Annotated in this window: 42 protein-coding genes; 18 read left to right on the top strand and 24 right to left on the bottom strand. The window is 69.6% G+C overall.

What is annotated here, in order from left to right; translation table 11 throughout:
* Nucleotides 1-172 precede the first annotated feature (172 nt).
* The 8 genes from ACO0LU_RS19195 (at nucleotide 173) to ACO0LU_RS19160 (ending at nucleotide 12,663) form a co-directional block, all read left to right on the top strand.
* Complete coding sequence (locus ACO0LU_RS19195; protein ID WP_424790166.1) at nucleotides 173-355, top strand: hypothetical protein; 183 nt, start codon at nucleotides 173-175, stop codon at nucleotides 353-355.
* A gap of 6 nt (nucleotides 356-361) precedes the next feature.
* Nucleotides 362-1,435, top strand: coding sequence for an IS110 family transposase (locus ACO0LU_RS19190; RefSeq protein ID WP_424790193.1), 1,074 nt, complete (start codon nucleotides 362-364; stop codon nucleotides 1,433-1,435).
* 96 nt (nucleotides 1,436-1,531) lie between these two features.
* On the top strand, nucleotides 1,532-4,387 hold the full coding sequence (locus ACO0LU_RS19185; protein WP_424792956.1) for a polysaccharide lyase 8 family protein: 2,856 nt from the start codon (nucleotides 1,532-1,534) through the stop codon (nucleotides 4,385-4,387).
* Nucleotides 4,388-4,463: 76 nt separating this feature from the next.
* Nucleotides 4,464-5,957, top strand: coding sequence for a sulfatase-like hydrolase/transferase (locus ACO0LU_RS19180; RefSeq protein WP_424792955.1), 1,494 nt, complete (start codon nucleotides 4,464-4,466; stop codon nucleotides 5,955-5,957).
* A 40-nt stretch (nucleotides 5,958-5,997) separates the two neighbouring features.
* Nucleotides 5,998-6,930, top strand: coding sequence for a formylglycine-generating enzyme family protein (locus ACO0LU_RS19175; protein ID WP_424792954.1), 933 nt, complete (start codon nucleotides 5,998-6,000; stop codon nucleotides 6,928-6,930).
* Between the two features lie 147 nt (nucleotides 6,931-7,077).
* Nucleotides 7,078-10,563 carry a hypothetical protein gene (locus tag ACO0LU_RS19170; RefSeq protein ID WP_424792953.1) on the top strand — a complete coding sequence of 1,162 codons (3,486 nt, stop codon included), beginning with the start codon at nucleotides 7,078-7,080 and terminating at the stop codon, nucleotides 10,561-10,563.
* Nucleotides 10,564-10,616: 53 nt separating this feature from the next.
* Entirely contained in the window at nucleotides 10,617-11,699 is a 1,083-nt protein-coding gene (locus ACO0LU_RS19165; RefSeq protein ID WP_424792952.1) for a LacI family DNA-binding transcriptional regulator, read from the top strand.
* Nucleotides 11,700-11,934: 235 nt separating this feature from the next.
* Complete coding sequence (locus ACO0LU_RS19160; protein WP_424792957.1) at nucleotides 11,935-12,663, top strand: hypothetical protein; 729 nt, start codon at nucleotides 11,935-11,937, stop codon at nucleotides 12,661-12,663.
* Between the two features lie 103 nt (nucleotides 12,664-12,766).
* Here the strand turns inward: ACO0LU_RS19160 and ACO0LU_RS19155 are convergent, their stop codons facing one another.
* Nucleotides 12,767-13,546 carry an AfsR/SARP family transcriptional regulator gene (locus ACO0LU_RS19155; protein ID WP_424792951.1) on the bottom strand — a complete coding sequence of 260 codons (780 nt, stop codon included), beginning with the start codon at nucleotides 13,544-13,546 and terminating at the stop codon, nucleotides 12,767-12,769.
* A gap of 142 nt (nucleotides 13,547-13,688) precedes the next feature.
* Nucleotides 13,689-14,090 carry a hypothetical protein gene (locus ACO0LU_RS19150; RefSeq protein WP_424792950.1) on the bottom strand — a complete coding sequence of 134 codons (402 nt, stop codon included), beginning with the start codon at nucleotides 14,088-14,090 and terminating at the stop codon, nucleotides 13,689-13,691.
* A gap of 174 nt (nucleotides 14,091-14,264) precedes the next feature.
* Here ACO0LU_RS19150 and ACO0LU_RS19145 point away from each other — a divergent pair, with 174 nt between their 5' ends.
* From ACO0LU_RS19145 to ACO0LU_RS19120, 6 genes are read left to right on the top strand one after another with little or no spacing between them, the layout of a single operon-like run.
* Nucleotides 14,265-15,863, top strand: a complete 1,599-nt coding sequence (locus ACO0LU_RS19145) for a phage tail sheath family protein (RefSeq protein WP_424792949.1) — start codon at nucleotides 14,265-14,267, stop codon at nucleotides 15,861-15,863.
* Nucleotides 15,864-15,876: 13 nt separating this feature from the next.
* Complete coding sequence (locus ACO0LU_RS19140) at nucleotides 15,877-16,398, top strand: phage tail protein (RefSeq protein WP_424792948.1); 522 nt, start codon at nucleotides 15,877-15,879, stop codon at nucleotides 16,396-16,398.
* Between the two features lie 29 nt (nucleotides 16,399-16,427).
* Nucleotides 16,428-17,198, top strand: a complete 771-nt coding sequence (locus ACO0LU_RS19135) for a hypothetical protein (RefSeq protein ID WP_424792947.1) — start codon at nucleotides 16,428-16,430, stop codon at nucleotides 17,196-17,198.
* Nucleotides 17,183-18,250: a hypothetical protein gene (locus tag ACO0LU_RS19130; protein ID WP_424792946.1), complete on the top strand. Its 1,068-nt coding sequence runs from the start codon at nucleotides 17,183-17,185 to the stop codon at nucleotides 18,248-18,250. The genes ACO0LU_RS19135 and ACO0LU_RS19130 overlap by 16 nt, the downstream gene beginning before the upstream one ends.
* Nucleotides 18,247-19,515 carry a DUF4255 domain-containing protein gene (locus ACO0LU_RS19125; RefSeq protein WP_424792945.1) on the top strand — a complete coding sequence of 423 codons (1,269 nt, stop codon included), beginning with the start codon at nucleotides 18,247-18,249 and terminating at the stop codon, nucleotides 19,513-19,515. Before ACO0LU_RS19130 ends, ACO0LU_RS19125 begins: the two co-directional genes overlap by 4 nt.
* On the top strand, nucleotides 19,512-21,440 hold the full coding sequence (locus ACO0LU_RS19120; RefSeq protein WP_424792944.1) for an ATP-binding protein: 1,929 nt from the start codon (nucleotides 19,512-19,514) through the stop codon (nucleotides 21,438-21,440). Before ACO0LU_RS19125 ends, ACO0LU_RS19120 begins: the two co-directional genes overlap by 4 nt.
* Before the next feature lie 24 nt (nucleotides 21,441-21,464).
* Here the strand turns inward: ACO0LU_RS19120 and ACO0LU_RS19115 are convergent, their stop codons facing one another.
* From ACO0LU_RS19115 to ACO0LU_RS19025, 19 genes are all read right to left on the bottom strand, one after another.
* Nucleotides 21,465-24,995, bottom strand: coding sequence for an eCIS core domain-containing protein (locus ACO0LU_RS19115; protein WP_424792943.1), 3,531 nt, complete (start codon nucleotides 24,993-24,995; stop codon nucleotides 21,465-21,467).
* 114 nt (nucleotides 24,996-25,109) lie between these two features.
* A complete protein-coding gene (locus ACO0LU_RS19110) occupies nucleotides 25,110-27,848 on the bottom strand; it encodes a DUF6519 domain-containing protein (RefSeq protein WP_424792942.1) in 2,739 nt (912 codons plus the stop codon).
* A 2-nt stretch (nucleotides 27,849-27,850) separates the two neighbouring features.
* Nucleotides 27,851-30,061 (bottom strand): phage tail protein, encoded by a 2,211-nt coding sequence (locus tag ACO0LU_RS19105; protein WP_424792941.1) that lies wholly within the window; start codon nucleotides 30,059-30,061, stop codon nucleotides 27,851-27,853.
* Nucleotides 30,058-32,673, bottom strand: coding sequence for a putative baseplate assembly protein (locus ACO0LU_RS19100; RefSeq protein WP_424792940.1), 2,616 nt, complete (start codon nucleotides 32,671-32,673; stop codon nucleotides 30,058-30,060). The genes ACO0LU_RS19105 and ACO0LU_RS19100 overlap by 4 nt, the downstream gene beginning before the upstream one ends.
* On the bottom strand, nucleotides 32,670-35,225 hold the full coding sequence (locus ACO0LU_RS19095; RefSeq protein WP_424792939.1) for a baseplate J/gp47 family protein: 2,556 nt from the start codon (nucleotides 35,223-35,225) through the stop codon (nucleotides 32,670-32,672). Before ACO0LU_RS19095 ends, ACO0LU_RS19100 begins: the two co-directional genes overlap by 4 nt.
* A complete protein-coding gene (locus ACO0LU_RS19090) occupies nucleotides 35,222-35,620 on the bottom strand; it encodes a GPW/gp25 family protein (RefSeq protein ID WP_424792938.1) in 399 nt (132 codons plus the stop codon). Before ACO0LU_RS19090 ends, ACO0LU_RS19095 begins: the two co-directional genes overlap by 4 nt.
* Before the next feature lie 64 nt (nucleotides 35,621-35,684).
* A complete protein-coding gene (locus tag ACO0LU_RS19085) occupies nucleotides 35,685-36,002 on the bottom strand; it encodes a hypothetical protein (protein ID WP_424792937.1) in 318 nt (105 codons plus the stop codon).
* The gene (locus ACO0LU_RS19080) at nucleotides 36,003-36,500 is read right to left on the bottom strand and encodes a phage baseplate assembly protein V (RefSeq protein ID WP_424792936.1); all 498 of its coding nucleotides are present in this window, start codon (nucleotides 36,498-36,500) and stop codon (nucleotides 36,003-36,005) included.
* Nucleotides 36,497-37,636: a hypothetical protein gene (locus tag ACO0LU_RS19075; protein ID WP_424792935.1), complete on the bottom strand. Its 1,140-nt coding sequence runs from the start codon at nucleotides 37,634-37,636 to the stop codon at nucleotides 36,497-36,499. The genes ACO0LU_RS19080 and ACO0LU_RS19075 overlap by 4 nt, the downstream gene beginning before the upstream one ends.
* Nucleotides 37,637-37,691: 55 nt before the next feature.
* On the bottom strand, nucleotides 37,692-38,000 hold the full coding sequence (locus tag ACO0LU_RS19070) for a LysM domain-containing protein (protein WP_424792934.1): 309 nt from the start codon (nucleotides 37,998-38,000) through the stop codon (nucleotides 37,692-37,694).
* A 3-nt stretch (nucleotides 38,001-38,003) separates the two neighbouring features.
* The gene (locus ACO0LU_RS19065; RefSeq protein WP_424792933.1) at nucleotides 38,004-38,648 is read right to left on the bottom strand and encodes a hypothetical protein; all 645 of its coding nucleotides are present in this window, start codon (nucleotides 38,646-38,648) and stop codon (nucleotides 38,004-38,006) included.
* Nucleotides 38,649-38,723: 75 nt separating this feature from the next.
* Nucleotides 38,724-38,996 (bottom strand): hypothetical protein, encoded by a 273-nt coding sequence (locus tag ACO0LU_RS19060; RefSeq protein WP_424792932.1) that lies wholly within the window; start codon nucleotides 38,994-38,996, stop codon nucleotides 38,724-38,726.
* Nucleotides 38,983-41,754: a hypothetical protein gene (locus ACO0LU_RS19055; RefSeq protein ID WP_424792931.1), complete on the bottom strand. Its 2,772-nt coding sequence runs from the start codon at nucleotides 41,752-41,754 to the stop codon at nucleotides 38,983-38,985. Before ACO0LU_RS19055 ends, ACO0LU_RS19060 begins: the two co-directional genes overlap by 14 nt.
* A 101-nt stretch (nucleotides 41,755-41,855) precedes the next feature.
* Nucleotides 41,856-42,770, bottom strand: a complete 915-nt coding sequence (locus tag ACO0LU_RS19050) for a carbohydrate ABC transporter permease (protein WP_424792930.1) — start codon at nucleotides 42,768-42,770, stop codon at nucleotides 41,856-41,858.
* On the bottom strand, nucleotides 42,767-43,690 hold the full coding sequence (locus ACO0LU_RS19045) for a carbohydrate ABC transporter permease (protein ID WP_424792929.1): 924 nt from the start codon (nucleotides 43,688-43,690) through the stop codon (nucleotides 42,767-42,769). Before ACO0LU_RS19045 ends, ACO0LU_RS19050 begins: the two co-directional genes overlap by 4 nt.
* Before the next feature lie 11 nt (nucleotides 43,691-43,701).
* Nucleotides 43,702-45,024: an ABC transporter substrate-binding protein gene (locus ACO0LU_RS19040; protein ID WP_424792928.1), complete on the bottom strand. Its 1,323-nt coding sequence runs from the start codon at nucleotides 45,022-45,024 to the stop codon at nucleotides 43,702-43,704.
* 174 nt (nucleotides 45,025-45,198) lie between these two features.
* Nucleotides 45,199-45,921 carry an HAD-IA family hydrolase gene (locus tag ACO0LU_RS19035; protein WP_424792927.1) on the bottom strand — a complete coding sequence of 241 codons (723 nt, stop codon included), beginning with the start codon at nucleotides 45,919-45,921 and terminating at the stop codon, nucleotides 45,199-45,201.
* The gene (locus ACO0LU_RS19030; protein ID WP_424792926.1) at nucleotides 45,918-47,366 is read right to left on the bottom strand and encodes a sodium:solute symporter family protein; all 1,449 of its coding nucleotides are present in this window, start codon (nucleotides 47,364-47,366) and stop codon (nucleotides 45,918-45,920) included. Before ACO0LU_RS19030 ends, ACO0LU_RS19035 begins: the two co-directional genes overlap by 4 nt.
* A 127-nt stretch (nucleotides 47,367-47,493) precedes the next feature.
* Complete coding sequence (locus ACO0LU_RS19025; protein ID WP_424792925.1) at nucleotides 47,494-48,360, bottom strand: MurR/RpiR family transcriptional regulator; 867 nt, start codon at nucleotides 48,358-48,360, stop codon at nucleotides 47,494-47,496.
* A gap of 133 nt (nucleotides 48,361-48,493) precedes the next feature.
* Here ACO0LU_RS19025 and ACO0LU_RS19020 point away from each other — a divergent pair, with 133 nt between their 5' ends.
* Complete coding sequence (locus ACO0LU_RS19020) at nucleotides 48,494-49,738, top strand: amidohydrolase family protein (protein ID WP_424792924.1); 1,245 nt, start codon at nucleotides 48,494-48,496, stop codon at nucleotides 49,736-49,738.
* 2 nt (nucleotides 49,739-49,740) lie between these two features.
* Nucleotides 49,741-50,967 carry an amidohydrolase family protein gene (locus tag ACO0LU_RS19015; RefSeq protein ID WP_424792923.1) on the top strand — a complete coding sequence of 409 codons (1,227 nt, stop codon included), beginning with the start codon at nucleotides 49,741-49,743 and terminating at the stop codon, nucleotides 50,965-50,967.
* Between the two features lie 30 nt (nucleotides 50,968-50,997).
* Here ACO0LU_RS19015 and ACO0LU_RS19010 read toward each other — a convergent pair whose 3' ends face one another.
* Nucleotides 50,998-52,248, bottom strand: coding sequence for an MFS transporter (locus ACO0LU_RS19010; RefSeq protein ID WP_424792922.1), 1,251 nt, complete (start codon nucleotides 52,246-52,248; stop codon nucleotides 50,998-51,000).
* Between the two features lie 112 nt (nucleotides 52,249-52,360).
* Nucleotides 52,361-52,972 (bottom strand): class I SAM-dependent DNA methyltransferase, encoded by a 612-nt coding sequence (locus ACO0LU_RS19005; protein ID WP_424792921.1) that lies wholly within the window; start codon nucleotides 52,970-52,972, stop codon nucleotides 52,361-52,363.
* Between the two features lie 429 nt (nucleotides 52,973-53,401).
* Between ACO0LU_RS19005 and ACO0LU_RS19000 the strand changes: the two genes are divergently transcribed.
* Nucleotides 53,402-55,153: a sodium:solute symporter family protein gene (locus ACO0LU_RS19000; protein ID WP_424792920.1), complete on the top strand. Its 1,752-nt coding sequence runs from the start codon at nucleotides 53,402-53,404 to the stop codon at nucleotides 55,151-55,153.
* A 19-nt stretch (nucleotides 55,154-55,172) separates the two neighbouring features.
* Nucleotides 55,173-55,304 (top strand): putative transporter small subunit, encoded by a 132-nt coding sequence (locus ACO0LU_RS18995; RefSeq protein WP_424792919.1) that lies wholly within the window; start codon nucleotides 55,173-55,175, stop codon nucleotides 55,302-55,304.
* A gap of 136 nt (nucleotides 55,305-55,440) precedes the next feature.
* On the opposite strand, the gene ACO0LU_RS18990 is transcribed toward ACO0LU_RS18995, so the two are convergent.
* On the bottom strand, nucleotides 55,441-56,019 hold a 579-nt coding region (locus ACO0LU_RS18990), incomplete at its 5' end, for an aldehyde dehydrogenase family protein (RefSeq protein WP_424792918.1).

Below are 56,019 nucleotides of genomic sequence, written 5' to 3'. Positions count from 1 at the left end.
ACTGACGTTGATGATGGAAGGGCTTCGGCGAGGTCTGACCCAGGCACTGACTGACGCCCCCTCTGGGGTGGTCCTTGACATGATCCGTCGGCCTGCGCCGGGGCATGTAAAGCGCATGCCGGCCAGGTGGACATGACCTAATAGGAGCTCGACCAAAAGTCCCATCAACGTCTTGTCTGCCCACCTGGCCGGTGTGCCTGTCCCGCTAGAGGAAGGCACCACCATCATGACCAGTGAACTGATCGATGTCATCGCCGGCGTGGACACCCACGCCGAGACCCATCACGTGGCGGTGATCGCCACGACCGGTGCACGACTGGGCGATGCACAGTTCCCGACCACGAGCCAGGGGTAGCGCGACCTGCTCTCCTTCATCACCAGCCTGGGCCGCATCACCACCATCGGGGTGGAAGGGACCAACTCCTACGGCGCCGAACTGGCCCGGTTCCTGCGCCAGGGCGGAGTAGTCGTGGTGGAGGCGATCCGCCCGACCCGTCAGGTCCGTCGTCTGCGTGGCAAGAGCGACCCGATCGACGCCTACGCCGCCGCCCACACGGTGCTCGCCGGGCATGACCTGCCCACCCCGAAGAACGCCGATGGCGATGCCGAGGCCATCCGCGTGCTGACCATCGCGCGCCGCTCGGCCCTCAAGGCCCGCACCGCGGCGGCCGTGCAGATCAAGAGCCTGCTCGTCACCGCCCCCGAGGCCCTACGTGCTCGCTTCCGGGGCCTGAACGACGCCGACCTACACGCCCAGCTCGCCGCCGTGCGCCCCGGGCCGGCCACCGAGGGCATCCAACCGGCAACCCTGACGGCAATGCGCCACCTCGCCCGCCGCCACCGCGCCCTGACCACCGAGATCACCGAACTGGAGACCGACCTCGACACCCTGGTCACCCGCGTTGCCCCCGCTCTGCGCGCCGCCCACGGCATCGGGCCGGTGACCGCCGCCCCGCTGCTCATCGCCGCCGGCGACAACCCCGACCGACTCACCAGCGAGGCCTCCTTCGCCGCCCTGTGCGGCGCCGCCCCGATTCCTGCGTCCTCGGGTAAGACCACCCGCTACCGCCTCAACCCCGGCGGTGACCGCCAGGCCAACGCCGCCCTGCACCAGATCATCCTGGTCCGCATGACGTGCGACCCCCGCACCCGGTCCTACATCGCCAAACGCACCGCTCAGGGAAAGAGCGACAAGGAGGTAATGCGCTACCTCAAGCGCGCCGTCGCCCGCGAGGTCTACCACCACATCGTCCACCCCCAACCCGTGCCGCAGGTCGATGACCTACGCCCGCTGCGCCACGCCAAGGGAATGACCCTGCAGACCATCGCGGACCACTTCAACGTCTGGCCCGCTCACATCTCCACCATCGAACGCGGCAAACGCCGCGACGACGACCTCGCCAACCGCTACCGCGAATGGCTCCTCGCCGCTTGACAGCCCATAGGAGCATCATGCCGGCGAGGAGGCGCATCGAAAAAACCCAGTAGTCGACCCACCCCTAAGAGAATCATTCACGATCAAGGAGGATCCATGGAACTCACCCGCAGAACAGCGCTGAAGGGTGCCGGCGCCGTGGGATTAGCGGCACTGTTCTCGCATGCATTCCACGAAGCGGCTCTCGCCGCTCCGGATATGGGCGAGGCTGAATTCGAGCAACTGCGGCAACGATGGGTCGACCAGTTGACCGGTCGCCTTGAAGTGGACAGAAATGACTCCGCGTTCGGACCCGCCCTGACGGCACTGGACCAGCAGGTACGCAACGCGATCGAGTTGATCGCGCCGGAGGTAGACGACGGACCAGGGTCCGAGTACGACCTCCTGACCAACCCAACCTTCAGTGACGTCGGCGCCGATGGCTTCCCTGTGGGTTGGGACGCCTGGAACCCGGCAGGATCGGCTAGCGCCACCGTCGAGCCAGACGGCGGTCCTGATGACGGGACCGCACTGGCGATCACCTCGGACTCTGGTGCGGATGCTCGGCTGGCCTTCACCCAGCGCCTGCCAATCCCGCCCGGAACACCGCGTGAGTTCACCGTGACCGCCCAGGTCAAGGGAACCGATCTGTCCGGGGGCTTCAGCATGTTGAGGGTACAGGCGTTCGACTCCGATGGCTCCGTCGTGGTGCCGATCGGCTCCGGACCGTACCTGCGCGGAACCTTCGACTGGCAACGCTATGAACGGCGGATCGAACTACCACCCGAGGCCGTTGAACTCTCCGTCGGTGTCATGCTGGACCGGACCGAGGGCACGATCTGGTTCGCCGACATCCAGGTGCGCGATGGCGCTGACGCCCGGACCTTCGTCGACCTTCCATTTCTGCCCGAAGGCAACGAGGGCAACATCGTCACGACCTTCCGTCGCATCCAATCGATCGCCACCGCCTGGGCCACCCCGGGTTCGGAGTACTTCGAGGACGAGAGCGCACTTCAGACCGCGTTGGGCGCACTCCGGCGCACAAACGTGCTCACCTATAACCCGGACACTGCCGAGTACGGCAACTGGTGGGCGTGGGAGTCGGGATCCGCCCGTTCGCTCGCGGACAGTATGGCTCTCCTACGCGACCACATCGAGCCGGAGCACTTCGAGGATTATGAAGATGCCATCGACTTCTACGTCTCAGATCCCTGGTACCAGTTCCCGGAGCATTCGCCGCGCCGTGCTCTCTCGGAGGGTGCGAATCGCGTGGATCTGTGCCAGGCAGTGATCATCCGGTCGATCGCCGGAGCCGACGCCGACCGGCTCGCCCACGCGGTGGCCGGACTGAGCGACGTGTGGCAGATCGTCGAATCTGGGAACGGGTTCTATTACGACGGATCGTTCATCCAGCATTCGACGGTTCCGTACACCGGGACCTATGGGTTGGTCCTGCTCCGTGCGCTGTCCCGGCTCTTCGCCCTGCTTGCCGACACGAGCCACGACATCGACGACCCGAGCCACCAGATCCTGCTGGACTCGGTCGAGGGATCGTTCGCACCCGTGATCTACCGGGCCCAGATGATGGATCCGGTGCGCGGCCGGGCCATCTCTCGAGAGCATGAACGCAGCATTGACAACGGATTCATGGCAATCGAGGCCATCGCGACCCTCGCGCAGTCAGTGGAAGCGGCCACCGCCCGGCAGTGGCGTGGACGCTGTCTGCACTGGCTGCAGACCAACGACTACCGGTCGATCTACGACGGCGCCTCAGTACCCCAGGTGGCCATCATCAAGGAACTCGAGGCCTCCGGCGCCGAACCAGTTCCCGATCCGTTGGGTCCGACACTGTTCGCCCGGATGGACCGGCTCGTGTACCGCGGAGCGGACTGGGCCACCGCGATCGCGATGTGCTCCGATCGCATTGCGTGGTACGAGTGCGGGAACGGCGAGAACGAGTTTGGATTCAAGACCTCCAACGGTATGACATATCTGTACCTGCCTGATGACATCGCGCATTACGACGACGAGTACTGGCCGACCAGCGACCTGATGGCTCCGGCAGGCACCACGGTTGACACCACCGAGTTGCCCGCCCGCACCGAAGGCCAATGGGGGTTGAGTACGCCCGATAACGAGTGGACCGGTGGCGCGGCTCTCAATGACATCGCACTCGCCGGACAGCACCTCATCGGTCCCGGCGGGACGGGCCTGAGCGCGCGCAAGACCTGGCTCTGCCTGCCGGACATGATTATTGCCCTGGGCAGCGACGTCTTCACAGGTTCCGGGAATGAGGTCAAGACGGTCATCGAACACCGCAATCTGGGCGAGGATCCCCGCCGTCTGGTTGTCGATGGTGTGGAAGTCACGGCGGCGACCGAGGTCAGCGACCCGACCTGGGCGCACGTGGAGGGGGTGGCTGGTTACCTGCTGCTTGACGTACCCCAATTGCGTGCTTCGGTGCGCGAGCGATCCGGTAGTTGGTCGAGGAACCACACCGCCGGTTCGAGTACTGAACACACCCGGGTGTATGCCACCTTGGAGTCGGTCCACGCACCGGATCGCACCACCTACGCCTACGCGGTATTGCCGGGGGCGAGCGCGAATCGCGCCCAGGCGCGTTCGCGCAATCCCGGGATCGAACTCCTCGCCAACGACGCGGATGTCCAGGCCGTCCGGATCGGGCACCTTCAAGCCGCGAACTTCTGGGGATCGGGGCGAGGTGGAGAGATCTCCTGCGACCAGCCTGCCTCGGTCCTGGCTGATATCAATCCGGGCCGCGGCCGTGTTTCGATCAGCGATCCGACCCATCAGGCCGACACCGTCGAGGTGTTGCTGCACGGGAACCAGCCCCGCCGGCTCGCCGGGCCGTCGGAACGGGTACAACTCCATCCCGAGGACAACGGCCTGCGAATCGTCGTGGACACCGCCGGACTCGGTGGTGTGCCGGTGACCTTCGAACTGAGACGGTGAACGATGGCTGGGCCCTCCCTCACCGGGAGGGCCCAGCGATGGTCCACTGCCCACCACGAGAGCACGAGAGAGATCGATGCGCAGTCGTCGCAAGAAGCCAACCAGCGCGGCTCAACCCCGCAACATCCTTTTCCTGATGACCGACCAGCACCGGCTGGACACGCTCGGGTTCTACGACGGCACGCCGGCGCACACCCCGGTGCTGGACGGCCTCGCCCAGAACAGCACCGTGTTCACCTCCGCGTACACCCCTAGCGCGATCTGCACGCCGGCACGGGCAAGCCTGATCACCGGCCTGCACCCCTTCGAGCACGGGCTCCTGGCGAACTACGAGTGGAACTCCGGGCATCGCGAGGAACTACCCACCGATCACGCGGTCTTCTCCCACCGGCTGCGTGCCCAGGGTTACAACGTCGGGCATGTGGGCAAGTGGCACGTGGGCCACCGCCGGGGTCCGGCCGAGCACGGATTCGACGGGGAGCACATCGCCGGAGCGCTGAACGACTACACCAATCCCGGCTACCTGGCGTGGCTGGAACGCCACGGACACCCCCCGGTGGGACTCACCGACCAGATCCACACCACGCTGCCGGACGGCAGCCAAGGCCATCTCCTCGCCGCGCGGCTGCGCCAACCCACAGAGGCGACGTTCGAGCAGTACCTGGCGGACCTGACGATCGAAAGGATCGGCACCTACGCAGCCGAGGGGAAGCCCTTCTACCTCAACTGTCACTTCTTCGGTCCGCATCTTCCTTATCTGCTGCCCGATGAGTGGTTCGACCTGATCGATCCGGACCAGATCGAACTGCCGGCATCGATGGCGGAGACCTTCGCCGACAAGCCCGAGATCCAACGCACGTACTCCAGGTACTGGGGTGCCGACGGTTTCGACGCCGTGCGATGGCGCAAGCTCATCGCGATCTACCGCGGTTACGTCGCCCTGATCGACCACCAGGTGGGCCGGATCCTCGCTGCTCTCCGAGACCACGGGCTGCAGGAGGACACGGTGGTGTGCTTCACCGCCGACCATGGAGAGTTCACCGGTGCCCACCGGTTGAACGACAAGGGCCCGGCGATGTATGACGACATCTACCGGATCCCCGCCCTGGTGCATAACCCGGGGGTGCGGGGCGACCGGTGCGACGATTTCGTTTCGCTACTGGACTTTCACGCCACCATCCTGGACGTCGCCGGTATTCACCCCGCTGCCAGCCGAGGAACCAGTTTGCTGGACCCCTCAGCGCTGCGCGAACGCCGGGAGATCGTCGCGGAGTTCCACGGCCACCACTTCGGCTACTCCCAACGGATGCTGCGGGACCGGCGCTTCAAACTGATCATCAACCCCGAGGGCACCGACGAACTATACGACCTGCAATCCGACCCGCATGAGTTGCGCAATGTCGTGGCCGTGCCCGCCTACGGCGAAGTGGTGACTGATCTGCGACGCCGGTTGTACCGGATTCTGCGTGACCGTGGTGACCGGTTCGCCCAGTGGATGGCCATGATGTCCGGGATCCCCGAGGCCGACCGGATTCGCCCGGAGACCGCCGTGGAGTCCCACGTACAGTAGAGGGGCCGCGCCCACAAAGGCATCCGCACGGGAGGTTCAGTTGACAGGTCCCGGTGACCGCAGCACCGGTGCGACACCGGTGCGGCTCCACACCTCGAAGGAGCGTTCCCGACCGGAGCGCAACGCTGCCGAAGCGCGCAAGATCCGGCGCGACCTCATTGAGTTGCCCGGCGGTGCCTTCGCGATGGGAAGCGAGGATCCCGACGCCCACCCCGCCGACCGCGAGGGCCCGGTCCACACGGTCGAGGTCGAACCGTTCCTGATCGGATCCACCACCGTCACCAATGCCCAGTTCGAGCGCTTCGTGAAGTCGACCGGCTACCGCACCCAGGCCGAGGAGTTCGGCTGGAGTTTCGTCTTCCACCTCTTCGTGCGCGACATCGACCCCAGCGCGGTACGCGGCGTGGCCGCAGGTACCCCGTGGTGGGTCGGAATCGATGGCGCCGACTGGCGCCATCCGGAAGGTCCGGGTTCCTCACTGAAAGATCGCCGCGACCACCCCGTGGTGCATGTGTCCTGGCATGATGCGCAGGCCTACTGTGCGTGGTCCGGCACCCGCCTTCCGGACGAAGCCGAATGGGAGTATGCCGCCCGTGGTGGGCTGGTACGACGGCGGTACGCCTGGGGCGACGAACTCACGCCGGGTGGCAAACACATGTGCAATATCTGGCAGGGCGACTTTCCCCGCCACAACACCGCTGACGACGGGTACGTGGGCACCGCTCCGGCGAAGTCCTTCCCGGCCAACGGGTACGGGCTGTTCAATGTGGCAGGCAACGTCTGGGAATGGACAGCGAGCCCATGGGCCCGGTCCCCGGGCCGATCCGCGCCGGATGTGTGGACCATCCGCGGTGGTTCCTACCTGTGCCATGACTCCTACTGCAACAGGTACCGGGTGGCCGCCCGGACGTTGAACGCCGGTGACTCCTCCTCCGGCAACACCGGCTTCCGCATCGCCGCGAACGTTCGCTGACGGATGCAGCGCCGCCACCGTGCCGCGATACGACGCCGGATGTGCGACTGTGTGCGACTCCGTGCTTTCTCGTCCGCCTCTGCCTACTGTGTGACCCACGACACCGCGCTGCAGGCCGACGTACCGCATGGACCAGTAAGGACGCTGATGCGACCCGATCGCGACACAACCACCCACCCCCGGTTCCGCTACGCGGCCTTGGCCGCCGCCGTGGCAGTGGTCATCGGACTGGGGGCATCCACCCCGGCCGTGGCCGCCGTCCCGGAACTGACCAACCCCACGTTCGCCGATACCAACGGCGATGGCCACCCCGACGGGTGGGGTACCTGGAACCCGGCGGGTGCGGCCACCGTCGAGTCCGTACCTGACGCCGGACCCGAGGGCGGGCCCGCTGTCTCGATCACCTCAGACTCCGGGCCCGACGCCCGCCTGGCCCTGACCCAGCGGATCGCGGTCACCTCCCAGACTCCCCGTGAACTGACCGTCACCGCCCAGGTCAAGGGCGCCGAACTCTCCGGCGGCTTCAGCATGCTGCGGGTGCAGGCCTTCGACGCGGATGGCGTCGCCGTCGTGCCGGCACAGCCCGGCCCATACCTGACCGGCACCTTCGACTGGCGCCCCTACGAGTCCCGCATCGAACTGCCCGCAGAAGCGGTGCAACTGGCCGTGGAACCGATGCTGGACCGCGCCAGCGGCACAATCTGGTTCGCCGACGTACGGATCGCCGAAACCGTCGACCAGGCGACCTTGACCGCCTCGGCCACGTCAGCCGGCCCGGTTCACCTGTTCTGGGAACTGACCGAGGACGACGACGATGCTCACGCGTATCGTGTTCACCGCACCGAGGGGAGCGAGGCGCCGGAGCCGTCCGAGGAGACGTTCGTGCGCGAGGCCCACGCCCTGACGACCGCCGACACTGACGCCGAACCCGGCACCACCTACACCTACGTCGTCGTCGCCCACGCCGCCGATGGCTCCGTGATCACCACCACTCCCCCGGCCACCACCACGACGCCGGAGGCGTTCGAGCGCGAGCAGGTCATCTCCACCCTGACCGCACTGGAGACCGAGGACGGTGCCAGGGTGGCCTGGTCCCTGCCCGATGAGGCCTCAGCGGAGGGCCTCACCTTGGCCACCGAGAACGGACGGGAGTCGGTGTCTGGCCAGCAGGGGGCCGTCGTGGTCGACGCCGCACCCGGCGAGCGGGTACGACTGCTCGCCGGCGACAGTGAGATCGCCGCCGCCGCGGTGGGTGCTGCCGAGCACCCAAGGTCGATCAGCGAGGACGCGATCGACCGAGTCCGCGCGCACCTGGACGCCGAGCAACCCACCGTCACCGGTGCATGGGACAACCTCATGACCCGCCTGAACGCCGGCGATGACGGCCCCTACAACCGCCCCGACGGCAGCGCCGGTCTCTACCGCGGCAGGGACGCCGCGTTCGCATACCTGGTCACCGGCGATGAGCAGTGGGCGCAGGTCGCCTTCGACGCGGTGATGAGCGCAGCCGACTTCGTCGTCGCCCGCGATGTCAACATGGGTCTGGAACTGGGCCGGGCGAACTTGTTGTTAGCACCGGTCTACGACTGGGCCTACAACGGATGGGACACCGACCAGCGCGCGCAGGTACGCAACCTCATGACCCGGGCGGTCGACCTACTGTCCACCTATCACCACGACGCCCTGTTCGACACCGAGAAGACCAGCAACTGGGTCGGGGTGACCCGCGCGCCGGAACTGCAGGTTCTCCTCGCCGCGCGCGGAGATGGCAGCTTCGGGATGTATGACGACCGGATCGCCTATGTCACCGACCAGGTCGCACAGCACTTGGACCAGGGGTACACCGAGCACGGGTACACCCAGGAAGGCTGGGACTACCTGCACTACACCGGCCTGTACATGCTTCCCTCGATCTACTTTGCCCAGAGCGCCGGGCTCCAGGTGCTCGACGCGCACGTCCAGCGGCCGCAATGGTGGAATCTGGCGCTCCACGTTGCCTCCTCCCGCCCGGACGGCGATGTCGCCCAGTTCGGTGTCTCCGGTCCGAACGGGCAGGTGTCGGGGCTCTTCCCCCTGTTGTTCCCGCTCACACCGGAGGGCGCGCTCCCCGGGCTGCGCCACACCTATGACCACGTCCAGGGACCGGAGCATCCCCAGCCGCAGTTCGACCACCTGCACTCGATGTGGACGATGCTGTACTACCCCACCGAGGTCAGCAGCGACCCGGCACAGATCAGCGCGCCGGAGGCGTTCACAGCGATCCTGGACGATGAGCCGGGGTTCTACGCCTTCCGCTCCGGGTACGCCGACACCTCTGATGCGATCATCGCCACCTCCAACCGGAACACTCAGCACCGCGGCTGGTCGGCCGCGGAGACGTTCTCCCTGTCCTGGATGGGGCACGGGACCACCTGGGCGACACTCGGAGCCCGCGCGGCCACCGAACCGAACCTGTGGAGCAAGCCACTGGTGGACGGGGAGTTGGAGCCGTACCGCAATCAGTACGAGACCCTCACCGGTGACGGCGTCACCCTGGAGTCGGTCAGTTACGCCGATCAGGGTGGCGGGTACCTGCACCTGGACGGATCCGGAAACTTCGGCGTCAACCTGGCCGAGCGGCAGCAGGTCGTGGATCTCGCGCCCGGTCACGACGCCGATGCGATCGTGGTGATACGGGACCGGTTCGCCGACGATCAGTCACGTACGTGGGATTGGCAGTTGCGCCCCGAGCAGGGCGTGCGAATCGAGACCGCAACCGATCCCGGCAGCGGATCACCCGACTTCACCTTCAGCGACGACGAGGGAGCGACGCTGAGTGGATTCGTCCTGGGTCCGGACGCTCCCGACATCGTGATCGATGATGGGACCCTACGGATCTCCACCGAAGGCGAGTCGGCCGACTTCCGGATCGCGCTGGCCACATCCGCCTCCGGGGCATTGCGCCTGACCGACGCCGACGACGGCACGGTGGTCCTGGACGGCAGGGTGATCGACTTCGACACCCTCGACACCGGTACGGCCCTGCCCACCGAGGACAGCGACGACGGCGCCACCAGCGCCCCGGGCGTGGGCGTCCTGGGGACCACCCAGGGACGAGCCCATGGCCTGCGGGACGGCTACTTCGATGTGTCCATGAACATGTGGTGGGGCGAGAATGCGGGCACCTTCCGGCTATACGAGAACGATGAACTGATCGCTACCGAATCCCTGGAGATGGACAGCCCGAACGCTCAGCGCACAGAGGTAACGATCCAGGGCCGCCCGAACGGCGACTACGTCTACACCGGTGAACTCGAGAACTCCGCCGGCACCACCGCCACCCGACCCGTGACCGTAACCGTGCGGGACGCCGAGCCGGGCGTTCCGCAACTCAGCCACGACAACTGGAGCCGCTCGCCCGATTTCACGGTTGATCTGAACATGTGGTGGGGCACGAACGCCACGGAGTACGTCCTCTACGAGGACGATGCGCAGATCGCCCGGGGTGCGCTGGAGGCCAACACACCCCAGGCGCAGCAGGTGCAGATCGAGGTCACCGATCGCGATCCGGGTACTTACTCCTATCGAGCCGAACTGGTCAACGAGTTCGGCTCCACCACCGGCCGGACGATCACGGTGCGGGTCGATCCCTGAGCACGCCGAGCGGCGCCTTGTGCGGCGCGGCACAGATCATTGAAGATGATCTGATGATCCCGGCGGAGCGTCGCAACCGTATCCTGGCCGAACTCCGGCGGGACCGTGCGGTCCGCGTCAGCGATCTGGCCCAGAAGTTCGGTGTCGCGGCTATGACCATCCGCCGCGACCTGGAACTGCTGGAGGAAAGCGGACATCTCCTCAGAGTGCATGGAGGCGCCGTCCCGCTGCGCGCGCCCCGGAGTAGGGCGGGGCGTCAGGGGACCCCACCACTGGCGACCGTGGGTTTGGTGGTGCCGTCCCGGAACTACTACTTCCCAGAGATCATCCGAGGAGCACACGTCGCGGCCGGCGAGTCGGGGGTGCGGCTGATCCTGGCCGTCTCCGGGTATTCCCGCGATGTCGAGCAGCAGCAGATCAGGCGCCTGATGGCCACCGGAGTCGATGCGTTGCTGGTCACTCCTGCGGATACGGTCGCGACGGATCCATCCACCTACCGCTTCCTGAGTTCCCTTCCCGTCCCGGTGATCATCGTGGAGAGATCACTGGACCGTGCCGATCCGGGCATGCCCCTGAGTTCGGTCCGTAGCGACCAGCGGTACGGCGCGGAACTCGCCGTCCGGCAGCTCGTCGAGCGCCAGCATGACCGGTTCCTGCTGGCCTGGCGGGCCAGCCCGACCGCCGAGGCGGTCCGTGCCGGAGTGCGTCGCGCGGTGCAGGCCCTGCGGCCCTGCGGGCATCTCGCTGAGGAACAGATCCTGCTGGCCGGCGCCGACCCCGCTGATGCTCTGGTGAGAGCGTGTGAGGTCCTCGATGCCGCGGTCGACCTGGACATCGGTGCACTCTTGATGTTGCCGGACGAAGCCGTCATTACTCTGCTCGAGGTAGCGCATGACCGCGGCATCCGAATTCCCCAGGACCTGGAGATCATCGCGTTCGACGATGAAGTATCCGCGTTGGCGCCCGTCCCGGTCACCGCGATCACACCGCCCAAGTTCGCCGTCGGGCACACCGCGCTGACCTCCTGCCTCGCGCACTTGAACACTCCAGATCCTGCGGGTCCGCAGCGCACCGCCCTGCTCCCCACCCTCAGTGAGCGAATGTCCACGCGACCCCTCGCTCGGACGGGGCCGTAAGCCGTCCGCTAGTACCTCGGGGAAGGTGCCGTGATGACCGCGACGCTGGGCCTGTCGTTGCACGACGTCATCTACGAGTCCGCTGAGCACGTCAGGCTTGGCCTTGTCTGGCGAATGATCCGCAGCCAGGTTTCGTTCTTGCACTGCACGCGGAGCATCCCCGGCCAACGCGACTCCATCCACCACCCCTACAGGATTGCGAGGACGTGCTGGCCTGGCTCGCTGAGCGGCCCTGGTGCAGCGGACGCACCGCGATGATGGGATCTACTGGGTCTACTGGGGCGGCTTCAACGCTCTGCAGGTGGCCGCTCGGCGCCCACCCAGCCTGGGCGCGATCGCGACCGTGTACTCAACCGACGACCGGTACACCGACGATGTGCACTACATGGGGGCTCCGTGTTCCGGTTGCTCGAAGGACTGCAGGCGCCTGAAGGTGCGGGTGCCGCTGAACGGGATCGCACAGTTCTTCGCTGAACCCGAGGGTGCCCCGCCGCTGGAGGTGGTGAAGGATCTGGGGGTGGTGCGCTTCGACGACATCGATCTGAACGTGCACCGCAATGCCAACGAGCGCTATACCTTCACCTCCGGTGACTTCAACTCCGTGCGCGGCCAGACCCTGTGGCAGATGGGCTTCTCCCGCGGCGCCTGGGAAGCGCGCACCACCACGCGCACCGTGCTGACGTCCTCAACGACACACTTCCACCCGTACGTGGCGGGAATCCTCAGCCGGCCGCCGGGGCGGCGAGCAGGTCCGCCCTCAGCCATGATTCATCCGGCGCCACTGCTCCTCCAGGAATGTCCCGACCGCGGCCACGGCGTCATCCAGGTCCGTGAACACCTGGACCCCGGACTCGGCGTCGCCATCCACGCGCGTCTCGATCGAGATGCTCACCGCACTGCCAGGCCGCCACAGACGCACCACGCAGGTGCCCGTCGGCCCTGCCGAGGGCTGCAAAGGCGCTGACCGAACCCCCATGCGGCCCAGTCTCACCCGGGCCCGTCAAGGCAGTGTCACCGTTGCATGACCAGCCGCATCAAGGTCACGAGCGCCGATCACCTTCCTGCCCTCAGCGCACCACCGCCGACGGAACCAACGCGGCGGGTCGTTCCACCCGTGGCCCCACCTTGCCGAGAGCCAGGAGGTCCCGGAGCCGCGGCGCCGGCTCGACACCGAGTTCACGACGCAGGAGCAAGCGGTGCGCCTCGAACGCCCGCAATGCCTGGGCGCGGTTGCCCACCGCAAGATGGGCCTGGATGAGCACCTCCTGGGCGCTCTCGCGTAGTGGGTCAGCCTGTGCGGCCACCACCCCCACGTCGACCGCCTCGGCGCACCGGCCGGCACCGATCAGCCTCCGGCACATCTCCTCCAACCCGTGCAGCAGCCGTTGGCGGAGCCGCTCGCGGTCGAGCAGCAACCATTCGTCGTACCACCCGGGCAGCAGTTCGAGGCGCTCGACGTCCCACGACGGGTAGGCGAGGTCGTGCGGGCTAACGGTGCCGGAGATGATCCGCGCCGCCCACGCACCGAGCAGATGCGCATCCACCTGCACGTCGGTGGCCAGCCGCAGCGACGTCCGGGTCGCGTCCACGAGGTGCACCCCGACCGCGTTGACCCGCCACAAAGCGGTGCGCAGATTTCCGGCGGCGTGGACGTCATCGGCGTCGGGCCACAACTCCGCGGCGGCAAGATGCCGATCGATCATGCCCCGGTGCAGCGACACGAACGCGAGCAGGCGCATGCCGCTGTCCACCAGGCGGATCTCGGCGTCGTTACGGCTGACCCGGGGGTGGCCGATGAGATGAACAAGGGGCGCACCGGCGCAGGAATGGGCGGCCAATACGCTCACCAGTCCGATGGTCATTTTTCAACCCAACCCCGTGCGCTCCCGAGAGGTAGCCACAGGCTACTCCTTGCGACAGTGAAGAAGTACTGACCGATCGTCACCGGACCGTCACGGCACTCGGGCGCCGCGACGGTGGGCGGGGTGATCAGTCCGCTCGTGCGGCGACGATCCGCACCGTCACCTTCTCTGAACCGGTATTGGTGACCACAATCGATCGAGGACCACCGGTCACGAGCGCGTCCAGCAGGCCCGGGCTCGCGGCGGCGAATCCCCCGCTGACCGGCAGCGGGTCACCGGTGTCGGAGCCGTTGACCGGCCTCAGCGTCACCTCCGCAGGCTCCCCGCCGGCAGTCCGGGCCGTCAGAGCGAGCAGCACCGCCCTGCCGCCGGAGGCGAGCAGTTCGGCGGTCTGCTCCGGCGCAGTGCCGCCCGTCTCATCGAGTTGCAGGGTCGACTGCGCGACCGTCTCGGGTTGGATCTCGTTGCTAAGGGAGAGGCGCGGTCCGTCCTTGACCGTCACCCAGGTGGATACCGTGACCTTGGTCATCTTCTTTCCTCCACATCTGCGCGCACGCGCGTGTGGCGCATCCCAAGAGCGTCGCCTCCGAACGTCACGGCGCCGTCACGCCAGCGGCTCCTTCTCGACCGTGATGGCGCCGTGACGACGAGGTGACGCAGCATCCGGATGCTTACCCCTACCTGCGACCTTCGAGGAGTTGCTATGCCAGCCACGCTGACCTACCCGGGCGTGTACATCCAGGAGATCCCCAGCGGCAGCCGGACGATCACCGGCGTGGCAACAGCGGTGGCGGCCTTCGTCGGTTCTGCGCGCCGTGGTCCGGTGGACCGACCGATCGCCATCACCTCCTACGCCGAGTTCGAGCGAACCTTCGGGGGGCTCAGCCGCGACAGCGGCCTGGGCTACGCGGTGCGCGACTACTACCTGAACGGCGGCTCCCAGGCGGTCATCGTGCGTCTGGCCGGAGGTGCCCGGCCTGCGACCGTCGACGTCGACGGCGCGGTCACCCTCGAGGCGCTCGGCCCCGGCACCTGGGGCAATCGCCTCGAGGCGGAGGTGCAGTACGCCGCGAACGCCTCCGCCGAGGATGCTGCCCTGGTCGCCGCAGACCAGGGCGTGGCGGCGGAGGACCTCTTCCACCTGACCGTCCGCGAGGGTGACGTCGCGTCGCCGCGGCTCGTCGAGACCTACCTCAATGTCACCCTCGCCGACGGCCCGCGACGGCTCGACACCGCGCTGCAGTCCTCCCGACTCGTCCGGATCCAACCCGGCCTCACCCTGCCGGCCGACGTGGTCCCGAGCGAACGTCACCGGGATCAGGATCCCGCGGCCTTCTACGCGGCGGGCCAATCCGGCGGGGGCACCGACGGCACCGACTCGAACGCGCTGTCGCTCGAGGACTACATCGGTGGCGACGGCGACTCCTTCGTGGCAGACAAGCTGGGCCTGTACGCCCTGGTGGACGCCGACCTCTTCACGATCCTCTGCTTGCCGCCCTCCAGACCCGACGGCGAGACTCCGCCGGCGTTGTGGAGCCCGGCCCTGCAGCTGTGCGTGGAGGAACGAGCCATGCTGATCGTGGATCCGCCGCCCGGAAGCACGGTGGCTGACATCCGGGATTGGATCGACGCCCGCAACCTCACCGCGAACGGCCGCAACGGCGTTGTGTACTTCCCCCGCATCCGGCGCGCCGACCCACTGCGCAACGGAGCGATCGGCACCTTCGTCCCCTCCGGAGCCGTCGCCGGCGTCATGGCCCGCACCGACGGCGCACGCGGGGTGTGGAAGGCGCCGGCTGGACTGGAGGCCGGCCTCGTCGGTGCGAACGGGCTCGCCGGCGTCCTCACCGACGGCGAGAACGGCCGGCTCAACCCACACGGGATCAACTGCCTACGCACCTTCCGCGGCGTCGGCTCGGTCGTCTGGGGTGCGCGCACGCTCCGCGGTGCCGACCTCCTGGCCGACGAGTACAAGTACGTGCCCGTACGCAGGCTCGCCCTCTTCCTCGAGGAGACGCTGTACCGGAACACGCAGTGGGTGGTCTTCGAACCGAACGACGAGCCGCTCTGGTCACAGATCCGGGCCTCGATCGGCGCGTTCATGCAGGACCTGTTCCGCCAGGGCGCCTTCCAGGGCACCACACCCCGAGACGCCTACTTCGTTCGCTGCAACTCCGAGACCACCACCCAGTACGACATCGACCGCGGCATCGTGAACATCGTCGTCGGTTTCGCCCCGCTGAAACCGGCAGAGTTCGTCGTCGTGAGCATCCAGCAGAAGACCGCCGCCGCGCAGACCTGAGAAGGACGACGCCATGGCCCAGTTCACCGTCAACGCCACCCGATTCGACCCGTACAAGAACTTCAAGTTCCGGCTCAAGTGGGACGGGCGCTACGTGGCCGGCATCAGCAAGGTCAGCGTGCTCAAGCGGACCACCGAGGTGGTCACCCACCGCGACGGCGGCGACCCGAGCAGCAGCCGGAAGTCACCCGGACGCTCGGAGTTCGAGGCCATCACCCTCGAGCGCGGCGTCACCCACGATCTTGACTTCGAGCAGTGGGCGAACAAGGTCTGGAACTACGGATCCGGGCTCGGCGCGGAGAGTTCGCTGAGGGACTTCCGCAAGGACGTGATCCTCGAGGTCTACAACGAGGCCGGCCAGCTCGCCCTGGCCTACACGGTGTTCCGATGCTGGGTCTCGGAGTACCAGGCGATCCCCGAACTGGACGCCAACGCCAACGTCGTCGCCATCCAATCGATCAAGCTCGAGAACGAGGGGTGGGAACGCGACTACGACATCGCTGAGCCGTCGGAGCCCTCGTTCGTAGAACCCTGACGAAACCTCGGCGTCCGGAGGGCCTGGTGATGGTCACAGTCGACGAGTCATGGCTCCTGCGGGCGTGGGAGGCAGCCAGCGCGGTGCCGCCCGCCGCACGTGGAGCGGTGTTCGCCACCGAGGCAGGCCTCACCCCCGACCTCGACGCGGCCCTGGACCTGCCGGTCGCCGGGCTGACCGGCCTGCTCGCGCGCCTGTACGCCGAGCAGTTCGGCCCGACTGCCGCCGCCGTGCTGGACTGCACGGCGTGCGGACTCAGCCTCGGCGTCCAGGTCCCGGTCGAGTCCGTCACGGCGGACGACGGCGGTGCCCAGGTCGCAGGAGAGGTCTCCAACGAGGTCACTACACCCTCGGGGCGGCGGTGGAGCGTCCGAGTGCCGACGACGCGAGACCTGCTGGCGGCACGGGAGGAGCCCGACGTGGTCGCCGCCCTGCTGGCCCGTTGTGTCAGCGATCCGGGCGCTCACCACAGTCCCGGGACCGACGTGCAGCCGGACCCGGTCGCCCTGACAGCCGATGCCGGGGCGCTCGACGCCACCCTGGCGGACTTGGCCGGAGCGGCCGCGGCCACGGTGGAGGTCCACTGCCCGGAGTGCGGAGCAACCACGAGCGCCGCTGTGGACATCGCCACGTTCTTGTCGGCCTCGATCGATCGTGACGCACCGTCCCTGCTCGCCGAGATCGCCGACATCGCGGCGGTATTCGGCTGGTCGGAGGCCGAGATCCTGCGCCTGGGCCACGCGCGCCGGACCGCATACCTCGCGCTCGTGCGGGGTGAGCGACCATGGCCGGTTTCCTAGCCTCGCTGGCCGCTCGCGCCGTCGGTGCACCGCCGGCGCTGCGACCCCGCCACGTCCACCGCTTCGAGACCGCCGAGAGTGCACCAGGCAGCCAACTCGCTCACCCACCCGAGGAGCCTGCTCCCACGAACCTCACCGCCGCCGCGCTCGAAGCACCAGATGGCCGCCTCATCGCCCCGCTCGGCGCACGGGACCGCCGCCCCGGCGCAGACGCCGCCCGGCAGCGTGACGTTCCCGCACCGTCACCTCCGGACCCGGCCATCGGGGAGCAGGTGGTACGGCGCACGGCGCGACAGGCCGCTGTACGGGCACATGACCAGGCGGCCCGCACAGGACGGGGCTCGGGGAGGTCCGCTGCGTCGCCGGCCCCTCCCGAACATCGCACTCGAACCACCGGCACCGGCGCCGGCGCTGCTGCCCCCGGCGCCCCCGCCAAGCCGGGGCCCCGCCCCTCCCAGTCCGTGACCGGGCCTGCGCCCACCGTCCCAGCCACCCACGGCGCCGGGGCCGTCCCGCAGCACGAGCCTCCGGACCCGCCGCCGCAGGAGTTGCCGCACGCCACCCGTGCCCGTCCTGAAGACCCCGGTGCGGGCTCCGATGATCAGGCCGCCCGCGCGCCCACAGGCGCCGCCCCGCTGCCGGAGCCTCCTGACCCGGCACCAGCACCAGCACCAGCACCACGTTCGCGCACCCGCCACTCCCCCGCCCTGCCGGCCATCGACGTCGCCGCGATCCTGCGCGAGGAGGTCTACCAGGCGCTCGTGGCCCAGCAGGTGCTCACCGCCCGCGAGCGCCCCGTCGTCGCCGAGCCGGGCCACGCTCCCCATCGCCCGGCCCAGGACGCTGCGGTGCTGCGCGCCGACCGGGTCAGCACCGCTTCCCAGGACGGCCTGACCGGTACGGTCGGCGCCAAGCCCCCCACCGTGCAGGTGAACATCGGCCGTGTCTCGGTGACCCGCGCGCCCGCTGCGCCCCGGCCCCGGGCCGCAGCCCCCGCGCGAGGGCTGGTCGACCATGCCGCCTACCTCGCTCGCCGCCGGGACCACCGATGAGCAACTCCCTGGCGATCGCCGCGGTGACATCCTCGATCCGTTACGTCCTGGACCGCTCGCTCCAGCGCCCGCACCCGGGCCCGGTCGGTGGCGCCGGCGTCTCGACCCTGCACCCGGGTGAACTCTCCGGAACCGACCTCGCCAGCGACGCCGGCCTCAACGTCTACTGCTACCTCGCCACACCCAACCACGCGTGGAACCTCACCGACCTGCCCACGCGCCGATCCGATGGGACCACGGTGCAGCGGCCGCTGGCCGCACTCGACCTGCACTACCTCATCACCTGCTACGGCTCGGAGGCCACGCTCGAGACCCAGCGGCTGCTGGGCCGGGCCGTGGCAGCCCTCTCGGCCACATCGGTGCTGGGCCGCGACGTCGTCTCCGGCGCCCTCGAGCTGTACGCGGCGGACTCCGAGACCCCGTTCCTCGCCGACTCCGACCTCGCCGCCGAACTCGAACTCGTCAAGCTGGCACCGGTCACGCTGTCCCTGGAGGAAATGTCTAAACTGTGGGGCGTCCTGGACGTGGCCTACCAGCTGTCGCTGACGTACCTGGCGACGGTGGTGCTGGTGGCCGCCGAGGCGTCGCCGAGTCGTCGCCTGCCCGTGCGCTCCCCCGCGATCGGGCTGTCGACCTCCGGTCCCATCCACCTGCAGGCGGTCACTCCCGAGGTGCCGGATCCGGCGAACGGCGAGCATGGCGTCCTCGTGCTGCGTGGCAGCCGGCTCCTCGCACCACCGGGCGGGCAGACCCACGTACGGATCGGACCCGCAACCCTGCCCATCGAGGACGCACGCGCCACCGCAGCCGAACTACGCATCAGCCTCACCGACGACGTGCCGGCCGGAGTACACGACGTGCAGATCCTGCACCGGTCCCCCGCAGGCAGCCCAGACCCTGCACCGGGACGGACCACGTCGGCATCGAACGCGGTACCCGTCGTCATCCGCCCGCAGGTCACGATCGCCGCGGTCTCGGCGACCGAGGTCACCCTCGGTGTGCGCCCGCCACTGCAGCCCCGGCAGCGCCCGAGTGTACTGCTGCGCCGCCTGTCCGGCGGTGCCGACGATGACCAGCAGAGCCTCACCATGGAGTTTCCCACGGTTGGTCCCGACCAGGACGCTGTCGCCGAACTGACCTTCAGGCACGGGGACATTCCGGACGGCACGTGGCTGGTGCAACTGCAGGTCGACGGCACCGACAGCATCCCTACCGCCACCGATCAGACCTATGACCAGCCGGCCCTGACGTTGCCGCCGCCATGACGTGGGTGGAGGCGAACCGGGACGCGATCGTGGCCGAACTCAGTCTCGTGCGGGCCCGGCTGCGCGGTGCTGCCTCGGCTCGCCGAGCCGGCACGGCACCTTCACGACAGAACGGGGCACCCAGGAGTGCGCCGGATGCGTCCGCGCACGCGGCGCTCGCCGAGGCACGGTCCCGGCTCGACCGGGCCTCGAGGTTGGACGAGATCGCGCAGGGATTCGGCCTCACCGAGTTCGAACGCTCGCTCCTGCTGCTCGCCGCCGGTCCGGAGATCGTCGCGGGAACCGCAGCCGATCTCGCGTTGTCCGGCGTGGAACGCGTGACCTTCGGTCTCGCCCTGTCCGTCCTTCCCGGCGCCCACTGGGGTGCGCTGACGCCCAGGGCGCCGCTGCGGTACTGGCGACTCATCCACCTGATCGACCCGACCTCACCCACGCACAGCCCGATCGTGGCCGACGAGCGGGTGCTGCATCATCTGCTCGGCGCCGGGTATCTCGATCCGGACCTCGCCGCCCTGGCGTGGTCGCTGCCAAACCAGACAGAGTTGCCACCGACCCTGGCCACGTCGGCCGCTGCCCTGGTGAGTGCGTGGGACCGCGGCGCCCTCGCCACCATCGCGGGACCGCAACACGCAAACCTGCTCCCGGTAGCCTCGGCGGCCGCCCACCGGATCGGCCATGACCTCTTCGTCCTCGATGCCGGGGACCTGCCGAGCAGCGCCGAAGAGCGTGCCCGGCTGCGGCGGCTGATGGAGCGTGAGTCCGTGCTGTCCAGTAGCGCTTGGGCCATCGACGCGACCGGCACGGCGGAGCCCGCGGCCGCGCTACGGACCGTGCGGGACATCGACGCCCCGACGGTCGTGCTGCTGCACGAGGGCGAGTCCGTCCGGGGCGAGCCCGGTTCCGACCTGGTGCGGGTGCCGCGGGTCCCCGTGGCCGAGCGACGTGAGGTGCTCGCGGTAGCGTTGGCCGTACCCGGCGAGCACCGCGACCGTGGTCGCAGCGTCGAGAACGCGGTCGATGCCAGTTCCGCCGCCGGCGCGTTCGACCTCGCCGTGCCCGACCTGCACGCAGCCGCCCTCGCAACGCACCGCGGCCAGCCGTTGTGGGAGGCGTGCCGGGAACGGGCGAGCAGCCGGTTCACCGGCCTCGCCGCGGTCATCGAACCGCGGGCGAGCTGGGAACTGCTCGTGCTGCCGGAGGCGCAGGTGGAGCAGTTGCGCGCGCTCGTCGCGGCAGTACGGCACCAGGAGATCGTGCTGGACACCTGGGGCTTCGCCGGACGATCGGCCCGCGGCCTGGGCACCGCGGCACTGTTCGCCGGGGCGAGCGGGACGGGCAAAACGCTCGCCGCCGAGGTCATCGCGACGTCGTTGCGGCGGGACCTGGTGGTGGTCGACCTGAGCCAGGTGGTGAGCAAGTACATCGGGGAGACGGAGAAGAACCTGCGGCGAGTGTTCGAGGCCGCCGAGGACAGCGGCGCGGTGCTCCTGTTCGACGAGGCGGACACCCTGTTCGGCAAGCGCACCGAGATCCGCGACTCCCACGACCGCTACGCCAACCTCGAGGTCGGCTATCTGCTGCAGCGGATCGAATCGTTCCCGGGCCTGGCGATCCTGACCACCAACGCGAAGTCGGTGCTGGATCAGGCGTTCCTGCGCCGGCTACGGTTCGTGGTGAACTTCCCCTACCCCGATCCGGCAGCGCGGGAGCGGATGTGGCGCCTCGCCTTCCCGGCGGGCACGCCGCTGACCGGGATCGACCCGGCCCGGCTGGCCACGATCGATCTGCCCGGCGGCGGCATCGCCGCCGCCGCGCTCACCGCCGCCTACCTCGGCGCGAGCCGCGGTGAGGTCACCCCCGAGGACCTCAGCACCGCCACCCGCTGGGAACTGGCGAAACTAGGGCGGTCCGTCGCCGGGCGGTGAGTGGCCGCGCCGTCCTTGGAGCCCCTAGAGTCCACGGCCGGAGAAGATCTGCTCGATCTCGTCCTGCTGGGTGGCCGCAGTCTGCCGTATCACGGACTCCGAGGGCACCATCTGAGGATCCCCGCGGTCCACTCCCACGTCGGAGGCATGATCTGCTCGTACGGCCCGGACGGTGCGGTTCACAGCACCGTGGGCGAGGGTCCGGAACGCGCGGCGGGCGATGGCCGAGGAGTCCCCGAACCGGACCACATCCGCCTCCGGCGTCCTTCCGACGCGGCCTCTGATCCGTGCGACCAGCGACAGATCGCGGTTCGGACCGAAGTCCTTGTTCGCCCTGGCCTCGCGGTAGATCAGGACGGTGTGCATCTCGTTGTACTCGGCGTTCGTCACTACCGGAAGGCCCGCGACCGAGAGCACCGAGCTGATCATCGACCGGGGAATGACGTGCTCGGACCACAGGCCCGGACGCGGGGATGGCTGATCCTTGTGGGGAGCCACGTTCCCCACCGGACCCGCACCTGGCTTGAGTGCGTCGGTCGTCTCCTGAGCGTCCGGGTTGATGCTGCCCCGGACCGCCCACCGTTCCCCCGCCGGTGTGAGTTCAAGGGTTCGTAGCCGGTGGCGCCGGCGGATCTGATCGAGTGTCGGCTGCAGGACGCCCGCCGCGACCGGTTCTGAACCGACCCGGTTCGCGGCGTCCACGGCTTCGGCCATACCGGCATCCAGCCGTGCTTGTTTCTCCTCGGCGCTGCCCTCATCGTCTGCGTCCTCGCCCCGTCCCGCTCCGAGGGCGTCGAGCGCCGCCCTACCCAGTCGCAGCGCCTGGGTGATCAGCCAGTCGACCGCCTGCTCCACCATCTGGCGCAGGCTCTGGATGATCTCGACGATCCTCTCCGGGATGTTCCCCAGGCCGACCTGGTTGGCCAGGAAGCCGATCGCCACGGGGATCGCGGCCGCCAGGGCCCGCTCGATCCTCTGTGCGCCCGGGGTGATGTTCCCCGCCGCGACGGCAGCGAGCGTCATCACGTACATGTTGACGATCTCAAGGATCTCCCGGAAGTACTCGATCGCCGACTGCACCGCGTCGAAGAACGCGACCACCGAGTTGACCACGGCCATCACCCCGGTCGGGTCCAGCATCGAGATCAGCCGTGCGGTGACCGCGGTGACCACCCGAGTCATGATCCACTCGCGCGCCTGGGACAGCACCGTGTTCCATAGCCCGCTCAGCCGGCTCACCACGTAGTCCCAGATCGCCGCCAGGCCCCGCTCCTGCACCTCTCGGATGAAGGTCCACGCCCCGGTGAGCATCCCGATCGCCTCGCGGACCTGCGCTACCCGCTCCTCGCCGATGTGTTCGCCGAGTTTGCGCCAGAGGAACTCGCTGCTCAAACCCAGGACCTGCAGCACCAGGTCCAGTGCGGAGGCGAGTGTCCACTGGGTGGGGACGGTGACCCCGATCTGCCCGAGACCGCGGAACAGCCACGCCGTGAGTCCCTCCAACAGGTAGTTCCCGATGCGGTCGAAGAAGCCGAGGAATCCGGCCTTCAGCGCCTCCAGGAGGTTGATCAGGAAGGCCACCGGGTCCCGTGTGATGTCCTCGATAGCAGCGACGGTGTGGCTGATGATGCTGCTGAGGAGATCGCTCGGGAAGTTCATCAGCCGCAGTACGAGCGTGATCACCACCTCGATGACCACCCGGATGAACCGGAATATCCGGGAGATCGGGTCACCGAACAGGTCGACGATCCGCCCGAAGGTCTCCTGCGGCGTCAACAGGCTCTGCAGGGTGACGTTGTCCCAGACGCCGAGGAAGGTGGAGATGATCAGCGACGGCGTGATCCCGAGCGCGCTCATCTCGTTCTCGATGCGCGTCGCGGCGTCGGCGATAACGCCGGACTCCGCCAGGCTCTGGTAGGTCGCCGCACCGCCGGGAAGCAACGTGATGAACCCCTTGATGAGGTTCTCCGCCGTCCTGGGCACGACGTCGCCGGTGAACGGATTCTGCTCGATGATCACGGTGATGAGGTGGAAGCCGGGGACCTGGTGCGCGTGCTCGCTGAGCCAGCCGAGCAACGAGTTCTTCACCAGTTCGAGCACCTTCGCGATGACCGTGAACGCGAATGACGCCACCCCCTGCACCAGCCCGAACGCCTGAGTGGCGAGGGTGGGGAGCGTGCTGAGCAGGTTCGGCAGGTTCGCGGGCTGGATCGCCGCCCACGCGGCGGCGAACAACGCGCCGAGTTGGCCCAGCAGACCGCGGAAGGTCCCCACCTGGGCGTCCAGCCAGTCCGCCGTGGCCTGCAGTGTCCCCCGCTCGCGCATCTGCTCCACGACCTCCCCCTGGCCGATGAGGCGCAGGAAGTTCGCGAGGATCTCCACGGTTGGTGCCTCGACCTCGACTCCGCGCAGCGGGTCGCGGTGCAGCACCTGCTTGGTCAGGTCCCAGACGGGTTTGATCGCCTCGGTGGCCAGGAACGGCTCGGCGAGGTCGACGACGACGGCTCGGACGATGGCGATGACCCGGCCGGCCATCTGCCGGACGACGTTGCGCAGGTCAGTGCAGAAGGCGTCCAGGTAGCGCCGGACGATGGCCAGATTGGCCGCGATCCCGGCACTCAGGGTGAACTCATCGAAGGCGGCGGCGATGTCGGCAACGACGCGCCGGTGGGTCAGCCGGTTGGCCTCCAGCCCGGAGGTGAGGGCATCGAAGACGTGCCCAATCACCTCGGCGGCCTCGAGCACGGCGGCAACGGCGGGCCCGAACGGACCATAGGTCAACAGTGTCTCGACGAGGGCGGTGCGCTCCACCGTGACGGCCGCACCCGTGATCGGGTCGCGGCCGATCACCTGCGCGACCATCGAGTACCCGGGCAGGTCCCGGGCTCGCGAGCGCACGCCGTCGAGGACCCAGTCGAAGGCGCCCTCTCCCACCTCTCCGACCGCGCGGAGCGCGGCCCCGCCGGCGCCGGCGACAGCACCTGCGGCATCAGAGACGAACCCGGGGACCAGGTCCCCGGCAGCCCAGCACTGCACCCCGAGCGGGGCGCAGGAGATGTCTCCGGCCGGGACGGCGGGAGGTCCGCGTGCCGACCCGGCACCGGTCAGTGCCGGCATCGCCTGCTGGCGCACGTGCACGAGTTCGTGCGCGAGCACCGCCGCCCGGGCCACCGGACCGCCCTGCTGTGCCGCTCGCCCGAGCACGACGTGGTTGCCGAACGTGAACGCGTGCGCCTTCCGGGCTGCGGCGGCCTTCCTAGCGGCCGGCCCGTCGTGCACCCGGACTCCGGACAGGTCCGCGCCGAGCGCCGGTTCGAACCGCGTGCGCTCGGCTGGTGGCAGTCTCTGCCCGGGACCGAGGCCGGGGTCGGGTCGCGGAGCCTGCCGGGCCACCAGCGTGAGGGCACGATCGGCGCTGCGGGGAGTCCGCCCCCGCGCAAGTCTCGGACCGATCGTCCTGGCTTCGCGTTCACGCCGGCCGGCCGGACCACGCCACAACCGCGGCCGGACCTCTGCCCGCACCGGCACCTCGGCGGCGTCGTGCGTACCGGCCACCGGGCTCACGGTCCGGCGCCGCACGCCCGCGGTGTTGGCTGTGGCTCGCCGGGGGGGCGTTGCGACGGCCCGCTCCGGGCGCCGGACCGGCTCTCGCGCGAGGGTCTGCGGCATCTACTGGGCCCCCACGTAGAACCACTGGACGAACTGGCCGCCGGTCACTTCATCGTCGGTGGGCAGGTCCAACCGGGTGTGGCTGCCGTCGAAGGAGGCGTTCGCATGGGTATTGAGGTGCATCTGCGGGTCGTCCTGGCCGATGATCGCCCAACCGTCGATGATGAACCGGGCGAGAACCAGACCCTTCGGTACCGCCTCGGGGAAACCGCGGTGCAAGCGCTCCACTCGCTCGCCGAACGTGAGCAGCCAGCCCCTGGAGGTCTCGGTGGGTTGCCACTCGATGGGCGCCGTCTCGGTCCCGACCTCACCGTCGAGCCGGGTCGCTCGGAACCCGACCGGCCGGTCCGACCAGAACCGCGCTTCGCCCTCGGTGGGCCACGGCAGGTCGAACTCGACCCGGGCCACGGGCCTTCCCTGCACGCTCTCCTGCAGGACCGGCGCGTCCAGTTCGACCATGATCCCGCTGGCCAGCGTCTCGAGGGTGACCACCTCGTCGTTCAGGAACTCATTCCCGTCCCCGAAGTGCAGGTGCGTGATGTGGATCCCCGGTGGGCGTCCTCCACCGCCCTGCACCGCCCGGTGCGCGCTCACCCGGATCGGCGCGGGCTCGGCGCCCTTGCCGACGATGTCCAGCACATCACTCGGCTGCTTCCGGACGTCCGGCTGCCACCAGAAGGCGGCCACGCCGTCGGCTCCGGTGCGCGCCCGGGCCGACGACGTCGCTCCCGTCCCGCTGAGGCTGCCCGGGTCCGCCTCACCCGGCTTTGCGACGACGACGAGACCGCGCTCGCTCGCCTCGGCAGAGACCGCCTGCCCCTCGAGGGGCCCGCACGGGCTGTCCAGGACCACCCGGACCTCACGCGGAACCGTGGCACCCGGCTCGCGCACCTGCTGCCCGTCCCCGCCGAGCAGGCGCAGGTCCGCGGTGGTCGCCAACCGCCCGAGCGCGTCCTGGACCGTCGTCACCCCGGCCATGCCCTCGCAGGCCGGCTGCCAACCCACCTGGGAGGCGAGGCTTCGCCGGGCGGTCACCCTCACCTGCACCCCGACCGGCGCACCGGCATCGTCAAGCAGGACGGCGCTCAGCACGTGCGCATCGGGCGCACCATCGAGCAGCCAGCGCACCTGGGCGTGACCGTCGGAGTCGGTCGGCACGAGAATCTCGGAGGGGTCGCTGCTGGTCGGCGGCGCCCCGGACCCGGGCGCTGAAGGGTCGGAGGCACGCAGGTGGTCGCCATCGGATGTGAACCGCACGTTCGCACCGGCCACCGGCACTCCCCCGTTGCGCACGGCCACCCGCACCGGCTCCGGCAGCGGCTCACCGGGCAGCGACTCCTGCCCGTCCCCGCCGAGCAGATCGATCGTCACCAACTCGGTCAGCGGCGGGGTGAGGCGTCGACAGTCCGAGACCAGTGTCCACTGCCCGTCGGCGTCGCCACCGGTCCGCTCCAGCACGCCGACGACGGTGCGCCGCAACTCCGGGCCGAGGGGCGGCTGCGCGGCGGGGACCTCGTCTCCCCCGGCGTCGGTCGTCGTCGGCCACTCGATCGTGCCGGACAGGGCCGAGACCCCGTACACCAGCCGCACCGTCCGCGCCGGGATGAGCCAGTAGTCCCCGACGCGGAAGTCGCCATCCCTGAACGTCACCTGGATCCCGTCCTCGAGGTCCTGCGCTGAGGGGCCCACCGGCGTCGGGCCGCCTTCCCAGCGCCGCACGAGCGGCGCCTCACCGAGTTGGCTCATGTCGCCGGCGGCCGGGTCCGAACCCGAGTTGCCGATCCAGGTCACCGGCAGCACGAGCCCGTCCGGAGCGCCGGCCGTGCCGAGCAGCGCCGGCAGGGCGCGCAGTTCACGGTCCCGGCTGGTGATCTCCACCAGGTCGCCCTCACCGAAGGACAACTCCTCATCGCGGCCCTCGCGGTCCAGGTGCAGGTTCACGTCCGGCCCGGGCACGGTGGGTTCGGTAATCTGCCGCAGGGCGGCCACCACGCTGCCGTTCTCCCTGGACCACACGTAGTGCGCGGTCCCGTCACCCGCCACCGCTGAGACCTGGACTCGGTACAACTGGTTCTCCAGCCGCCGGTACCCCGCCGACGTGCTGATGAGGCACGGGTCCGACTCCGGGGGCACGTCCGCCAGGGAGGCGGTCATCGTCGGTGGGGTGCGGGTCAGCCAGGCTGCCCCGGCAAGGCTGGCGCACGCATCGGTGTCAGCGACCGGGTGCAGCACCACCTGCCAGACGACCTGGGTGCGGGTGGTGGTGTCCGGCCCGCCGAGCGCGGACTCCAACAGCGCGGGCTCCTCGTCACCGGTGACCTCACGGGTCCAGACGTTCAGGACGACGGCGTAGCGGCCGTCGTCGGTCGGCTCGGCCAGGCCGGGCAGGTCCCCGACCGGGCGCAGGAACGGCTGGTCCGTCAGCGCCGGGCCGAGGCCGGCGCCCGGGACCTCCGCGAGGACACCATCGAGGTAGAACCGTCCGCGGGACAGGTGCAGTTCCTCCCACGCCGTACCGGCGGGCGGGTTCTGCGCGGCGTCGGTGAGGGCGAACGCGGCCCCGTCGGCCGGTCCGCCGGCACGTCCGATGATGTCGCGGGTGCGCACCTCGTCGTGCCGAGCGGTGATGGCGCCCTGCTCGTTCCAGTCCGCGTCCAGGAGCACCCGACCCTGCTGGAGCAGGACCGAGCGGTACCCAGCGGCAGGGTCGAAGGTCCAGCGGCTGAGGTCTGCGTGCATGATCAGCTCCCGAAAATCCCGATCTCCGACCCGACCGGTAGGTACGGGCCGATCTGGCGTTCCGCTGCGCGCCGGCGCAACGGGCGGTACTGATGGTGGTGCGCGCCCATCTCGGACTCACGCTCGCCGCCCTCACGGATCGCCGGCGCGCAGGAAGCCGAGAGGACGAGGTAGGCCGGTGAAGCCGGGTCGGTGGAGACGTACACCGGCTGCGGCGGGCCGTCGGAACCGTCGGCCGGGACGCACCGGTACCGGCGCGGCGTGTACGACCCCGGACCGACGTAACTGAACCGCACGCAGCCGCTCTGCCGGCGGGCCACCTCGACCCGGCCGTCCAGCAGGCAGTTCGAGGCCTCCAGGGACCTGCTGCGGACCTGTCCGCGGATCGTGGTGCCTTCCAGGTCGGCGTGCGCCCCCGGCAGATCGAGGGCGGCGGTGCCGGCGGGCAGGCCCTGCGGGTCCAGCACACAGTCCACCGCGCGCAGCAGCGGCACCGATGGGCCCGCCGCCACCGCGCCGACCGCGGTCCGTTCGAGTCGGACCTGCAGGGTCGCGTTCGCGGCCTCGGGTTCGGAGCGCACCTGCACCGATCCGGTCAGGGTGGTGTGCGCGATGGTGAGCGAGCCCAGGTCTCCGGGTTCGATGACCAGGTCACCCTCGAGCAGCAGTCCGTCCAGCACCAGGCTCGACCCTGGACCGCCGGTGACATGTACCGTGCCGCGTAGATGTGGGCGCAGCCCGTCCGGGCTGTACCGGCCCGGCGCCGGTGCCTCGACGTTCCCGTTCGGCAGCACCCGCTCGCGCCAGCGCGCCGCGACGAGGACGAGCCTGGTTCCGGGTGGTACCTCGACCGCCAGGTTCGCGGGGTACCGGGCACTGTCGGCGATCGAGACCGTCGCCGTGGCACCGACCGCAGTGCCTGCCGGGTCCGACCACGCCGCCTCGATCGACGTGAGGCCAGAGGCGACGTCGGCCACGGTCAGCGGCATGGCCGGGTCGGCGCCGGAGTCCACCGAGACCTGGACGTCCCGCGGCGCGCCCGCACCAGTGCTGACCGGTGGTGTCCAGGTGTCCGAGCCGAGCAGATCCGTATGCCGTGCGGTGCGCCCGTAGGGCCCGGCGCCGATGTCCGCCGCAGCGCCGTAGGCGTACCGGACGAAGACTGTGCTCGGGACGTAGGGCGCGCCGTTGCGGTAGGCGCGCAGCCGGCCGGCGACGGCGTCGATCAGCACCTGCGGGTCGTCGCCGGGCGCGAGGTCCTCCAGGTGGCAGACCCGGAGCCGCTCCGGACCCAGGTCGGTGCCGGTCGGCCCGATCCGCACCCCGACCGGCAGTGCAGCGGGGTCCAGATCGCCGGCGCGGGCGGTGCGCAGCAGTTCCAGGAGCCTCCGGGGACGCAGCGGCACCGGCAGGTCCTGCTCCTGTGCGTGTGCGGCGAGAGCCGGCTGCGGGCGAGGCGGGGCGAACAGCGGTGTCGGCCGGCCGAGGGGGTCGAGGTGGTGCCATCCGCCGCTCGCCCGGGTCCGCGACCACCCGCCCGCCGGTCCGCGCGGGGTCTCGGCGTCCGACGTGCCGCCCACTCCAGTGGCGCCGATCAACTGCGCGTGCACCGGGAAGGGATACACGGCGATACTGCGGATCCCGTACCGGCCACGCCTGCGCGCCGTCCTTCGGACCTCGGCGGTGTGCATCAGCGGGTCCAGCGCCTGTGTCGCGGCGGGCGGGCTACGGACGGCACCCCGCTCCAGAACGCCCGCCGGGCGAAGCGCCGCCACCGCGGCGCGGTCCAGGCGCACGTGGTTCAGGTGCGTTGCCGCGACCAGCAGCGGGTGGTGCTCGACGGCGCGGGTAGGCCAGCCGGTGACGTCCCGGGTCACCTGTCCCAGCACCCCCAGCGTCCCTTTCCGCCGCCGGTAGGCGACCGTGTTGGCCACGAGCGCCCTCCGGCTCATCGCCGTCCCGAGGTCCGGTGGCACGTCGCCGAGCCCGATCAGGTCCGCGAGGTAGGGCACGAGCCATTCCTCGCAGGTCTCGATGAACCAGCCGTCCCCGAGCCGGCGGACGTCCTCCTCGAGCACGTCCAACTCGCCTGCTACGGCCGTGAGCAGGGCCGTCAGCGGGCCCGGTGGGCCCTCGTCCACGTCTGGCTCCTGGGCGAGGTAATGGACCGGCAGCAGAGCGCGCAGCCGGGTGAGTGTCTCGCCGGTGTTCACAGCCTCATCACCCCCAGGCGCACGCCGCCGGGTTCCAGTCCGGCCACCTGCGCGGGCACGATCTGCGCCGGTGGGCCCTTGTCCCAGCGGGCCGGCAGGGCCCCGAGCACGTCGGCTCCCGCCGACCGTTCGGCCGGTGCCCCGATCGGACTGGTCACGCGGGAGAGCAGCGGCAGGGTGCACGCCCGGACACCGGGCACGGAACGGATATTCACCAGCACCCGGGAAGCCGTCACCGGTACGGCGAACGGCACCGCGGGCACCGCGAAGGCCGACGCTAGGGCCGCCCGAACGGCGGCCTCGACGTCGGTGCGCACGTGTGCGTGCTCGACGGCGATGTCCACCCGGACGCCGAATCGCACCACGTCCCCGGACAGGACCATGAGTCCGCTGCCGACCTCCCGGGCCGCGAGCAGCGAGGCCGTCAGGTCACCGATCAGCCCTTCGCCCGCCTTCTGGCCCCCCGCATCGAGGACGCTGACCACGACGACGTTTCGCCGTCCGTCCCACACTGCGTCGGCGCGGGCGAGGCCGATACCGGCGAAGGAGGCGGCGAGGTCCTGGTGGTCCGTCACGGACACCGCGCGCTCCAACGTCCGGGTGTGCAGGGGTGCCCTGGTGCGCGCCTCGCCGAGCCCTTCGGGGTCGGCCCAGGAGTGGGTGTGCGCGGGATTGATCACGTCCCGGATGCCGTACGGGCGCTTCGGCAGCACGCTCAACTGCCCGGCGTTCAGCGCACCGGGGGATCCGACGCCGACGCGGAAGGTGGCGCGGACGTTCTCCGAACCTGTGGGTACCCGCGCGCCGTGTGCACCGTCGCCCATCGTCACCGTCACGGTGCCGTCCGGTTGTCCGCGGGCGGTGTACACGCGCTCGGTGGGGCCGGTCAGGTCGAGCGTCTCGACCTCTTGCCAGGTCACGTCATCGATCGAGATCTGCAGGGTGCTCTTCGTCCCGGACGGGGTCGGGGCACGTAGGTGTGTCAGGGGCCCGCGGCGCGGGCTCATCCGCTGGAACTGCACCCGGGCGTCACCACTACCGAGGACCACGTCCCGGATCGTCTCCCCGTGCGTCGCCGCGGCGACGTTCCCGCGCACCCGGACCGAGGCAGGGTCATAGCGGTGGGTGAGTTCGTCGGTGAACCAGACGTCCATCCACCGGTCGTGGACCTCGCAGGCCGCCACGACCGTCGTCTCGGCCAGCGGCGGGAGCACCGCCCTGGCCGCGATCGGGTCCTGCGGCATGGTGCCCGGTGCGAACCCGGTCACCATGACGCGCCGGCCCACCGGCAGGGGCGGGTCGGTGGCCTCGAGCCGAAGCAGCCTCGGGGTGGCCTCCTCGGGTACGGGATGCAGCACCGGGCGCAGACCTCCCGGAAGGTCCCGCGGCTCACAGTGCACCACGCTCCGGCGCCGTCCGAAGGTCTCCAGGTTCTCCCTCATGTCCACCCGGACCTGGGTCACCTTGCCGCTCGTCCCGAACCGGGTGGTCCCGGCCGGCGCGGCGCGTTCCACCCCGTAGAGCTCGGTGTAGTCCGACCGCTCCAGCACGATCCACGATCCGGGCACGATGCGCGCCTGGTCGCCGTCGACCTCGATGACGTCCCGGACAGCGGCGCCGTCCTTGCCGGGTGCGCGGGGATCGTCGATGCCGTCCCACTCCCAGGTCCCGTTCTGCTGCGTGACACCGTGCGGTGCGATGCCGTCGCGGACCAGCAGCGCCGGATCCGGTGCCTGCGCCCCGAACAGCGCCGCCCGCCGCCCGAAGGTGTGTACCGTGACGTCCTCCTTGGGCGTCAGCGGGGTGCCGGACCTCCATCCCACCCGCCGCTGCAGGACAACCCGGGTCCAGCCGGCCGGGATGTCCGGCGGCTCGTGCACCTCGATGATCATCCGGAACTCCCAGCGTTCGTCGTCGCCGCGGTCCAGCGCGGCGGCGCGGGAGTGGTCCGGGGTGCGCCCGAACCGGCGCCGTTCCTCCCCGAGAATGAGCACGACGTCACCCGGCTGCAGTCCCAGCGAGGTCCCGGCCAGCCACAGGTCCCTGTCACCGAACAGCGTGGTCGCCGGCTCACTGGTCGCACCCGGGATCGCGTTCCACGCCACGTCCGCCTCCAGATCCGTGCTCGTCTCGAAGACCTGGGGCAGTTGGTCCTGGATCGGGATCGACTGCACCGGTGTATTGGCGGGCACGATGGTGGCAGTGGGCGCGCCCGGGGCTTCCTCGAGGCCGAAGGCCAGTTCCGTTGCTGCGGCGACGCCCGGCCGCAGTTCGTAGCCGATCGTCCGGGCGAGCATCTGTACCGACTCCCGTTCGGTGGCGGTGCGCAGGTATCCCTCCTGGGCGATGCGCTCGGTATAGAAGGAAACGGTGTCGGCGACCATGGCGAAGGCGTCCAGCAGAGCCACAGCCGGATCGTCGGTCCCGTTGCCGGCCAGGGCCCGCACCGGGGGCGCCATCGCGGGGCCGCCGAGTGTGGCGAGCAGCCGGGCCATGGCATGGGAGTGCGGTACGGCCCGCCAGACGAGCGTGTCCTGGGCCGGGGCGTTCCAGACGGTGGGCTCGGGGGCGAGCAGCGGGTCGCAGTCGCAGCCCCGGTCATGGCAGGTCATGTCCCACCTCGCAGCACCACATCGAATCGGCCGTTCTCGGGCAGGCTGGGGTCGCTTTCCGCGCGCAGCATCTCCCGCGGCTGCGCCTGGATCCGCCCCCGCTGGACGTCGTGGGCGCCCGGCCGGCCCATCCGCCGGAACCGCAGGCCGGTGTGCTCGGAGTCCTCGACGTCCACCCAGGTCACTCCCGGCACGGTCATGATCGCGGCGACCAGGTCGGAGACGAACAGGGACTGGCCGAAGGTGAAGTTGTCCGGGTGGAAGAACCCGCGACTGCCGGTCAGGGTCCGGGCGGACATCACGCGCAGCAGCGCGGCGCGCACGTCCGCACGCAGATGACCGTCGGCCACGCGGACCCCGACCACGATCTCCAGCGGGACGAAGACCGGCGGGGTGAGGGCGACGTCCACGCCGGTCATGCGGCGCGCCTCCAGTAGCGCGTGGACCTCCCGGGTCACGGTGTCGTCTCCGGCATGGGCACCGGTGACGTCCAACGTCACCTCGTGGGAGTACCAGGATCCCGCCCAGCGGCGGCGGGCAATGGCGTCCTGCACACCGCTCACCCGGTTCGCGGCGGCGGCGTGGTCGGCGGAAGTGACGGCGCGCAGTTGCGAGCGGAAGGCGTACGGCGCGAGTTCGGCCACGGCCTGCAGCGGTTCGGGTTCCTGCCCGCCGGCGGCCGGCAGCGGGTTGCTCACCTGCACCCCGCCGGGGGCCGGGGTCGTGGCTGTGGACAGGATCGTGGTCAGCACGTCGGGGCCCACATTGCCCGCCGCTCCCCCGCCCACGCGCACGTACGCGACGAAGGTGTCTCCCGCGGCCGGGCTCCGGCCGCTGATCCCGTCCCCGAACCGCAACTGCACCTGCCGGGACTCCTCCGGCTCGGCGACGAAGGCGGCGTCCAGGCGCGAGGAGGACAGCAGGTCGCTTGCCGAGCGCCAGGTTCTGGCGCCGTCGTCGAGGAGGATCTGGGCGCGGGCGCGGCGCGGATCCACCCGCAACGCCGAGGCGGCGCTCGCCGGATCGACCTGCTCGTCCGCCCACGCGACTCCGGTGGCATCCAGGTGCGGTTCGTACCGCCGGCCCTGCGGCACCTGCGACGGATCGAGGGCCGTGGACGGCAGGGTGGCGGCATGCTCGGCGAGCACCACGTTGGCGAGCGCCCGTGCGGCCACACCGGCTGTGCCGTCGCTGCGGCGCCGGCTGATCGGCAGCGGGTAACGCAGCGCGTCGGCCGAGCCCCACCGGATCTCCAGCACCTCGGCCGGCCCGCCGTCTGCGGCGGTGGCGTACGGGTCCTCGCGGACCAACGGATCGGTGACCAGCCGCACCGCCTGCCGCCGTGCCTGCTCCCCCGTCACCGTCGTCTCGTCCTCGTCCACCGGTGTGAGCACCAGGACGTCACCGGCGGCCAGCGCGGGGTCGGCCCCGGGCGGGTGCGCCAGGAACGCCGTCGTCGTCCCGGCGGGCAGGCACGCATCGACCTCGCCCCAGGAGTGCAGCGCGAGGGCGTTGCGTGCCGGGCTGAGGTGCGCGGCGTGCATGGTCTCGAACACGGCGTCGCCGGCGTGCAGGGCATCAACCACGCTCACCTCCCCGGTCCCGGCGGGCAGGGCGGCCACGGGCGTGCGCGACCCGAGCATCATCGCTCCACCGATGGGTGCCTCGAACGTCAGCCAGGTCCGGGCTGCGCAGCCCTCGTGTACCCGGTAGTCCAGCAGCCGGGCGTGCCGGCGCACCGACGGGCGGCGCCGCGCCGTCGGCAGATACGCCTCCCCCGCGACGGCGTCCTGCCAGAGGGTGAGCCGGTCGCCCAGGTAGGCGAACAGTTCCAGAAGCGTGACGGCGGGATCGGCTGCGCTGGTGTCGCGCCAGTTCGGCACCAACTCGGCGAACCGGTCGAGTAGCCGGGTGCGCAGTGCCGGGTAGTCCCGTGCGAGGTAGTCCAGCACCGGCGTGATCCCCGGCGGCGGCGGGCACTCGGACCGGCAGCCGCAGTCGAGCGGATCGGGGCAGTCGACGGTGAAGGTGAACGGCTCCCGGGACAGCAACTCGTCGAAACCGGGGGGGTAGCCCTGGCCGCCGGGACCCAGCAGCGCCAGCACATAGGTGGACCAGTCGCCCGAGGATGAGGTGCGCACCACGAGGACACCGTCGCGGCGCTCTGCCGGCAGTGCCTGGGAGACAAGCGTCCGATCCGCCGCCGAGACCCCTTTCAGGCCGGTGACCGGTGACGTCCCGGGACCGCCGGCCACGTCGAGGGCGGGGTAGGCCCATGTCACCCGGACCGGGTTGAGCCGCGGGTCGGGCCGCACGCCGCCGAGAACGCGGATCCGGTCGGGGCCCAGATCTGCCGGGACGGGGCCTCGCAGGAGGTGAACCAGCAGGGTGCGCTGCTGGGGCGCCAGGGGGACATGCCCCGCGGTCCCGCGGTGGTTGGAGAGGACCTCGACGATGTCGATGCCGTTGCGCGGGGGCGTGGCGGCGCGGACCAGTGCCCGGCGGGAGTCGAGGTCGGGGCCCTGGCCGGAGTCCGCCAGCGGCCCTGTCACGGCGGGGCCCCCGCCCCCGACGTAACGGTCATGCTACGGCGCTCGGGCCCCGGGGCGCCGCCGGTGAGGGGCAGGTAGACGATGGTGACCCGCAGGGTGGCCTCGTCGGCCTCCACCGCGACGTCCTCCACCCGGACCAGGTCGCCCAGTGCTCGCTGCAGGGCGCCGTGCACGAGTGCCTTCGTCGACTCCACGAGTTCACCGCCCCCAGGGGCGAACACCAGATTGTCGACGCCGCTGCCGAAGTCGGGCCGGTTCACCCGTTCGCCCGGCCGGGTGAAGATCACGGCCTCGACGAGCCCGCGCAGGTAACCGTCGTCGTCGGCCAGGGCGGTGCGCCGCTGCCCGGTGACCCGCAGCGGGAAGTCGACGTGCGTGGACGGTGGGCCCCTCATGGCTTCCGCCCGCACCCCGAGCGTCCGGATCCTGCGCGTCCACATCCTGACCACCTCACGGCGCTCATGTCGCACTCACCCGTGGCTGGACCAGGGTCACGGTGACCGGAACACCCGTGGGGGCGCAGGTGGCCATCCCGGTGGCGATGACGAGCGGCTGTCCATTGGAGGTGACGCGGGTGGCCGCCACGGTCCACATCGCGGTCACACACGGACCGCCGGAGTTGGGCGGGAACGGGCAACCGGCGACGGTCCACGGCGCCGCCATCTGTACGGTGGGTTGCCGGCCGACCAGCACTCGCGGATTGGGCACCGTCGGCGTGACCTGGCCCAGGTGGGCACATTGGACCATCGCGCCGACGTGGACCAGGTTCCCCGGCATTCAGATCACGTCCAATGCGCCGTTGTTCAGGGAGACTTTGGCGGCGTCGAGTGTGATCGAGGCCGCGCCGGAGGACAGTTCGATGCCTTGTGCGTTCATGGCGAGTTTGACCGGGATCGCGACGGCCGGCGCGCCGACCTCCACGGTGATCCCGCCGGCGCCCGGCATGGTGTTGACCGTGACCGTGATGCCGTCGGCGGCGAACACGAGGATCTGTGGAAGCCCCGGGGCCGGCGATTCACCGGCCCCCCAGCGGCACCCGGCGAGTATCGGGTAGTCGGGATCGCCGTCCTCGAACTGCACCCAGCACGCCGCTCCCACCGGCGGCACCGCGAAGGTACCGACCTGATCGCCCGCGTACGGCACGCAGGGCTCAGCCCACGCGAGGCGGCCATCGCCGAGCACGGCAGGCACGCTGACCTGGACCCGCCCGAGCGTGAGCGGGTCGAGGTTCGCCTCGACCTTCCCGCGATAGGTGCCGTAGAACTGCCGACTCATGAGGCCGCCCTCGGCAGTACCGGGCTGACCGATCCGTGCCCTTCCCGGGTCAGGGTGAAACCGACGGTGTAGGCGCCCATCGTGAGGGTGTGCTCAACGCGCTTGGCGTACCACAGGCCGTCGTGGTCCCACCCCGCCCCGCGCAGCCCTACCAGCCCCCGGGCACGCAACATCGACCCGTACCGGACACCATCGGCGCTGCCCTCGGCACTGACGTTGTCCGCGGCGACCTCGACCTGCCCCTGCGCACGGGCCTGGGCGGTGACCGGGTTGCTGCTGCCGTCCCGGAGCCGCCGGGTGCGGATCTGCTGCGTGTTCGTCGCCGCGAACGGCACCGCGGCGAGCGGCGGGCGCAACGAGACGGGTGCGTGCACCGGTGTCTGGACGCCGGTACGCCGGTCCATGACGTTGCCGCTGACTGTGGTCGGGGCGCTGGCCTCGGTGCGGAATGAGATCTGCTTGACGTTCGAGTCGTGCCCGAGGTCGACGGCGAGCGCCGGCTGCGGCGCGCCGAGGCGCACCGGCGGTCCCCAGTAGAAGAAACTGGTTCCCGGGACCGGGCCGGGGGTGGCGTAAGCGACGTAGCCGTGCCGACCGGCGAGTGCGCTCAAGTGCGCGAGGTCGGTGCCGTGCTGGGTCGGGATCCGGTCGATCGGAAGCGGCGGATCCAACGACGGTGGCGGGATCACCTGGGGCAGCAGTCCCTGGCCCGCGTAGGGCGCGAGGATGGTCAGCACCGCCGGGTAGTCGTCGAGGCCCGCGTGCTCGACGTCCCGCTCCTCGCGGTCCAGGAGGTTGCCGAGGTCCTCGCCGGTGATGACCCAGGTGGACTTCTTCCCGCCGATGCCCGGTTCGAGGCGGCCCTCGGTGACGATCCCGTCGAAGAGCACGTGCGGTACGGCGCCGACGGTGAGCACCAGGACGGCACGGGAGAACGCCGCCAGCGGTGAGGCACGGTTGAAGGGCGCCAGGACCGCCGGGCCGGCTGCGTCGAACACGATGGAGAACGCCGAACGCTCCTCGTCGCTCTCGGTGACGGTGACGGAGCGGACGCGATCGGCCAGCGGGAACGGCAGTGGCACCGGGAGCGTGTGACCGGCGAGGATCGTCAGGCGCAGGCCGCTGGTCAGGCTCATCGCACGCCCTGTTGTGCGCACGCACCGGGCGCACCGGGGCGGCCCCGGCGGATGTTCATGGTGCGGCCCGCGGGAACGGGATGACCAGAACGTCTCCCTCGGCGCCTTCGGCGGTGAGTTCGTCGGGGTCGAGGGCGAGGTTCGCATCCGCCACCTGCCACGCGGCGAGCGGGTCGCCCAGGTACCGGGCCGCGATGAGGTCGAGTCGGTCCCCGGCACTGACGCGGTGCAGCGCGAGCGGCTGCACGTCCCGCGGGTCGGGTAGTCGCCGTCGTCGCAGGTAGCGCACGGTATTGCGGCCACCGTGCATTTCGGTGATCTCGACCTCGCCCTGTTCGGCATTCTCGTACCGGCCCGCGTTCACGGTTCAGCCACCGACCATCTCGGCCGCGGTGCGGCCCGCACCGGCCACGGCAGCCGCGGAAGCCATCACCTCCTTGGCAACGAGGTGCGCCAGGGAGAGGCCGAAGGCCACGTGTGTGGGGGACACGTCGTCGTAGGTGAGCACGTCCGCGCTGATCTCCACGCTCGCCCGGATGGGCGACAGGCCCGGCGTGAAGGCCTGCTCGGTGACGGCGAGGGTCGTGATCTTGACCGGCAGGACCCGCCCGGGTCCCCAGGCCAGCACGGTGAGCGGCAACTCGATCGGAAGGAGTTCGATGGTACCGGCCAGCAGCAGCGCGCTGTTGGTGATGACACGTGCGCTGCTGGGGTGCAGGAGCATCTCGAGCGTGGCCAGTTGCGGGGCGATCCCTATCGCCACCGATCCGGGACCGGCGGCCTCCAGTTGGTCGGTGGCGTCGAGTTCGACGGTCAGGGACAGCGACTCCTTCGGCGCGCCCCAGGTTCTGCCGGAACCCTCGGAGGCCGACTCCCTGCCGGCGGGCTCCAGGGTGCGGGAGAACTCATCGGGGTTGTACTGGAAGATGACGGTGCGGGAGATCGGGCTGACGGGGTCCACGGCAACGATCGCACCCCGCAGTGTTCTCGGCGCGCTCGTCAGGGTTCCCATACCCCCACCCCACCCCGACCTCGTCACCGCCCTGTCACACCGACATCACCTGGTCATCATCTGGATCGGGAATCCTCAGCCCGCCGCCGGTGCAGCAGGCAGGTCCACCAACGGTCCCGGATCCGGGGCACCGAGGTCATGCCCGGAGTCGGCGAACACGGTGACCTCCGTTCCCGTCCGGCGGTAGCGGTCGCTGACGTGCTCGAGCCGGCCGGGAGGATGGGTACCGGCGAGGATCACCGTACGGGGCACGGTCAGGGCCGCAAGGACGTCCCACAGCTCCACGTGCCGCGACTCGCGCTGCAAATGAACCAGCAGCGCGCGACCGACGTGTCTATTCCAACGCACGAAGGGCCCCGCCGATATCCAGGCGCATCGTGGACCCGGCCCAGGAAACCTCGGCTGTCTCGGCGCCGAAAGGCAGATGTACCGCGGGATTGTCCAGGTGCGGCTCGACCTCCGGGTATCCCTCGGGGCATACGCCTGCGGGCCGGCCGTCGATGAGGAACGAGGTGTCGAAGGTGCATACCAGGCGCGGGCCACCGGGCGGGACGAGAACCACGCCCGGGTCCTGCGGGCCACGCGGATGCCAGATTAGTTCGCCCCGCTCCAGGTGTTGCACCCACTCCTCGAACGGCCCATCCACTGCAGTGCGGCCGACCACCGCTATCCAGGCGGAACCACCGTGCACCGGCTCCCACTCTTGCCAGGCGGTCTCCCCCGAGCGCACCGGTCGGACACCGCCGGGAGTGGCAAGCGCCACGTACCCGCAACCGCGCCGGGCGGCGATCCAGTCACCGTTCTGAACCCACTCATCGACGTGCGCCACGGGCAACCACAAGTGGGTGGCGGCGATCGGGTCGGTGGGGGTGAACCGCTGCAGGTGCACCAGGGCGCCACGGTGCTGGTGGACCCGAGGTAGCACCCGGTGACCGGCCCAGGCGTTCGGGCGGGCGGAGTTGCCGGTGTCGGAGTTGGCCGGGTGAGTGATGAACACCTGCGTCTCAGGTCCCAGAGTGGCGCCCCAGACGTGCTCCTGCAGCCCGGGCAAACCCGTGCGGTAGTCCTGCACGCTGGCGAGCATGACCTCAGGCGTGCGCCAGATCCGCAGATCCGAGCGATAGGGGCGCTCCAGCAGGTCACGTTCGAACGCCAGATCACCGCGGTAGACCTGCCGTCCCCACCACTGCTCCGGCTCGCTGCCGGCCAATTCCCGCAACACCTGGGGGATGCGGTACCTGTTGGCCAGTGCGAGCACCGTGGCCGGGAGCAGTTCCTCGTTCAGAGTACCCACCCCGGCGATCAGCCGAAGGATCGGCGAGGTGTTCTCGAACCTGGCGCTGCGCAGGCTGTGCACGTAGGCGCGCCCGTGCGCGGTGCCGTGGATGCCGCGCCACGAGTTCGTGGCCAGGGTCAGCAGGGTCTTGTCCAGCAGGGTGCGAGCCGCAGTAACCAACGCCTCGTCCTGGCTGAACTCCACCAGGGTGGCCAGGGCCAGGGTGTCGATGGCCAGATAGGCATTGGAGTCGAACTCCGAGTAACCCCCGCGCAGTTTCCGGGCGATCCAACCGGCGGCGCGGTCCCGTCCGGCTCGGGAGTGCGCGGTTCCGGTGTGCTGCTCGATCGCGAAGGTGCTGTCGGCGAATGTCTGCCCGGCCAGGTGCTCGGCTACGTGCCAGACCAACTGGTGGTTCTCCGTGAAGTAGCACATTGCGTCCAGGCCGGGCTGGGTGATCCAGTACTTCATCCCGACGAGCGCTCGGGCTACCGTCTCCCGCAGACCCGGTTCCCATTGAGCGGCGGGGATTCGGTGCCAGACATGCAACAGTGCGAGGATCTCGAAGTCGGCGCAGTCCCCGCGACTGGTGATCAGTTCCAGAGTTGCAGCCAGGTCGCGATGCTGCACGGTGATGGCCGGATCCAGCGCATGACGGGCCAGCACCCCGACCACTCCCCTGCCCTGTTTGCCGGCGGCGGGGCGGGCGGCGTGGGTCAATAGCTCGCGTTGCCAGTCCGATGTGGTCCCATGAGGTTGGGTCCGAAGGTCCGCCGGAAGCATCGCGACGGGGAAGGAACGCACCTGCGGGCAGCGTTCGTCGTCGACCTTCACCTCGATGATCTGCTCACCGGTGGTCAAGAGGGAGGCCCCGGTGCCTTCGGAGCCCTCGGCTGACCGGGTCGGGCCGGCCGGGTCGTGGGGGTGGTCCGGGTCGCCCGGATCGATCGGATACTCGCCTGGGCTCGGTGCACTCGCGGCACCGGACAGCGGAACCGGCACCGTGCCGTCGTCGTCGGCTCGCACCCGCTGCCACCGCTGCCCAGCGACCCGCACCTGCAGGCCCACCCCGGGGGGCGCGGTCAACGTGGCCACGTCCGAGTGCTGGGCCCAACTGGGTGAGGACACCTGGTCCAGGACGGTCTCGGCTATCCGGGCGGCGGTCTCATCGGCCCCGGGGGAGGGGATGGTCACCCGCACCGGAAGACCGGCGACGCGCAGTCGTGCAACGTGGCGGCACTCGCGGAAAGCCACCTGCCAGGTGGCCAGGTGCACCGACGTCGTTCGGGACGGCAGTCGCAACCGGATGCGGTGGGTTTCCGGTTCCATGTAGGAGACCCGACTCCCGCGCAGCACCTCCACGCCGTCCAGCCAAAGCACGAAGGGGCCGGTGCTGGACACCTCGAGGGTGCGCCATTCGGCCTGGTCCACTTCCAGGACCGTGGCGGCCAGCGCGTACCGGTACTCGGGGGTGAAGCAGAACTGGGACCAATCCACCAGACCATCGGTACCGGTGCGGACGCGCCGCCACTCGTCCTCACGCTGGGCGGCACCTGCCGTCCATACCAGTGGGCCGCCCTCCACGGGCTCGGGCAGGTCCTGGGAGCCATCGATCGGGTGGGCTGCCGCAAGACGCTCTTTGAGTTCGGCCACATCCGGCCCGTTGGTGAGCACCCAGCGCCCGTCCCAGGGTTCGCCGTCGGCAGGCAGGAAAGCCTCGAGATCTGTGGCCGGTGCGCCGTGCACCGGGCTGACGAGCCAGTCACGCACCGTGCCATCGGCTCCGGTGATGTGCACCGTGCGCCCCGAGGGCGCTAACAGGTCCTCCATCGAGGTGTCCTTCCCATCTGCCGCCGAGGGCGGCACGTCGCTGTGACGTTCGACAAAGAGGGGTGCCGAACGTGGCAGCACGGTGCCAAATTCGGCTCAGGCTACTTGATTCCGGTGTTGGCGATGCCGGTGGTGATCTGCCGCTGGAAGAACAGGAACAGGATGATCACCGGCAGGATCGTGACCACGCTCATCGCCAGGATCAGGTTGAACGGCACGGTCTCCTCGGCGTTGAACCGGGCCAGCGCCACCGGCAGGGTGTACACGCTCTCGCTCTGGGCCACCACCAGCGGCCACAGGAAGTCGTTCCAGCGCCACATCACGCTCAGGATCGCTACGACCGCCAACGCCGGGCGGCACAGTGGCAGCACGATGCGCAAGAACGTGCGGAACTCCCCGGACCCATCAACGCGGGCGGCCTCGATGAGTTCATCGGGGATACCCAGCATGTACTGGCGCAGGATGAAAACCCCGGTCGGGGTGGCGGCGGCGGGGATGATCAGACCCCACAGGGTGTTCACCATGCCCAGCGAGGCCACCACTTGGTACACCGGGATGAGGATGACCTGCAGCGGGATCATGATGGTGGCCAAGGTGAGCAGGAACAGTGCGGTCCGCCCCCGGAAGTTGTACTTTGCCAACGCATAGGCGGCCATCGCGTTGATCGCCAGGGTCAGCACGGTGGCGCCGACCGTCACGATCACACTGTTCCGGAGGTAGACCGTGAAGTTGAACCGGCCCAGGGCGTCAACGTAATTCGCTAGCCCCCAATTCTCCGGAAGGATGGTGATCGGACGCTGGGCGAGTTCGCTCGGGGTCTTGAACGACCCGAGCACGGTCCAGACCACGGGGATCAGCGCCAGCAGCACGAACGTCACCAGGATCACCACGCGCAGGGCGTCGGTCGCGGTGACCTTGTCCTTCCTGGTGCTGGTCCAGGTGCGGGGGGATTGACGCGGACCCATCGTGGTCCAGTCCTCGTCCGCCTGGTTCTCCGGTTGCGCCGACGCACTCATACTGCCTCCCTCCGGCGGCCGATGATCCAGTTGATGACGGTCAGGACGAACACCGCGAAGAACAGCAGCACGCTGCCGGCGGTGGCCATGCCATATCGGATCGGGGAGACGAACCCGTTCTCATAGATGTACTGCACAATCAGGGTCGTAGCCCCCACCGGACCCCCGCCGGTGAGAGTGAAGATGAAGTCGAAGGCCTGGAAGCCGTGGATCGTGGACAGGATCACCACCACCAGCACACTGGGTTGCAGAAGTGGCAGTGTCATTGACCAGAACTGGCGCCAGTTGCTCGCCCCGTCGATCTGCGCCGCCTCGTACACATTCGGGTCGATGCCCTGCAGACCGGCGAGCAGGATGAGCATGTAGAAGCCCAGTTGCAGCCACACACCGACGCCGATCACGGACATCAGCGCCAAGCGCTGGTCAATCAGCCAGGCCACCTCACCGATACCGAAGACACCGAGGACGGAGTTGACCAGGCCGCCGCGGCGTTCCAGCATCCAGTTCCACACCAGCCCGGCCACCACCGGGGAGATGAGCACCGGGACGAAGAACGCTGAGCGGAAGAAGGCCCGGCCGCGCACCTGCTGGTTCACCAGCACGGCGAGCAGCACGCCGAGCGCCACCGACAGCAGCAAGTAGCCGACGGCGAACAGGCCGGTGCTCAGGGCGACGCTCCAGAACTCCGAGTCGGTGAGGATCCGCTCGTAGTTGCCCAGGCCCTCCCAGCGGAACCGGCGGCCGTCGGAGGAGGAGTACAACGAGATATTGAACCCGTTGATCGCCGGCCAGATGACGAACGCCCCGAAGATCGCCATGTTCGGTAGCAGGAATAGGTAGGGGGCCAGACGCAGCCCCCACGGCACCTGTCGCCGTCGGGGCTGCGCCTGCTGCGCCTGCTGCGCGGTTGTCGCCGTCAAGGGTGCACCCGTCAGTGCAGTTCTTCGACCAGCGACTCGACGCTCTCCCGCAGATCCGCCATCGCCTCGGACAGATCCTTGTTTCCGGCGACCACCTGGTCCAACTCGCTGACCAACTCGTCCGCCGAGCCGCCGAAGGCCGGGTCACCGTTGGCGGCGTATCCAATGTCCGGGGTGCGTACCAGATCGGCGAGGAAGACGTCCATGTCCGCCTGCCGGTCGGGGAAGTCCACACCGTCCTCGGCCAGGTCGGCGCGGGTCGGCAGGAACCCGCCAGCGGCCACGAACGGCTCCTGGTTCTCGGCGGTGTTGGCGTACCGGATGAACTCCGCGGCCAGGGCCGGGTTGGAACTCTCATCGAAGGCGGCCATGTACTTGCCACCGGGGAATCCACCGCATTCGGCGGCACACGGGTTGGGGGCTGCAGCCCATTCGAAGTCGGCGTCCGCGGCGAACTGACCGACCTGCCAGTTACCGGACAGGTACACGGGCACGTCCTGGGCGAGGAACATCTCGTTCGCCCCCTCGTACCGCGATCCGGCGCCGAGCCAGAAGTCCCGGGACATCACGTCCTCATCCATCATCTGCACAAGGGGCGCCAGCGCGTCCTCGGCGGTCTGCACGTCCAGAACGGCTTCGCCGTCGGCCACCAGCGCAGTGCCGTACTGACTCAGAATGGTGGACAGCCTGTGCCCGGACTTGTCCATGGCGAAGGCGTAGGGGGCGCCAGTGGCCTCCCGCACCTCATTGGCCGCCTCAATCATCTCCTCCCACGTCCAGGGGTCTTCGACGTCGGGGATGTCCACGCCGGCCTCCTCGAACATGTCCACGTTGATGAACGGGCCGTTCAGGGTCAGGTCGGAGGGAACAGCGAGGACCTCGCCGTTCGCACCCAGCGCCCCGGACATCGGACCCGGAAGGAACTCCTCGGCGTAGTCCTCACCCAGATAGGGCCGTAGATCCAGCAGGTCCAGGCGGAAATCGGTCAGGCCGGTCAGGCGCACCACGTCCGGGGCGTCGCCGCCGGAGAGGCGGGCCTGGACCGATGTGACCAGGTCGGCGTACGGCAGGACCTCGAGGTTGACGGAGACGTCGTACTCTGCCTCGAAGTCGGCAATGATGTCCCGGGTGGCCTGCTCATCGGGTCCATCGGTGAAATAGACGTAGTTCAGCGTCTCTCCCGCGTGCTCGGCCGGGTCGAACTCATCGACCTCAACGGGTTCGTCCGGGGCTTCCTGCTCATCCCCTTCGACCTCTCCGGGGGCGCAGGCAGCCAGCAATATGGCGGCACTCCCAACGGCGATTCCCGCTCGTAGGCGACGACTCAGAGCCACGAGACTCCTCCTTCAGTGGGTGGTCGGAACAACAGTACGGTTGATCGCGCGAGTGCACGAGTCCGCGTGCGAAGTATGCCAAACATCGTGCGCAGGTGCCGAAGGGGTCCGACCGCGCCGGTCGGTCGTTCCAACCCATGGCACTACGGGCGCGCAGGGGATCCCCCGCCCGGTTCAGTCCGCGAAGGCGCGCTGCACCGCCTCGGCCAAGGCCGCCATCGAGGACAGTTCGGCCAGGTAGCCCCACTGTTCGTCCGGCTCCGGGGTGGCCCCCCAGCCCGGCCGGTCGTGACGCCGGTTGATCCACACCGAGTCCAGCCCGCGGCGCCGGGCCGGGCCGTGGTCGTGGAACAGGCTCTGCGCCACGTGCAGCAGTTGGTTGCGCTCGATGCCCAGGTCCCCGAGCGTGGTCTCGAGCGCCTCGAAGTGCGGATCGGCCGGCTTGTAGGCACCCACGTCCTCGGCGGTGATGACCGCGGCGAAGTCACCGCGCAACTGCTCGTTGCTGCCGGCGAAACCGTCCCGGTGCACGTTCGAGACGATGATCAACTCATACCGCTGCGCCAGGTCCGCGAGCGCCTGCGCGGAGTCCTCGAACGCCGGCCACTGCGGCACCGAGTTCCCCAGCCGGTTGGCCCATACCTGGGAGACGGTGCGGTTCAGGTCCACACCGGTGCGCCGGAACGCCTCGGCCAGCACCCACGGGTAGCGCCACCCGGGCTCCTCGCGCGCAACGGCCGCCTCGTTCGCGGCGTAGGAGACCAGCAACTCCTCCTCGTTCAGGTCCAGCCCCTGGGTGGCGGCCCACGGGGCCAGCACACCGGCGATCCCCGCCTCCCAGTCGATCAGGGTGCCATAGACGTCGAAACTCAGTGCGCGGTAGTGGGTCAGGTTCACATCTCTCCCTCGGTTGCACCGCGCCGGGGTGCCGGCTGGGCATCCTCCGGCCCGATCTCGGGTCCGGTGCGGTTCGGCACCAGCAGGCTGATCACCACCAGCGACACCAGCGCCACCGGCAGCGACACGATCACCGCGTTGACATCATAGGGCTGACCCATCTGCTCCCACACGATCGTGACCACCACCCCGAGCAGCATCGAGGTCAGCGCTCCGGCGGTGGAGGCACGCTTCCAGAAGAAGATCGCCAGCACCGGTGGCGCGATCGCCACCCCGTAGACGGTGTAGGAGTACATCTGCAGCTCCAGCACCGTGGGGAAGTACCGGCCCAGGATGTAGGCCAGGATGCCGATGCCCAGCACCGCCAGGCGGTGGGTGCGCAGCCGCTGCTGACCATCCAGTTCCTTACCGAACAGGCGCTGGATCGCGTCATAGACCACGTTGCCCGCGCCAGAGAGCAGGAACGAGGAGCCGGTGGTGATGATGAACGCCAACGCCCCGGCCAGCAGCAGTCCGCCGATCAGGGCCGGCAGCACTCCCTCGGAGGCCAGTGACAGCACCGCGGTATCCGGGACGATGTCGGGGAACAGCACGATCGCGGCCGACCCGAGCAGGGCCACCGGCACGGTGACCAGGAAGGAGGAGAAGAAGAAGCCGGCCGCACTGGAGCGGGCCTCGCTCTCGTTCTTCGCGGCCCCGAAACGCTGGTACATGTTCTGGTCGGCCAGGATGAGCAGGAACAAGGGAAGGAAGAAGCCCAGTAACTGAAGTGCGCTCAGCCCGCCGGAGAAGGTGTTGTGCGTCTGCGGCATCCGCGACCAGTAGTCGCCCCAGCCGCCCAGTTCACCGCCGAAGACGATCGGCAATGCGACCATCAGGCTGACCACGATCACCATCGCGGACAGGAAGTCGCTCCAGGCCACCGATTTCAACCCGCCCGCGAAGGCCAGGAAGGTCACCAGCACCGCCACGACGATCGCGCCCTGCGCCGCGCTCAGCGGGGTGATCACGCTGATGATGTACCCGCCGCCGGTGAACTGGTACGCAGTGATGCCGATGTAGGCCAGCAGCGTGATCAGCGCGGCGATCAGCCGGACCGAGGGCCCGTACCGCTTCTCCAGCATCTCCGGCACGGTGTAGGTACTCAACCGGCGGATCCGCCTGGCCAGGAAGTACAGCACGACGATCCCGATCGGGGTGCCGGCCAGGAAGAAGATCGAGGCGAGCGGTCCGTACTCGTAGGCGAAGGAGGCACCGCCGATGATGGTGCCCGACCCCACCCAGGTGGCCAGCAGCGTGCCCACCATCACCGGACGCGGCAGCGAACGCCCGGCGAACATGTAGTCATCGCCGGTGGCCATCACCTTCTTGCGGGAGAACCACGCGCCCACGCCCACCATGAGCGCCAGGTACAGGATCAGGATGATGATGTGCACGGTCTGCATCGGGAGCACCTTTGCTGATCGGGGGGGCCGCCTGGGGCTCGACCCCTCCATGAAACCCCCGATCCCACCGGAGCGCAATAGATGTTGCGACCGCAGATCCGGGCACTCCCTGGCAGCGGGGCCGGGCCTAGCGCACCGCCGGCGGGAACAGGTCGAAGTGCTCCCACAGGCCCTCGATGCGATCGCTGGCCAGCGCCGCACCCTCCGGATCCAACCCCACCAGCGCGGCGACGATCGCTTGCACCACGGTGATCGCCGCCACCAGAGACGGGAACATGCTGGCTCCCTCACTCGGCACCAGGAGGGTCTCGGTGGCGCGCTCGGCGAACTCCGGGCGCACGTGATCGGCCACCACGACCACCGCGGCCCCCGCCTCGGCGGCGATCGCCGCGGCGTTGAGCACCTCCCGCGGGCTGCGCCACAGGTGGAACACCACCAGCACATCGCCCGGGCGCAGCAGCGTGGCGGCGTTGACCAGCCCCGTCCCGCCCACCTGGTGCAGCCGTACGTCGTGACCGATCGTCTGGGCCAGGTGCGCCAGTTGCAGTCCCGGGGCGGCGAAACTGCCCGATCCCAGCACCAGGGTGACCCGGGCGTCAGCAATCAACCGGGCCACGCGGTTGACCTGGTCCTGATCGATCAGGGTGGACAGTTCCTGGAGGTTGGCCAGGTCCCGCACCACCGTGCCCCGCACCGGACCGTCGGAGAGGGGGTCGTGCTCGGAGAGCACCTGCGCGGCGGAGAGCCCGGAGAGGAACCGCGAACGCACTTCCGCCCGCAGCGCCGGCCAGCCGGAGAATCCCAGCAACTGCGCGGTACGCACCACCGTGGCCACGTTCACGCCGGCCAGCCGCGCCGCCGCCGCGGTGCTGGCATAGGACATCTCCCGCTGCCTGGCCTCCAGTAAGGCCAGCACCTTCGCCGCAGCGTGTCCGGGCCGGTGGCCCGCCAGACGCTCGCGCACCCACGCCGGCCACGCCGCACCCTCGGTCATGGCCTCCAGTATGCCGCTCCCTGCAACAGATGTTGCTCCGAAGTGGCCCCATTGCGATGATGAGGGCGATGATCCGGCCGGTCGCACCACCATGCCACCGGCACCGGCCCGCACCGACGCGAAGGAGATCGTGATGACCGAGGCAACCCTGTGGATCCGTGGGGGCAGTGTGTGCGATGTGCAGGCCGGCACCTGCGCCCCGGCGGATGTGCTCATCACCGACGGGATGATCGCCGAGGTGGGCAGCGACGTCAGCGCGCCGGAGGGCGCCGAGCAGGTCGATGCCACCGGCAAATTCGTGGTGCCCGGCCTGATCGACTCGCACGTGCACGTCAGCGCCGGAACCGCGAACCTGGGCGCCCAGGCCGAGGACTCCCCGTTCTACGTCGCCGCCCAGACCTCCCGCATCCTCGGCGCGATGCTGCGCCGCGGATTCACCACGGTGCGCGACGTGGGCGGAGCCGACTTCGGCATCGCCGCGGCCGTGGAGCAGGGACTGTGGGAGGGGCCTCGGGTGTTCTTCGGAGGCAAGGCACTGTCCCCCACCGGTGGGCACGCCGACATGCGCGGCCCCGGCCGGCAGGTGCTGGACAACCACACCTGCTGTCCCAATATCGGGCACGTGTGCGACGGGGTGCCCGAGGTGCGCCGGGCCGCCCGGCACCAGCTGCGCACCGGAGCCGACCACGTGAAGGTGATGCTCTCCGGCGGGGTGGCCTCGCCCACCGACCGGATCGACTCCCTGCAGTTCTCCGCCGATGAGATCCGCGCCGTGGTGGAGGAAGCCGGCAACGCCGGGCGTTACGTGACCGGGCACGCCTACACCGCCGCCGCGGTGAACCGGGGCCTGGAACTAGGGGTGCGGTGCATCGAGCACGGCAACCTCATCGATTCCAGTTCGGTGGACCTGTTCAACTCCACCGGCTCCTTCCTGGTGCCCACGCTGGTGACCTACTCCTACCTCAAGAGCGAGGGGGCCGCGGCCGGGCTGCCGCCGGAGAGCCAGGCCAAGGTATCGATCGTGCTCGACGCCGGCCTGGAGGCCCTGGACCTGGCGAACAAGGGTGGGGTGAAGATCGCGTTCGGCACCGACCTGCTCGGCGCGATGCACCCGCACCAGAGTGAGGAGTTCACCATCCGCGCCCAGGTGCAGACCCCCACGGAAGTGCTGCGCTCGGCCACCCTCACCGGCGCCGAACTGATAGGCGCCGAGGGCAGACTCGGCGTGATCGCACCCGGCGCCCATGGCGACGTGCTCGTCGCCGACGCCGATCCACTCACCGACGCCACCGTCCTGGCCGACCCGCAGGCGCACCTGTCCGCCGTCATCAAGGCCGGGCGCATCGTGCCCACGGCCACGGGTCCCTCGGAGTTCTGACGATGGCACTGATCCTGCCCGGAGTTACCTACTGGGACGGCGGGTCCTCCGGCATGCGCACCGCCGACATCGTCTGCTCCGGCGGTGTGATCAGCCAACTCGCCGCACCCGGCAGCACCCACGCCGGAGCGGACGATGAGGTTCTAGAGGTGCCTGACGCCGTCGTCCTTCCCGGGTTGGTGGACGGGCACGTGCACCTGGTCTGGGACTCCTCCCAGGACCCGGCCGCCCAGGTAGCGGCCGACGGCGAACAGGTCACCGCGATCCGGGCGCTCACCCACGCCGGGGCGCACCTGGGCGCCGGGGTGACCACGGTGGCTGACCTGGGCAGCAACTGGGACGTATCGTTGGCGGTGGACCGGGCGGTCCGCGAGGGGCACGTGCGCGGGCCGAACGTGGTGGCCACCGGCCGCACCGTGGTGATGACCGGTGGGCACGACCCGTTCTGGGGCAACTTCTGCGACGGGGCCGATGCGGTGGTGCGGGGGGTGCGCGAGCAGATATTCGCCGGTGCCCGGATCATCAAGACCTGCGCCACCGGCGGGGTGTATGGGCGCGCGGTGGGTGAGGAGGTCGGCGCCTCGGAGTACACCCGGGCAGAACTCTCCGCCCTGGCCGGTGAGGCACACCGCCGCGGGGTCCGGGCCACCGCGCACGCGCTGGGCACCGAGGGGATCCGCAATGCGGTGCTGGCGGGTATCGACGTCATCCAGCACGGGGTGTTCCTGACCGAGGACGTGGTGGCCGCGATGGTCGAACGCGGCACGGTGCTGTCCCCGACGCTCGCGGTCTACCGGACCATCGCCGGTGGCAGTGCGCCGGAGTACGCGGTGGCCAAGGCCACCGAGGTGGTACGAGCCCATCGCGAGAGCGTCCAGATGGCGATCGAGGCCGGGGTGCCGGTGATCGCGGGCACCGACTCGGGCTCACCGGGCATGCCACACCCGTCCCTGGCCGCCGAACTGTCCGCGCTGCTCGATGTGGGGCTGGCGCCGATGGAGGTGCTCAAAGCCGCCACGTCCCGCGCCGGCGATGCGCTCGGGGTGGACGCCGGCCGGGTCCGGGTGGGATCACCCGCGGATCTGATCGTGGTGCCCGGGGACCCATTGACCGATCCTGTCGCGGCGACCCGGCCCCGGCTGGTGGTGCTGGGCGGGAGGGTGCTCGGCGGGGCTGCGCTCGATGGTCCCGAACTCGGCCGCGCCGAGGCCGTCAGGGTGCTCCGGTAACGGTGTCCGCTTCGTGACGCGCCTGCGGACTCAGGATGCGGCGCGGGCGGCCCGGCCCACCGGCCACCAGACGAAGGCGGTCATGGCCAGGGCACTCATCGCCAGGAGCACGAAGCCCATCGTGTAGGCCCCGGTGATGCCGTGTACGGCGCCCATCACCAGCGGTGGGAAGAAGCCACCGAGACCGCCCGCGGCACCCACCACGCCGGTGACCGAGCCGACCTGCCCGGTCGGGGTCATTCGCGAGACCAGTGCGAAACAGGCACCCGCGGCCCCGCCGAGTGTCGCCGCCAGCCCCAGGAACGCGACGGTCCCGACCGGGAGCAGCTCCAGTCGCATCGCCGCCAGCGCCGCCATCGCGGTGGCGATCCCGAAACACCAGGTCAGCACGGTGACCGGGTGGAACTTGTCCGAGAGCCAACCGCCGGTCGGGCGCGCGACCACCGCGAGCACGATGAAGCCGGCGGTACGCAGTGCCGCATCACCGGCCTCGAGTCCGTAGTCGTTGACCAGGTAGGTGGGCAGGTAGACGCTGAAGGCGACGAACCCCCCGAAACCGAGGGCGTAGATGAGTGAGAGCTGCAACGTGACAGGCAACTTGAGGGTGTTCCAGGTGCGCGTGAGCATCGACCCGGACGCCGGCACCCGTCCCGGCGCGTCACGCAGCAGCAGCCAGGCCAGCACCGCATAGATCAGCAGCACCGCGGAGACGAGCACGAACGGCGCCTCGTGGCCGAACGCCTCGCGCAGCGCCACGGTGGTGAAGGCCGCTACCGCGGTGCCGGCGGTGCCCATGCCGAAGATGCCCAGCGCCAGGCCCCGGCGGGCGGGCGGGTACCAGGAGTTCACCAACGGGATCCCGATGGCGAAGGATGTGCCGCCGATACCGAGGAAGAAACCGCCGATCACCAGGGTGGTGAAACTCCTGGCGCCCAACCCCACGTACAGGGTCGGCAGGATCGCGAGCAGGCTCACCAGGGGGAACATCACCCGCGCGCCGAGCCGATCGCTCAGCGCACCCACCGGGATGCGCCCGAGCGAACCGACGACCACCGGAACGGCTACCGCCACCGCGACCTGGAACCCGCTCAGCCCGAGTTCGTCACCATAGGTGTTGCCCAGTGGGCCCAGCAGCGCCCAGGACCAGAAGTTGATCAGGAATCCCACCGTGGCCAGCAGCAGCATCCGCGCGGCCAGGCCTCCGCCGGTCGCTGCGGGCGCAGGAGGCTCCGGGGCGCTTGGGTCGTGCGCCGATCCCGTTTGCCGCGTCGTCCTCGCCACAATCGCTCCCCTGCGTGTACGTGGAGTCGATTATGGCCTCTCGCGGCCACCGGCGCAGGACCAATGCGGCACGGATCGCATCCCGTGGCCGTCCGCGTCGGCCCGGCGCCCCTTACTCGGACCGGCGCGCGGTGGCCAGGAACACCGAGTACCGCGACCCGTCCCGGTCGATCCGGGTAGCGTCCTGCATCCGGACATCGGCGAATCCGGCGCTGGTGAGCCGGTCGGTGAGTTCGCCGCGGTCGAAGCCGTGGTGGCCGTCGAAGTCGTGGTCATGGAAGGACCCGTCCTCGGCGTCCAGGTCCGCGATGGCCAGGTAGCCATCGGGCACGAGCAGCTGGGCGAAGCCGGTCAGGACCGAATCCAGGTCCCGCACATGGTGCAGCACCAGGGATGTGACGATCAGATCGAAGGTCTCGGCGGGAACCGGCCGTGCCTGCAGGTCCAGGTCCCAGACCCGGGCGTTCATCAGGGCACCGGAGGCGATCTTGGCCTGCATCACCTCGCGCATTCCGGCGGAATTGTCGGCCAGGGTGAGCGGGCCGACCGAGTCGGCGAGACCCTGGCTGACCAGCCCGGTGCCCGCGCCGTACTCCAGCAGCCGCATGCTGCGGTTCAGCGGGACCGCCGAACGGATCGCCCCGGCCACCTCGCCGGCCTGGGTGAGTTTGTCCGGGTCGGCATCCCAGGTGGCGGCTTTGACGTCGAACCTCTCGGTGCTCATGGCACTACTCTGGCACGCCTTCACCCGGCCCCGGACCGGCCTCCACGCCTGCGCGACGGACCCGCCACGACCGTCTCCCATCACGACCTACTCAGCCGGCCTCCACGCCTGCGCAACGCACCCGCACGTGCCCCCCCCTCCCGCGCGATGCGCCACCTGCCGCGAATTGGATAGGAGACCGGTGAAATGGTACAGTCCATTGCTGTCCGATAGGCACACCAAGACGCAGTGCCAACGAGGGCAAGGCAAGACCACGCGTCTGGCACGTGCCGGTCAGGACCTCGCAGCGATCGCCCCATGACGGAGAGCGACCGAGGCCACTGGCCTTTGCCTGCTGCGCCACCGCGACGCCTACCGTCGAGCCGCTGCGCGTCCGCGTGCCGATCGGGCGAATCCGACAGCAGAACACTTTCACAAGGAGACACCGCTTTGGGCGATCCGGAACTTGTCCAGTTCGGGGCGATCACCGTCATCGTGCTGATCATCCTCTTCTACGGAGGCACCTTCTTCGTCTCCACCCGAATCGCCAAGAAGCGCGAGAACGCCGACGGGTACATGACCGCCGGAAACAAGATCGGGTTCGGCATCTCCGCCGCCTCGATGACGGCCACCTGGATCTGGGCCTCCTCGATGTACGCCTCTGCGACATCGGGATACACCTACGGGATCTCCGGGCCGATCCACTACGGGCTGTGGGGTGCGCTGATGATCCTGTTCATCTACCCCTTCGGCAAGCGGATCCGCCAGGTGGCGCCCCGGGCACACACCCTGGCCGAGGTGATGTTCGCCCGCCACGGGCGCTCCAGCCAGTTGATGCTGGCCGGTTCCAACGTGGTGGGGAGCGTGATCTCGCTGATGTCGAACTTCATCGCCGGCGGTGCGCTGGTGGCACTGCTGTCCCCGTTCACGTTCCTCCAGGGCGTCTTCGCCGTGGCCGGTGGCGTGCTCCTCTATACCCTCTGGTCGGGATTCCGGGCCTCGGTCCTCACCGACGTCATGCAGGTGATGGCCATGCTGGGCGCTGTGGCGGTGATCGTGCCGGCGATCTTTCTCGCCGCCGACTTTCCCACCGCCTTCACCGCCGGCGCGGACAACCTCACCGCCCAGCAGTCCAGCTTCTTCTCCTCCGAGGCCTTCCTGCACCAGGGGGCGCCCTACATCGCGGCCGTCCTTGCCTATGCGATCGGCAACCAGACCATCGCCCAGCGCCTGTTCGCGGTGCGCCAGGACCTGATCAAGAAGACCTTCATCACCGCCACCGTGGGCTACGGGGCGATGGTGATCGGGGTGGGCATGCTCGGGGTGCTGGCGCTGTACCTGGGGCTGGAGCCGATGGGCGGGGACCCGAACAACCTGATACCCCAGATGGCCGCCAGTTACCTACCTGCGGCCCTGCTGGTGTTGTTCTTCGTCATGGTGATCGGGGCGCTGTCCTCCACCGCCGACTCGGACCTGTCCGCGCTCAGTTCGATCGTGATGGCCGACATCTACGGGCAGAACGTGGCCGGCAAGGAGCGGGCGAACCCGAAGGTCATGATCCTGGCGGGCCGGCTCACGATGATCCTGGCTACCGCGATCGCGGTGACCCTGGCCAGTTTCCAGATGAACATCCTGGACCTGCTGGTCTTCGTGGGCGCACTGTGGGGCGCGCTGGTGTTCCCCGTGATCGCCAGTTTCTACTGGGAGAAGGTCACCAACCGGGCCTTCACCACCGCCGTGATCGCCGCACTGGCGGTCTTCATCCCGGTGCGCTTCGGCTGGGTCCCGATGACCGGGGTGACCGGCCTGATCAGCGACGTGCTCGCCGTCATCGGTGTCGGAGTGGTGCTGGGCCTGATGGCCTTCGGGTTCTTCGGAGCCCGGGTGGCCAAGATCGTGGGCGTCGCGGCCACCCTGATCACCGCCCCGTTCGCGATCGGCTCCCTGCACGACTACGCCACGCTGAGCGCCTCCCTGATCGCCTACGCCGTGTCCACGATCGTGTGTGCGGCGATGTCCTGGCGCAGCAAGCAGCGCTTCGACTTCTCCGTGATCAAGCACCGCGTGGGGGACTTCGACCCCAGCGACGACGCACTCCCCTCTCCCGGCCCGCCGGCTCGGGCCGCGCTCGCCCCGGACGCCGCCCTGCCCCATCCCGATGATGATCCCGACCAGCAGCCGGCCCCGGCCGGTGCCCGCTGAGACGGAAGGAGCAATCGATATGCCTGTGTGGTTACTGACCGCCTACGTCCTCATCTGGCCCGTGCTGGTGGCCGGAGTGATGCTCGTGATCTTCCGGGCCTTCATCCGCGAGTGGCTGCAGGCCCGCCGGGAGGGCCGCGGCATCATCTGACGGCATCCGCCGGGCGGGACAACGGACAGACCGTCGGTACGTACCGCTCGGATCGGATCGCCCTGGACATCAACGCGCTCGATCCGTGCCAAGCCCCCCAGCCCCCAGCCCCCAGCCCCCGGTGAATCCTTCCAAGTCAGCATTGATCGAGGCTAACCCCAACCACAGCCGAACAATCGCGGCCTCGCGGGCCGTCCGATCCTGAACCTGCGCGAGAGAAACCGGGGGCGTTTGGGGGCCACTTTCCGTTGACCATTTGGGGGAGGCGCAGGGGGTTGGCGTCCTGCAGTTCAGCCGGCAGCAGGTGCTGGGGCAGGTTCTGGTAGGCCACCGGGCGCAGGAACCGGTTGATCGCCGCGGTGCCCACCGAAGTGGTACCGACCGCGGTGGTGGCCGGGTAGGGGCCACCGTGCTGCTGGGCGTAGGTCACCGACACCCCGGTGGGCCACTGGTTCCAGATCACCCGGCCGGCGATCTCGGTCAGCACCGCCAACAGCGGCTGCACGGGGCAGTCGTCCTGCCCGAACACCCCGGCGGTGAGCTGGCCGCCGTAGGTGCGCGCCACCTGCACCGCCTGATCCAGGTTCTCGTACTCCACGACCAACGCGGTGGGACCGAAGCACTCGGCCTGCAGCGCGTCGGGGTCGGCCAGCATCGCATCGGCGGTGGTGCGCAGCAGGGTGGGAACCTGACCCTCCGGCCCGTCCTGACCCTG

This window comes from Pseudactinotalea sp. Z1748, assembly GCF_049725185.1.
Classification (GTDB): domain Bacteria; phylum Actinomycetota; class Actinomycetes; order Actinomycetales; family Beutenbergiaceae; genus CALKWS01.
This window is presented reverse-complemented; position numbering and strand designations above follow the sequence as displayed.

What these genes read in the sequence shown, in the direction of transcription:
- ACO0LU_RS19015 (WP_424792923.1), top strand. Translation starts at nt 49,741, where the DNA reads ATGGCACTGATCCTGCCCGGAGTTACCTACTGGGACGGCGGGTCCTCC.
- ACO0LU_RS19110 (WP_424792942.1), bottom strand. Translation starts at nt 27,848, where the DNA reads ATGCACGCAGACCTCAGCCGCTGGACCTTCGACCCTGCCGCTGGGTAC.
- ACO0LU_RS19150 (WP_424792950.1), bottom strand. Translation starts at nt 14,090, where the DNA reads ATGACCAAGGTCACGGTATCCACCTGGGTGACGGTCAAGGACGGACCG.
- ACO0LU_RS19170 (WP_424792953.1), top strand. Translation starts at nt 7,078, where the DNA reads ATGCGACCCGATCGCGACACAACCACCCACCCCCGGTTCCGCTACGCG.
- ACO0LU_RS19185 (WP_424792956.1), top strand. Translation starts at nt 1,532, where the DNA reads ATGGAACTCACCCGCAGAACAGCGCTGAAGGGTGCCGGCGCCGTGGGA.
- ACO0LU_RS19020 (WP_424792924.1), top strand. Translation starts at nt 48,494, where the DNA reads ATGACCGAGGCAACCCTGTGGATCCGTGGGGGCAGTGTGTGCGATGTG.
- ACO0LU_RS19120 (WP_424792944.1), top strand. Translation starts at nt 19,512, where the DNA reads ATGACGTGGGTGGAGGCGAACCGGGACGCGATCGTGGCCGAACTCAGT.
- ACO0LU_RS19180 (WP_424792955.1), top strand. Translation starts at nt 4,464, where the DNA reads ATGCGCAGTCGTCGCAAGAAGCCAACCAGCGCGGCTCAACCCCGCAAC.
- ACO0LU_RS19075 (WP_424792935.1), bottom strand. Translation starts at nt 37,636, where the DNA reads ATGAGCCTGACCAGCGGCCTGCGCCTGACGATCCTCGCCGGTCACACG.
- ACO0LU_RS19130 (WP_424792946.1), top strand. Translation starts at nt 17,183, where the DNA reads ATGGCCGGTTTCCTAGCCTCGCTGGCCGCTCGCGCCGTCGGTGCACCG.
- ACO0LU_RS19050 (WP_424792930.1), bottom strand. Translation starts at nt 42,770, where the DNA reads ATGAGTGCGTCGGCGCAACCGGAGAACCAGGCGGACGAGGACTGGACC.
- ACO0LU_RS18995 (WP_424792919.1), top strand. Translation starts at nt 55,173, where the DNA reads ATGCCTGTGTGGTTACTGACCGCCTACGTCCTCATCTGGCCCGTGCTG.
- ACO0LU_RS19080 (WP_424792936.1), bottom strand. Translation starts at nt 36,500, where the DNA reads ATGAGTCGGCAGTTCTACGGCACCTATCGCGGGAAGGTCGAGGCGAAC.
- ACO0LU_RS19135 (WP_424792947.1), top strand. Translation starts at nt 16,428, where the DNA reads ATGGTCACAGTCGACGAGTCATGGCTCCTGCGGGCGTGGGAGGCAGCC.
- ACO0LU_RS19055 (WP_424792931.1), bottom strand. Translation starts at nt 41,754, where the DNA reads ATGGAGGACCTGTTAGCGCCCTCGGGGCGCACGGTGCACATCACCGGA.
- ACO0LU_RS19100 (WP_424792940.1), bottom strand. Translation starts at nt 32,673, where the DNA reads ATGACCTGCCATGACCGGGGCTGCGACTGCGACCCGCTGCTCGCCCCC.
- ACO0LU_RS19065 (WP_424792933.1), bottom strand. Translation starts at nt 38,648, where the DNA reads ATGGGAACCCTGACGAGCGCGCCGAGAACACTGCGGGGTGCGATCGTT.
- ACO0LU_RS19140 (WP_424792948.1), top strand. Translation starts at nt 15,877, where the DNA reads ATGGCCCAGTTCACCGTCAACGCCACCCGATTCGACCCGTACAAGAAC.
- ACO0LU_RS19030 (WP_424792926.1), bottom strand. Translation starts at nt 47,366, where the DNA reads ATGCAGACCGTGCACATCATCATCCTGATCCTGTACCTGGCGCTCATG.
- ACO0LU_RS19005 (WP_424792921.1), bottom strand. Translation starts at nt 52,972, where the DNA reads ATGAGCACCGAGAGGTTCGACGTCAAAGCCGCCACCTGGGATGCCGAC.
- ACO0LU_RS19165 (WP_424792952.1), top strand. Translation starts at nt 10,617, where the DNA reads ATGATCCCGGCGGAGCGTCGCAACCGTATCCTGGCCGAACTCCGGCGG.
- ACO0LU_RS19085 (WP_424792937.1), bottom strand. Translation starts at nt 36,002, where the DNA reads ATGCCGGGGAACCTGGTCCACGTCGGCGCGATGGTCCAATGTGCCCAC.
- ACO0LU_RS19145 (WP_424792949.1), top strand. Translation starts at nt 14,265, where the DNA reads ATGCCAGCCACGCTGACCTACCCGGGCGTGTACATCCAGGAGATCCCC.
- ACO0LU_RS19025 (WP_424792925.1), bottom strand. Translation starts at nt 48,360, where the DNA reads ATGACCGAGGGTGCGGCGTGGCCGGCGTGGGTGCGCGAGCGTCTGGCG.
- ACO0LU_RS19125 (WP_424792945.1), top strand. Translation starts at nt 18,247, where the DNA reads ATGAGCAACTCCCTGGCGATCGCCGCGGTGACATCCTCGATCCGTTAC.
- ACO0LU_RS19090 (WP_424792938.1), bottom strand. Translation starts at nt 35,620, where the DNA reads ATGAGGGGCCCACCGTCCACGCACGTCGACTTCCCGCTGCGGGTCACC.